Source organism: Cupriavidus basilensis (assembly GCF_000876015.1).
Taxonomy (GTDB): domain Bacteria; phylum Pseudomonadota; class Gammaproteobacteria; order Burkholderiales; family Burkholderiaceae; genus Cupriavidus; species Cupriavidus basilensis_B.
Window position 1 is genome coordinate 169224 of record NZ_BBQM01000007.1, and the last position, 44549, is coordinate 213772.

Annotated in this window: 34 protein-coding genes and 1 tRNA gene (1 of these 35 only partly in view); 13 read left to right on the top strand and 22 right to left on the bottom strand. The window is 69.3% G+C overall.

What is annotated here, in order from left to right; genetic code table 11:
* The 10 genes from KF708C_RS05045 to def form a co-directional block, all read right to left on the bottom strand.
* Nucleotides 1-383, bottom strand: partial view of a sensor domain-containing diguanylate cyclase gene (locus KF708C_RS05045; RefSeq protein ID WP_020200498.1) — the beginning only. 901 nt of this gene lie to the left of the window's left edge; 383 of the gene's 1284 nt are visible here — the first part of the coding sequence; it begins with the start codon at nucleotides 381-383; the stop codon falls past the left edge of the window.
* 346 nt (nucleotides 384-729) lie between these two features.
* On the bottom strand, nucleotides 730-1734 hold the full coding sequence (gene rhuM / locus KF708C_RS05050; RefSeq protein ID WP_231586387.1) for a virulence protein RhuM/Fic/DOC family protein: 1005 nt from the start codon (nucleotides 1732-1734) through the stop codon (nucleotides 730-732).
* 195 nt (nucleotides 1735-1929) lie between these two features.
* Nucleotides 1930-2005, bottom strand: a tRNA-Phe gene (locus KF708C_RS05055).
* Nucleotides 2006-2064: 59 nt separating this feature from the next.
* A complete protein-coding gene (locus tag KF708C_RS05060) occupies nucleotides 2065-2772 on the bottom strand; it encodes a response regulator (RefSeq protein ID WP_059410940.1) in 708 nt (235 codons plus the stop codon).
* Between the two features lie 55 nt (nucleotides 2773-2827).
* Nucleotides 2828-5317, bottom strand: coding sequence for a sensor histidine kinase (locus KF708C_RS05065; RefSeq protein WP_059410941.1), 2490 nt, complete (start codon nucleotides 5315-5317; stop codon nucleotides 2828-2830).
* Entirely contained in the window at nucleotides 5314-6063 is a 750-nt protein-coding gene (locus KF708C_RS05070) for a DUF4390 domain-containing protein (RefSeq protein WP_059410942.1), read from the bottom strand. The genes KF708C_RS05065 and KF708C_RS05070 overlap by 4 nt, the downstream gene beginning before the upstream one ends.
* A gap of 151 nt (nucleotides 6064-6214) precedes the next feature.
* A complete protein-coding gene (rsmB, locus tag KF708C_RS05075) occupies nucleotides 6215-7576 on the bottom strand; it encodes a 16S rRNA (cytosine(967)-C(5))-methyltransferase RsmB (RefSeq protein ID WP_059410943.1) in 1362 nt (453 codons plus the stop codon).
* Nucleotides 7577-7854: 278 nt separating this feature from the next.
* Complete coding sequence (htpX, locus tag KF708C_RS05080; protein WP_020206590.1) at nucleotides 7855-8715, bottom strand: zinc metalloprotease HtpX; 861 nt, start codon at nucleotides 8713-8715, stop codon at nucleotides 7855-7857.
* A 409-nt stretch (nucleotides 8716-9124) separates the two neighbouring features.
* Nucleotides 9125-10153, bottom strand: a complete 1029-nt coding sequence (gene fmt / locus KF708C_RS05085) for a methionyl-tRNA formyltransferase (protein ID WP_059410944.1) — start codon at nucleotides 10151-10153, stop codon at nucleotides 9125-9127.
* A 109-nt stretch (nucleotides 10154-10262) separates the two neighbouring features.
* Nucleotides 10263-10769, bottom strand: a complete 507-nt coding sequence (gene def, locus KF708C_RS05090; protein WP_029044370.1) for a peptide deformylase — start codon at nucleotides 10767-10769, stop codon at nucleotides 10263-10265.
* 160 nt (nucleotides 10770-10929) lie between these two features.
* Here def and KF708C_RS05095 point away from each other — a divergent pair, with 160 nt between their 5' ends.
* The 4 genes from KF708C_RS05095 (at nucleotide 10930) to KF708C_RS05110 (ending at nucleotide 16571) form a co-directional block, all read left to right on the top strand.
* Nucleotides 10930-12111: a LysM peptidoglycan-binding domain-containing protein gene (locus tag KF708C_RS05095; protein WP_029044369.1), complete on the top strand. Its 1182-nt coding sequence runs from the start codon at nucleotides 10930-10932 to the stop codon at nucleotides 12109-12111.
* Nucleotides 12108-13247, top strand: coding sequence for a DNA-processing protein DprA (gene dprA, locus KF708C_RS05100; RefSeq protein ID WP_059410945.1), 1140 nt, complete (start codon nucleotides 12108-12110; stop codon nucleotides 13245-13247). The genes KF708C_RS05095 and dprA overlap by 4 nt, the downstream gene beginning before the upstream one ends.
* 77 nt (nucleotides 13248-13324) lie before the next feature.
* Nucleotides 13325-13729 (top strand): thioredoxin family protein, encoded by a 405-nt coding sequence (locus tag KF708C_RS05105; RefSeq protein WP_020206584.1) that lies wholly within the window; start codon nucleotides 13325-13327, stop codon nucleotides 13727-13729.
* A gap of 154 nt (nucleotides 13730-13883) precedes the next feature.
* Nucleotides 13884-16571 (top strand): DNA topoisomerase III, encoded by a 2688-nt coding sequence (locus tag KF708C_RS05110; RefSeq protein WP_059410946.1) that lies wholly within the window; start codon nucleotides 13884-13886, stop codon nucleotides 16569-16571.
* A gap of 111 nt (nucleotides 16572-16682) precedes the next feature.
* Here the strand turns inward: KF708C_RS05110 and KF708C_RS05115 are convergent, their stop codons facing one another.
* Nucleotides 16683-17588, bottom strand: a complete 906-nt coding sequence (locus tag KF708C_RS05115; protein WP_020206582.1) for a LysR family transcriptional regulator — start codon at nucleotides 17586-17588, stop codon at nucleotides 16683-16685.
* Nucleotides 17589-17780: 192 nt separating this feature from the next.
* Between KF708C_RS05115 and KF708C_RS05120 the strand changes: the two genes are divergently transcribed.
* On the top strand, nucleotides 17781-18041 hold the full coding sequence (locus tag KF708C_RS05120; protein ID WP_020206581.1) for a hypothetical protein: 261 nt from the start codon (nucleotides 17781-17783) through the stop codon (nucleotides 18039-18041).
* Between the two features lie 334 nt (nucleotides 18042-18375).
* Here KF708C_RS05120 and KF708C_RS05125 read toward each other — a convergent pair whose 3' ends face one another.
* The 3 genes from KF708C_RS05125 to KF708C_RS05135 all read right to left on the bottom strand — a co-directional run bounded on the left by KF708C_RS05125 (nucleotide 18376) and on the right by KF708C_RS05135 (nucleotide 21328).
* Nucleotides 18376-18813 carry a hypothetical protein gene (locus KF708C_RS05125; RefSeq protein WP_059410947.1) on the bottom strand — a complete coding sequence of 146 codons (438 nt, stop codon included), beginning with the start codon at nucleotides 18811-18813 and terminating at the stop codon, nucleotides 18376-18378.
* Nucleotides 18814-19020: 207 nt separating this feature from the next.
* Nucleotides 19021-19215, bottom strand: a complete 195-nt coding sequence (locus tag KF708C_RS05130) for a YbdD/YjiX family protein (protein ID WP_020206270.1) — start codon at nucleotides 19213-19215, stop codon at nucleotides 19021-19023.
* 40 nt (nucleotides 19216-19255) lie between these two features.
* A complete protein-coding gene (locus KF708C_RS05135) occupies nucleotides 19256-21328 on the bottom strand; it encodes a carbon starvation CstA family protein (RefSeq protein ID WP_020206271.1) in 2073 nt (690 codons plus the stop codon).
* Between the two features lie 454 nt (nucleotides 21329-21782).
* On the opposite strand from KF708C_RS05135, the gene KF708C_RS05140 reads away from it, so the two are divergent.
* Together KF708C_RS05140 and KF708C_RS05145 are read left to right on the top strand one after the other, a co-directional pair.
* The gene (locus tag KF708C_RS05140; RefSeq protein ID WP_020206272.1) at nucleotides 21783-23183 is read left to right on the top strand and encodes a cache domain-containing protein; all 1401 of its coding nucleotides are present in this window, start codon (nucleotides 21783-21785) and stop codon (nucleotides 23181-23183) included.
* Entirely contained in the window at nucleotides 23180-23842 is a 663-nt protein-coding gene (locus KF708C_RS05145; RefSeq protein WP_020206273.1) for a response regulator, read from the top strand. Before KF708C_RS05140 ends, KF708C_RS05145 begins: the two co-directional genes overlap by 4 nt.
* Nucleotides 23843-23890: 48 nt before the next feature.
* On the opposite strand, the gene KF708C_RS05150 is transcribed toward KF708C_RS05145, so the two are convergent.
* Nucleotides 23891-25747 (bottom strand): phosphoenolpyruvate carboxykinase (GTP), encoded by a 1857-nt coding sequence (locus tag KF708C_RS05150; protein WP_059410948.1) that lies wholly within the window; start codon nucleotides 25745-25747, stop codon nucleotides 23891-23893.
* 648 nt (nucleotides 25748-26395) lie between these two features.
* Here KF708C_RS05150 and KF708C_RS05155 point away from each other — a divergent pair.
* Nucleotides 26396-27409 (top strand): D-2-hydroxyacid dehydrogenase family protein, encoded by a 1014-nt coding sequence (locus KF708C_RS05155; protein WP_020206275.1) that lies wholly within the window; start codon nucleotides 26396-26398, stop codon nucleotides 27407-27409.
* A 91-nt stretch (nucleotides 27410-27500) separates the two neighbouring features.
* On the opposite strand, the gene KF708C_RS05160 is transcribed toward KF708C_RS05155, so the two are convergent.
* Both KF708C_RS05160 and KF708C_RS05165 read right to left on the bottom strand, forming a co-directional pair.
* Nucleotides 27501-28733, bottom strand: coding sequence for a type II toxin-antitoxin system HipA family toxin (locus KF708C_RS05160; protein WP_059410949.1), 1233 nt, complete (start codon nucleotides 28731-28733; stop codon nucleotides 27501-27503).
* Between the two features lie 3 nt (nucleotides 28734-28736).
* The gene (locus KF708C_RS05165; RefSeq protein ID WP_020206277.1) at nucleotides 28737-29039 is read right to left on the bottom strand and encodes a helix-turn-helix domain-containing protein; all 303 of its coding nucleotides are present in this window, start codon (nucleotides 29037-29039) and stop codon (nucleotides 28737-28739) included.
* 296 nt (nucleotides 29040-29335) lie between these two features.
* Between KF708C_RS05165 and KF708C_RS05170 the strand changes: the two genes are divergently transcribed.
* The 4 genes from KF708C_RS05170 (at nucleotide 29336) to KF708C_RS05185 (ending at nucleotide 36401) form a co-directional block, all read left to right on the top strand.
* Nucleotides 29336-30499, top strand: a complete 1164-nt coding sequence (locus KF708C_RS05170; RefSeq protein WP_020206278.1) for an MFS transporter — start codon at nucleotides 29336-29338, stop codon at nucleotides 30497-30499.
* 344 nt (nucleotides 30500-30843) lie between these two features.
* Entirely contained in the window at nucleotides 30844-32076 is a 1233-nt protein-coding gene (locus tag KF708C_RS05175; protein ID WP_059410950.1) for an efflux RND transporter periplasmic adaptor subunit, read from the top strand.
* Nucleotides 32077-32095: 19 nt separating this feature from the next.
* On the top strand, nucleotides 32096-35305 hold the full coding sequence (locus KF708C_RS05180) for an efflux RND transporter permease subunit (RefSeq protein ID WP_029044295.1): 3210 nt from the start codon (nucleotides 32096-32098) through the stop codon (nucleotides 35303-35305).
* A gap of 184 nt (nucleotides 35306-35489) precedes the next feature.
* Nucleotides 35490-36401, top strand: coding sequence for a ChaN family lipoprotein (locus KF708C_RS05185; protein WP_082079437.1), 912 nt, complete (start codon nucleotides 35490-35492; stop codon nucleotides 36399-36401).
* Between the two features lie 22 nt (nucleotides 36402-36423).
* On the opposite strand, the gene KF708C_RS05190 is transcribed toward KF708C_RS05185, so the two are convergent.
* Together KF708C_RS05190 and KF708C_RS05195 are read right to left on the bottom strand one after the other, a co-directional pair.
* Entirely contained in the window at nucleotides 36424-37917 is a 1494-nt protein-coding gene (locus KF708C_RS05190) for a dihydrolipoyl dehydrogenase family protein (RefSeq protein WP_059410951.1), read from the bottom strand.
* An 83-nt stretch (nucleotides 37918-38000) separates the two neighbouring features.
* Nucleotides 38001-38936 carry a patatin-like phospholipase family protein gene (locus tag KF708C_RS05195; RefSeq protein WP_370552788.1) on the bottom strand — a complete coding sequence of 312 codons (936 nt, stop codon included), beginning with the start codon at nucleotides 38934-38936 and terminating at the stop codon, nucleotides 38001-38003.
* Between the two features lie 250 nt (nucleotides 38937-39186).
* Here KF708C_RS05195 and KF708C_RS35460 point away from each other — a divergent pair, with 250 nt between their 5' ends.
* Entirely contained in the window at nucleotides 39187-39417 is a 231-nt protein-coding gene (locus KF708C_RS35460) for a hypothetical protein (protein WP_156173734.1), read from the top strand.
* 769 nt (nucleotides 39418-40186) lie between these two features.
* On the opposite strand, the gene KF708C_RS05200 is transcribed toward KF708C_RS35460, so the two are convergent.
* From KF708C_RS05200 to KF708C_RS05210, 3 genes are all read right to left on the bottom strand, one after another.
* Nucleotides 40187-41704, bottom strand: a complete 1518-nt coding sequence (locus KF708C_RS05200) for a tripartite tricarboxylate transporter permease (protein ID WP_059410952.1) — start codon at nucleotides 41702-41704, stop codon at nucleotides 40187-40189.
* 13 nt (nucleotides 41705-41717) lie between these two features.
* Nucleotides 41718-42191, bottom strand: a complete 474-nt coding sequence (locus KF708C_RS05205) for a tripartite tricarboxylate transporter TctB family protein (protein ID WP_059410953.1) — start codon at nucleotides 42189-42191, stop codon at nucleotides 41718-41720.
* Between the two features lie 265 nt (nucleotides 42192-42456).
* Nucleotides 42457-43425, bottom strand: a complete 969-nt coding sequence (locus KF708C_RS05210; protein ID WP_020424049.1) for a Bug family tripartite tricarboxylate transporter substrate binding protein — start codon at nucleotides 43423-43425, stop codon at nucleotides 42457-42459.
* Between the last annotated feature and the right edge of the window lie 1124 nt (nucleotides 43426-44549).

Sequence of the window (44549 nt, forward strand, 5' to 3'; positions counted from 1 at the left end):
ATGCGCGAGGTGATGTCCAGCCCGGTGACGAGGATCTCCAGCACGGTGGCGCCGCCGTTGGCATGGCGGAACGGCTTGAGCGACAGCCGCCACCAGTGGGTTCCGTCGCGCAGGTCGTAGGCCTGCTCCAGCTCCTGCGCGATGCCCGAGGTGAAGCACTCCTGCAGCTTCTGGCGAAACTCGTGCCGGGCGTAGTTCGGGATCAGGGTATCGAACGGGACCGGGAACGCCCGCATGCCCACGCGCTTGCCGCCCGTCATCTGGATGAAGCCGTCGTTGCAGGCCGGCACCATCAGCCGCCCCGACTCGTCGTGGCCGATGACCGCCACGCTGGCGGCGATGCCGTCGACGAATTCCTGGATCGTGTTGCACGAGTCAGCCATCTTGTCCCCCGCTGGAAATGCCGCGCCGTTGTCACGTCCCTGACGCCCGCAACGCCCCGCAATGTGCCGGATTCCCCGGATGGTAGTGCAGTTAGCTGGCGATGGCGCGCGTCTGACGGAGAATGCCACGGCTACGGGATGCGTATGGCGGTATTTTGGAGGGGAGGGAAAGCGGTGGGCGGCGCGCCAGGGCGCTGGAAGATGGTGCCCCAAACGAGGCCCAAACGAAAAACGGAGACCGAAGTCTCCGTTTTCTTTCAAATCTGGTGGGGTGGCCGTGTCCTGATGTAGCTCCGCTGCGAGTTCGGCGCAGAAAGCCACGGCATGCCTACCGGTTGGTGGCGGGTCATTCCTTGAGCAGCACGAGATGCTCGATCAGCCGCACCATCAGATCCTTCTGCGCGGGCAGGCTTTCGGCCACCAGCAGCGCGAGGGCGACCAGCGTATTGTCGTTGATGAGCAGATCGACCGATCGCGCCAGCAAGTGCTGGTTCAGGCGTAAATACCACAGGAACAGGAAAGCGCCGGTGCGCTTGTTGCCATCAGCCAGAGGATGGTTCTTGATGACGAAATACAGCAGGTGGGCTGCCCGGCTGGCCACGTTGGGATAGAACAGTTCTTCGCCGAAGCCTTGTTCGATGGTGGCGATGCTCGATGCCAGGCCGCCGCCGCGCACCTGGCCGAATAGCTCGGTGGCCTCGCCTTTGGCGATCAGCTCGGCGCGCAACCGGGCGATGGCAGCCAGCACCTCATTCAGCGCCAGCGCCCGCATCCCGTCTTGCCGGCCGGTCAGTTCGCCCAGGCTTTGCTCGTCGTAGCCTTGCAGCAGGCTCCAACTGCGGGCGTATTCCTGGATGACGCCCAGTACGGCCTGGCCGTCTCCCGTAACCAATTGCTGGTTGGCCAGCGTTCGCGACAGCAGATCGACCGCCTGCCCGAATTCGATGCCGCGTTCCTGCAAGCGGCGCTGGTTCAGGGTGTAGCCATCGACCAAATGCTGCTTGAGGGTGCGCGTGGCCCACTGGCGGAACTGCGTCGCGCGCGCCGAACTGACCCGGTAGCCGACCGAGATAACGACATCCAGGTTGTAATGTTTCAGGTGGCGACGCACCCGCCGCGCGCCCTCCTCCTGAACTACCGAGAATTCCTCGGTAGTTGCCGATTCGGCCAATTCCGCCTCGGCATAGACGTTTTTCAGATGCAGGCTGACGTTGTCGGTCGAGGTGTCGAACAGCGCCGCCATCTGCCGTTGCGTCAGCCATACCGTGTCCTCGTCCAGCGACACGTTCAACTGGATCTGGCCATCGGCGGACTGGTAGAGGGCGACTTGGGATTGCGGCATGAGGGACATCTTACCGTCTCCCCCGCGCGCCCGAGCCAGGTGGTGCGGTTGCGCCATCGCGTGCCATCCTCAATATTCAGAATGGTTGGGGGCAAGGAAACGTGGGATGTAGCGGGACGAGCGGACCGTCATGCGTGCGGTTCTCGTTCAAGTCCCTGAGGCACAAATGAAAATGCCCAGCGCAAGGGCTGGGCATCGAATCTCTGGTGGCCTGGGACGGAATCGAACCGCCGACACAAGGATTTTCAATCCTCTGCTCTACCGACTGAGCTACCGGGCCAAAGAAGCGAAATAATAGCAGCGCTTTTTGACCCGGTCAAGCGCCGCCGGCAAAATTCCTCACTGCTCCGCGGGCTCGGGTTTGTTGCGGCCCAGCTCCACGCCGAGCTGCTTGAGCTTGCGGTAGAGGTGGGTACGCTCGAGGCCGGTTTTCTCGGCCACGCGCGTCATGCTGCCGTGTTCGCGCACCAGGTGGTATTCGAAGTAGGCGCGCTCGAACAGGTCGCGCGCCTCGCGCAGCGGCATGTCGAACGAGAAGTGCATCTCGGCTTCGGGCAGGCGCTGCGGGCTGCCGTTGGCGGTCTCGGCGGCGGCTTCGGCGGCGGCCGGCGCGGCGGCCTCGCCGTTGCCCGCGGCCGGCAGCGCGGCGCCGGTCGCGGCGGCGCCCGCGCGCGGGCGCTCGATGCCGCGCGCCAGGCCCTGCTCGACCGCTGACAGCAGTTTTTGCAGGGCGATCGGTTTCTCGAGGAAATTGAGCGCGCCGATCTTGGTCGCTTCCACCGCGGTATCGATGGTGGCGTGCCCCGACATCATGATGACGGGCATGCAGAGCAGACCTTGCGCCGACCATTCCTTGAGCAGCGTGACGCCGTCGGTATCGGGCATCCAGATGTCAAGCAGCACCAGGTCGGGCGTATTGCCGGCACGGTACTCGCGCGCCTTCTGCGCGTTTTCTGCCACTTCGACCACATGGCCTTCGTCGCTGAGGATTTCCGAGAGCAGCTCCCGGATACCCATTTCGTCGTCGACTACGAGGATGGTTGCCATACTTCCCCTCTTGACCCCACCGCGGCTCACCGGGTTCGGGGCCGCTACATTGTGACTATGCCAGTTTAACGAACAGGATGGAGATCTGCGCCCCGATGAGCTCGGTGCCCTCCATGCGATTGCGCAGTTCGATGCGGGCGCCGTGTTCGTCAATGATCTTCTTCACCATCGCGAGCCCCAGGCCGGTCCCCTTGGCCTTGGTGGTCACGTAGGGTTCGAACGCGCGGCTGAGGATGCGCGGGGCGAAACCGGGACCGTTATCCGCAATGGTGAGCTTGACGGCCTGCCGGTCTTCGCCGGCAGAATCTTTGTATTCTACAGTCTCGGTGTGCAGAGCGATACGGGGCGCCGGACGGGCCGCCGCGACGTTGTCCGCGACCGCATCCTGCGCATTCTGCAGCAGGTTGTGGATCACCTGGCGCAACTGCGTCGGGTCGCCCTTGATCTCGGGCAGGCCCGCCGCCAGCGACGGATGAATCACGGCATGCTCGTGCACGCCGGCGTCGTCGATGCCGTACAGATGCAGCACCTCGGCCACCAGCGCGTTGAGCTGCAGTGACTGCAACATCGCCGGCGGCGTGCGCGCGTAGTCGCGGAAGTCGTCGACCATGCGCTTCATCGCCGCTACCTGGTTAACGATCGTAGTGGCCCCGCGCTTTAGCACATCCGCGTCCGGACCCTCCAATTTAGGCGAGAGCTTCATCTGCAGGCGCTCGGCCGAGAGCTGGATCGGCGTGAGCGGGTTCTTGATCTCGTGCGCGAGGCGCCGCGCCACTTCGCCCCACGCCACCGAGCGTTGAGCCGAAATCACATCGGAGATGTCGTCGAACACCACCACGTAGCCGGGCTCGTCGCGCTCGCTGCGCTCGCCGCTGCCGCCGCCGGGCAGGCGCGCGCCGCGCACCAGCAGCGTGAGGGCCTGTTCCTCGTCGCTCTGCGGCAGCTCGATCTGCTTCTGCCAGTGCTGCGAGCCGCCCAGCATCTCGCTGGTGCTCTGCTCGGAAAAGGCCTGCCGCACGATGTCGCCGAAGGCGCCCAGCACCGGGATGGCCTCGATGGGCTGGCCCAGCGCGCCGCCGAACGGCTGGCGGAAGATGCGCTCGGCGCCGGGGTTGGCGGTGATGAGCACGAAGCGGCGGTCGAACACGAACACGCCGGCGGTGAGATTCTGCAGCACGCTTTCCAGGTAGGCGGTGGATTTCTCCAGCGCGCTGCGGTTCTGCTCCACCGCGATGCGCGCCTCGGACAGCTGGCGCGTCATCATGTTGAACTGCTGCGTGAGCATGCCGAGCTCGTCGCGGCTCTTGAGCTCGCGCTTGGGCGAGAGGTCGCCCTCGGCGACTTCCTTGGTTCCCTGCAGCAGCATCAGCAGCGGCCGCGCGAGCTGGCCGCCGAGCAGCAGCGCCAGCATCACGGCGATGAACACGGCGAGGAACAGCGTGAGCGTGAGCGTGCCGATGTACATCTTGCGCAGGCCGGTGCGGCCGAGCGCCTTTTCCTGGTACTCCTGGTACGCGCGCTGGACTTCGTCGGCATTGCGCGCGAGCGCCGCCGGCACCGGGTGCACGACCTGCAGGTAGCGCTCCTCGCGCACGCTTTCCCCGACCAGTCCGAAGCCGGACGAGGCGGCGTCCTCGGGGCGGCGCTCGATGGACAGGCCCGAGCCCGCCCAGCGGCTCACCGCGGCCGGCGGCGCCTTCGCCGCGGGCCGGCTGGCGGCGCCGGCGGCCTCGGCGCCGGGGGGATGCTGCGCGCTGTCCTGCGCGGCCGGCGCGGGGCCGAGCGGCACGATCACGCGCAGGCGGTACAGGTGGCTGACGTCGGTGCGCTCGGGCTGGCGGCCGTCGACGGCCGGGTCGGTGCCGCCTTCCACCGCCGCGTAGCCGCCCGCCAGCCGCGCCTGCTCGGCCAGCACGCCCGAGGGCAGGTCCGGCACCAGCGATGCGTAGTTGCTCGAGGCGGTGGCGATCACGCGCCCGCTGCCGGTGAAGATGGCGGCTTCCTGCACGCCGTACTGCTCGCGCAGGCGGTTGAGCTGCAGCGAGGTGGCCACGCTCGATGAACTGGTGAGCTGGTCGGCCATCAGGCGCGCCTTGCCCTGCAGGTCGGACAGCGCGCTGTCGATGGTGGAGCGGCCGAGGTTGAGGCCGGCTTCGAGCGCGGTCTCCACGCGCACGTCGAACCACGACTCGATGCTGCGCGAGACGAACTGCAGCGACACCAGGTAGATCAGCACGCCGGGCAGCACGCCGACCACGCCGAAGAACACGGCGAGCTTGGTCATCAGGCGCGTGCCGAACTTGCCGCGCCGGTAGCGCAGCCACAGGGTCAGCGCCAGCGCTCCGATGATCAGCACCAGCAGCACGCCGATCACCAGGTTGATCTTGAACAGCAGCGTGAAGTAGCGGTCGAAGAATTCCGTGTTGGCCGAGGCGCCGGCCAGCAGCGCCACCAGCACCAGCGCGAGGAACACGATGATGCCCGCCACCACGCGGTAGAGCACGCGCCGGAAGCGGCTGTCCCACAGGCTGGTGCTGGCGATCATGGCTGGCTCGCGGCCGGCTGCACCAGAGTGGTGGGCGAGAGCACGGTGGACACGGTCTGCGCGAACGGCACCGCGCGGGTCTCGCCGGCCACCGGCGCGGACGCGGCCGAGGCGGGCGCCGGCGCGGGCGGCGGCACCGGGACCGGCACCACCGGCACGACCGGTACCACCGGCGGCGCGGGTGGCGGCGATGGCGGGTACTCGGTCGGCACCGTGAAATTGAAGTGGCGCCACTCGGAGGCGAGGTTCCACTCGCGCGTGTTGACCGCGTTGATCTGGAACGGCTTGGGCAACTGCGTCAGGTCCAGGCGCATGCGCGCCTCGGCCTGGTAGGTCTCGCCGGCCTTGACCATGCCGCGGTCGAACACGCGCCAGCCGCGCACGCGCTGGATGAACTGCAGCGCGCCTTTCAGGCGCGTGAACGGCAGTTGCAGCCCGCCGGTGGATACGCGGTACTGGCGCGTGAGCGGATGGTAGGACAGCCGCACGCTGCGGCTGGCGTTGACGGGCTTTTCGTCGAACCAGTACCAGCGCGGGCGCGTGAGCTGGAAGTCGACCACGAAATAGAGCGAGATGCCTTTGTTGAGCGCATCCTCGAGCGGCGGCGGCAGGTCGAAGTCGAAGCTGGCCGCGAGGTCGAAGCCGCCGTCCTGGTACTCGATGCGGGCTTCCGTCACCTCGATGACGTCGGCGCGCGCGGTGCCCGGCAGCGCGGCCAGCGCCAGCAGCGCGGCCAGCGCGAACATGGCGGCGAGCCACCACGATGCGAGCCAGGCGCGCGCGCCGCGCGCACCATGCCGGGGACCGCCTGCCGCCAGGCATACGCACGCATTGTCGTCAGGGACGCGAAGGACGAACAAGCGAAGCGGATTCGGCATTGGCAGCGGTCGGGAGCGGTCAGGGTCGTTTCTGGAAGCGCGCGTAGAAGAAGCCATCGTGATCGGAGGGCAGATTGTCCCGGCTGGCACTCCCGCCGCCGGCCGCCTGCGCTCCATGCTCTCTACTGCCCGGCAGCATCTGGCCGGGCGCCTGCAATCGTATCGCATCTGGTAGCTGTGCACCAAACCAGCGCGCCTGCTCCTCGCCCTCCGTTGGGAAAATAGAACAGGTGACGTAGACCAGGATGCCGCCCGGCTTGAGCAGGTTCCAGAGCTGCGAAACGATGCGCCGCTGCTCCGTCACCAGGCGCGCGATGTCCACCTCGCGGCGCAGCCAGCGGATGTCCGGATGGCGGCGCACGATGCCCGAGGCCGAGCATGGCACGTCGGCCAGGATGCGGTCGAACGGCTGGCCGTCCCACCAGTCCTGCGGGCGGCTCGCGTCGCCCACCACCACCTTGGCCTGCTGGCCCAGGCGCGCGAGGTTCTCGTCGATGCGCGCGGCGCGCTGGGCATCGCTCTCGAGCGCGGTCACGTCGACGCGCGCCAGCTCCAGGATGTGGCCGGTCTTGCCGCCGGGCGCGGCGCACGCGTCGAGCACGCGCTGGCCGTCGGCCAGCTCCAGCAGCGGCGCGGCCAGCTGCGCGCCGGCGTCCTGCACCGAGACGTCGCCCTGGGCAAACCCGGGAATCTGCGACACCGGGAACGCGCGCACCAGCCGCACCGCCTGCGTGCCGATGGCCGTGCCCGCCATGCCGGCATTGGCCACGCGCGTGAGGTAGTCGGGCACCGGGACGCGCGCGGTGTTGACGCGCAGGGTCATCGGCGGGCGCACGTTGGCGCTTTCGGCCAGCGCGGCCCACTCGCCGGGATAGGCGTCGCGCAGCATCTTCAGCCACCACGCGGGCAGGTTCCAGCGCGCCTCGTCGTCGCGGCGCACGTCCTCGAGCAGCGCGCGGCGCTCGCGCAGGAAACGGCGCAGCACCGCATTGACCAGCCCGCGCGCGTGCGCGGTCTTCGGCTCGGACGCGGCGGCGCTGACGGCCTGGTCCACCACCGTGAACTCGGTATAGCCGCCCTCGCCCTGCTCGTCCTCGACCAGCAGCGCCAGCGCCACCGCCAGCAGCGAATCCACCTGCGCGCCGGGCGGGCGCGTCACCAGCTTCGTGACCAGCGCGCGCGCCGTGCCGAACTGGCGCATGGTGCGGTAGGCCAGGTCCTGCAGCGCGCCGCGCGTGGCGGCGTCGCGCACGCGGTCGAGGCGGAACTGCGCGGCGGCGTTATCGATGGCCAGCGGCAGCGCGCTGCCTTCGTTGACGCCGCGCACGGCAGTCGCGGCGGCGAGCATCTGGAAGGCGAGGGATTCGTGTGGCAGGCGCATGACAGTGGGCAGTGAAGCGGTAAGGCGATGGCGCGGTGACGCGGTGGCGCGAAAAAAAGCAGGCAGCCGCGCCGCGGGCGCTGGCGGCGGGGCCAGCCAGGCCGGGCGGGGCCGGAAACGAACTGCCCGCCGTTTCCAGGGGAAGCACGGCGGGCAGTTTACCTTGTATGGCCGCGGCCGGCTTTTTTGCCGGCTGCCGGGTCAGATCGCCATCGGACGGAGCGGATGGATCGGACGGCTCCGATGCATCGCGCCGCTTCAAGCCGAATCAGGCCGCTTCAAGTCGGATAGGTGCCGGTCTGCGCCATCTGCATCAGCCGCGCGATGCGCTCCTCGGTGGCCGGATGGGTCGAGAACAGGTTGGCGATGCCGCCGCCCGAGAGCGGGTTCATGATCATCATCTGCGCCGTGGCGGGATGTTCCTCCGCGGTCTGGAACGGGATGCCCTGCGCGTAGCGGTGGATCTTGTCGAGCGCCATCGCTAGCGCCTGCGGGTCGCCGCTGATGGTGGCGCCGCCGCGGTCGGCCTCGAATTCGCGCGCGCGCGAGATCGCCATCTGGATCAGCGAGGCCGCCAGCGGCGCCAGGATCGCCACGGCGATGCTGGCGATCGGGTTGGCGCGGTTGCCGTTCTGGTCGCGCCCGCCGAAGAACATGGCGAAGTTGGCCAGCGCGGCGATGGCGCCGGCCATCGTGGCGGCGATGGTCGAGATCAGGATGTCGCGGTGCTGCACGTGGGCCAGCTCGTGCGCCATCACGCCGCGCAGCTCGCGCTCGGACAGCACGCGCAGGATGCCGGTGGTGGCCGCCACCGCGGCATGTTCCGGATTGCGGCCGGTGGCGAACGCGTTGGGCGCGTCCTCGTTGATCAGGTACACGCGCGGCATCGGCAGCTGGGCGCGCTGCGCCAGCTCCTGCACCATGCGGTAGAACTGCGGCGCGGTGCTGGCGTCGACCTCCTGCGCGTTGTACATGCGCAGGACCATCTTGTCCGAGAACCAGTACGAGAAGAAATTCATGCCCAGCGCCATGACCAGCGCGAACATCATGCCGCTGCGGCCACCGATCATGCCGCCGATGACGATGAACAGCGCCGTGATGGCGGCCATCAGCATGAAGGTCTTGACCCAGTTGAACATTGCCTTGGCTCCGAAGAAGTCAGTTCCGCAAGCGGTTCCGCGGCACGGTGCGGAAGGCCGGGCCGGCCATGTCCGGCAAACCCGGCATGGTGATCTTTAGATAGTATCCCGCGGCCGGAATTCAACCGCCCGCTGCCTGTTTTTCAGGCAGCGGGGCCAGCGTAGCATCGGCGCCGGGCGCGCGCCCGGCCCGGTGAAGGCGACGCCGGCGAAGCGGTCCAGCCAGCACTTCAGGCGCGGCGCCGAGACCACGCCGGCCACTCTGCGCGGCGCCCGACGATGCAGGCGGTATCCGGGTCCGGCGTCACATCGGGCAGGAACACCGCGCCGACGCATCGTGGCCTCCTGGCGGGAACGGAAACGACGGCGCGCGCGAAACGACGGCGCGGCATGGACGGCATCGGCGGCATCATGCGCCGGCTTCGGGCAAGGCGCAGCGCGTGCCCGGCGGCAGCGGCATGCCCTGCAGGAACGCCTGGGCCGGCAGGCGGCGCCCGCCCGGCTTCTGCAGCTCGGTCACGCGCAGCGCGCCGTCGCCGCAGGCGATCACCACGCCGGCGGCATCGGCGGCCAGCACCGTGCCCGGCTCGTGGCCGGCATGATCGGTGGCGTGGCCCGGCAGCGCCTCGGCCTGCCAGCACTTGATGACGGTCGGGCCGACCTGCAGCGTGGCGCCCGGGAAGGGATTGAACGCGCGCACCTGCGCGGCCAGCGCGGTGGCCGCGCGGCGCAGGTCCAGCGGAGCTTCGTCCTTGCCGATCTTCTCGGCGTAGGTGACGCCCGCGGCCGGCTGCGGCGTGGCCGGCAGGCGCTCGCCCGCGGCCAGCCGGCGCAGCGCGTCCACCACCATGCGCCCGCCCAGCGCGGCCAGCATGTCGTGCAGCGTGGCGGTGGTGTCGCGCGGGCCGATGGGCACGGCTGCGCGGGTCAGCATGGCGCCGGTATCCAGGCCTTCGTCCATCTGCATCAGCGTGATGCCGGTCTCGGCGTCGCCGGCCTCGATGGCGCGGTGGATCGGCGCCGCGCCGCGCCAGCGCGGCAGCAGCGAGCCGTGGATGTTGAGGCAGCCCAGGCGCGGCAGCGCCAGCACCTCGGCCGGCAGGATCAGGCCGTAGGCGGCCACCACCATCACGTCCGGCGCGATCCGCGCGAGCGTGTCGACGGCGGCGCCGGCTTCTTCCGGGTACTTGCCGTGGCGGCGCAGGGAGCGCGGCTGCAGCACCGGCGCGAGACCCTGCTCCAGCGCGTACTGCTTGACCGGGCCGGCCTGCAGTTGCAGGCCGCGCCCGGCCGGGCGGTCCGGCTGGCTGAGCACGGCCACCACCGGGAAGCCGGCCTCGTGGATGGCGGCCAGCGCCACGCGGGCGAACTCGGGCGTGCCGGCGAAGGCGACGCGCAGCGCCGCGCACGGGCTGGCGGGTTGGGACACGTCTGTCATGGAGCGCTCCGGCGTAAAGCGGCGCCGGCCGCATCAGCGGCCGGCGGGGGAATCATGGGGAAGGCAATACGATAGCAGAGCGGCACGCGGTGCCGGCGCTGCATGCGAACTACATGCGCGCGCGCTCGCGCTTGTGCAGCTTGGACTTGATGCGCTGGATCTTGAGCGGCGACAGGTATTCCACGAATACCTTGCCCTTGAGGTGGTCCATCTCGTGCTGGATGCACACCGCCAGCAGCTCGTCCGCGTCCAGCTCGAAGGTCTCGCCCTTCTCGTTGAGCGCACGCACGCGCACGCGGTCCGGGCGCTCCACGCGGTCGTAGACCTCGGGCACCGACAGGCAGCCCTCTTCCCACACCTTGCGGTTGTCGCTGGCCCAGACGATTTCCGGGTTGATGAACACGCGCAGCTCGTCGCGGGTCTCGGAGATGTCGATCACCACCACCTGCTCGTGCACGTTGACCTGGGTCGCGGCCAGGCCGATGCCGGGCGCTTCGTACATGGTCTCGGCCATGTCCTGCACCAGCTGGCGGATGCGGTCGTCCACCGCGGCAACCGGTTTTGCCACGATATGCAGGCGGGGATCGGGGTAGGTCAGGATGTCGAGTTTGGCCATGATGCTGGGGCGCAACGCCCACTGCTCACACATGTGGCCCGCGTTGCGGCGACGGGTGTTTACATGCAGAATCGGGGCGCAAGTACAAAAATTCAAGGCGCGCCGCAGCAGGCACGCTCTCCAGGGTCAATCCGGCTGTTCTGCCAGCCGGTTCGAGAAAATGCGCGATCTTACCAAAGAACACCAGGCGGCGCCCCGCCGCAGGCAGTACGCGTTTGCCCGTTGGATGTTGTGTGCGGCTGGCATCACTGCCGCCGCGGGCGCGGCGGCGCAGGCCACCGGGCGCGCGATCACTCCGGTCACGCCGGCCCAGCAGGCGCAGGCCCAGGCCACCGCGCAGCAGGGCATCCCCGCCGCCGACCTGGCCGCGGACGCGCCTCCCCAGTACGTGGTGCGCGGCGGCGACACGCTGTGGGGCATCTCCGGGCGCTTCCTGCGCCAGCCGTGGCGGTGGCCCGAGCTGTGGGGCATGAACCGGCAGCAGATCCGCAACCCGCACCTGATCTACCCGGGCCAGGTGCTGTACCTGATTCAGCGCGACGGCCGCGCCTGGCTCTCCACCACGCCCGCCGACGGCGACACGGTCCGCCTCACGCCCGCGGTGCGCGGCGAGGGCGGGCCCGACGGCGCCATCGCCAGCATTCCCGCCAAGGACATCGAGCCCTTCCTGATCCGCCCGCAGGTGGTGGACGAAGGCACGCTGGCCACCTCCGCGCGCATCATTGCCCTGCCCGAGCCACGCGTCTACCTCGGCATGGGCGACACCGCCTACGTGCGCGGCATCTCCCCGCCCGAGGCCGTGGTCGGCAGCGACTGGCAGGCCTTCAAGCCGGTCAAGCCGATCCGCGACCCGGCCAGCGGCCGCGTGCTGGCGTTCGAGGCCGAATACCAGGGCAACGTGCGCGTGTCGCGCCCGCCCGAAGGCTTCGAGGCCGTCACCACGGTGCAAGTCACGCAGGCGCAGCAGGAAATGGGCACCGGCACGCTGCTGATGCCCCAGCCCGCGCGCGAGCCGGTGCGCTACATCCCGCACGCGCCCGACATGCTGGTCGACGGCCGCATCGCGGCGGTCTACGGCGGCGTGCAGTTCGGCGGCGCCAAGCAGGTGATCGTGCTCAACCTCGGCGGCGCCGCGGGCCTGGAGCCCGGCCACGTGGTGGCGCTGTCGCGCGCCGGGCAGGTGGTGCGCGACGCCACCGACGGCAACCGCAAGGTCCAGCTGCCCGACGAGCGCTACGGGCTGGCCTTCGTGTTCCGGGTGTTTCCGGGCGTGGCCTACGCCCTGGTCACCGATGCCTCGAACTCGATCGAGGTGGGCGACCGCATCACGTCCCCGCGTTGACGGCACGCACGGCAGCGGGCGCGGCCTCGACGGCGGCGGCCACCACGGCGGACGCCGCCGAGATCGCGGCCTGGCTGCGGCTCACGCGCGTCCCCGGCCTCGGCAAGGCCGCCGTGCGGCAGTTGCTGGCCGCGTTCGGGCTGCCGCAGCAGCTGTTCGCGCTCGATGCCGCCACCCTGTCGCGGGTCGTGCCCGCCCGCCATGTCCGCGCGCTGCTGGCGCCGCCGGACGCTGCCACGCTGGCGCTGGCCGGGCGCACCGCGGCATGGGCGGCCGAACCCGGCAACCACGTGCTCACGCTGGCCGACGCGGCCTACCCGCGCGCGCTGCTCGACCTGGCCGATCCGCCCCCGCTGCTGTACGTCAAGGGCCGGCTCGACCTGCTGGCCCGCGCCGCCGTGGCGATGGTGGGCGCGCGCAACGCCACCGTGCAGGGCGCGGAGGACGCGCGGCGCTTCGCCGGCGCGCTGTCGCGGGCCGGGCTGGCGGTGGTGTCGGGACTGGCGCTGGGCATCGACGGCGCCGCCCATGACGGCGCGCTGGCCGGCCCTGGCGGCACCGTGGCGGTGATCGGCACCGGCGTCGACGTGGTCTACCCCGCGCGCCACCGCGCGCTGGCGCACCGCATTGCCGGCGCCGGCGCCATCGTCAGCGAATTCCCGCTCGGCACCGCGCCGCGCAGCCAGCATTTCCCGCAGCGCAACCGCATCATCGCGGCGCTGGCGCGCGGCGTGCTGGTGGTGGAGGCGGCGGCGCGCTCGGGCTCGCTGATCACCGCGCGGCTGGCCGCCGAGCTCGGCCGCGAGGTCTACGCCATGCCCGGCTCGATCCACGCGCCGCTGTCCAAGGGCTGCCACCTGCTGATCCGGCAGGGCGCCAAGCTGGTGGAGACCGCGCAGGACGTGCTGGAGGAGCTCGGCATGGCCGCCCGCGGCGCGGCGCCGGCCGCTTCCACGCCGGCGCCGCGCCCCGCCGACCCGCTCGGCGCGGCGCTTACCCACGGCCCGGTCGCGTTCGACACCCTGTGCGCGCGCGCCGCGCTGCCGCCCGAGCAGGTGGCGGCCGCGCTGCTGGCGCTGGAGCTGGAGGGGGCGGCGGAGCGCCTGCCCGGCAATGTCTACCGGCGGCTGGGCTGAGCGTGGCGCACGCTTTTTCCGCCGACCGCTACAATCAAGCGATTCCCGTGCCTGAAAAGGCTCATGTTTAGGCTGCCATGACCGTTTACTTTCCGGAGCACAATGCGGGCGAGCTCGCCCAGGCGCTGGCAGCGCGTGCGCAGGGCCGCCTGGTGGCCTGCCTGTGCGCTGCCTGGTGCGGCACCTGCCGGGACTACCTGGAGGCGCTGCAGGCGCTGGCGGCGCGTTTCCCGGACGACTGCTTCGTCTGGATCGACATCGAGACCCATGCCGACCGGCTGGGCGACCTCGACATCGAGAATTTCCCGACCGTGCTGGTGCAGCCGGCGGCCGGCGGCGCGCCGCAGTTCTACGGCACGCTGCTGCCGCACATCGAGGTGCTCGAGCGTATGCTGGCGCGTGGCGCGGCCATGACGCTGCCGGCGGGCGCCGAAATCCCGGACGTGCTGGCATGGCTGCGGGGCGGGGGCGGCACCGTTTGAAGGCGCCGGCGGCGGTGGCCGGCTTGCACCGCCGTCGGAACCGCGCTTATTATTGGCGCCTCAAAGCCCCCGGCTCGCTGTTTACATATAGTGCAGAGCCTTCAGTGGCAACAATTCGCAGGCTCGCCGACGAGCGGCCAGCAAGGACCGATCCATGTCAAAAGCCCTCATCATCGCGGAAAAGCCATCGGTTGCGGCCGATATAGCCCGTGCCCTCGGGGGCTTTACCAAGCATGACGAATACTTCGAGAGTGACGATTACGTGCTTTCGTCGGCCGTCGGCCACCTAGTGGAAATCGCCGCCCCGGACGAATACGAGGTCAAGCGCGGCAAGTGGAGCTTCGCCAACCTGCCGGTGATCCCGCCGCACTTCGACCTGCGCCCGATCGCCAAGACCGAGTCCCGGCTCAAGGTGCTCAACCGCCTGATCAAGCGCAAGGACGTCACCGCGCTGGTCAACGCCTGCGACGCGGGGCGCGAGGGCGAGCTGATCTTCCGCCTGATCCAGCAGCAGGCCAAGGCCCGCCAGCCGGTGCAGCGCCTGTGGCTGCAGTCGATGACGCCGCAGGCCATCCGCGACGGCTTCGCCCGCCTGCGCGACGACGCCGACATGCTGCCGCTGGCCGACGCCGCGCGCTGCCGTTCGGAGGCCGACTGGCTGGTCGGCATCAACGGCACGCGCGCCATGACCGCGTTCAACAGCAAGGGCGGCGGCTTCTTCCTGACCACCGTGGGCCGCGTGCAGACGCCGACGCTGTCGATCGTGGTGGAGCGCGAGGAGAAGATCAAGAAGTTCGTGCCGCGCGACTACTGGGAAGTGCGCGCCGAGTTCATCGCCGCCGCGGGCCTGTACGAAGGCCGCTGGTTCGATCCCAAGTTCAAGAAGAACGAGTTCGATCCCGAGGCGCGCGACTCGCGCCTGTGGAGCGAGGCCGAGGCCAAGAGCATCGTCGCGGCCTGCCGCGACAAGACCGGCACCGTCACCGAGGAATCCAAGCCCTCCACGCAGCAGTCGCCGGCGCTGTTCGACCTGACCACGCTGCAGCGCGAGGCCAACTCGCGCTTCGGCTTCTCGGCCAAGAACACGCTCGGCCTGGCGCAGGCGCTGTACGAGAAGCACAAGGTGCTGACCTATCCGCGTACCGACGCGCGCGCGCTGCCCGAGGACTACATGGACACGGTCAAGCAGACCATGGACATGCTCGCCGAGAGCTCGCCGAACTACCTGCCGCACGCCAAGAAGGTGCTGGCCAGCGGCTGGATCAAGCCCAACAAGAAGATCTTCGACAACAGCAAGATCAGCGACCACTTCGCCATCATCCCCACGCTGCAGGCGCCGAAGAACCTGTCGGAGCCCGAGCAGAAGCTGTACGACCTGGTGGTGCGCCGCTTCCTGGCGGTGTTCTTCCCGGCGGCCGAGTTCCTGGTCACGACGCGCGTGACCGAGGTCGCCGGCCATCACTTCAAGACCGAAGGCAAGGTGCTGGTCAACCCGGGCTGGCTGGTGGTCTACGGGCGCGAAGCCCAGGGCGCCGAGGCCAACCTGGTGGCGGTGGCCAAGGACGAGCGCGTCAAGGTCGACAAGGTCGACAGCGTCGGCCTGACCACCAAGCCGCCCGCGCGCTACAACGAAGCCACGCTGCTGTCCGCGATGGAAGGCGCCGGCAAGCTGGTGGACGACGACGCGCTGCGCGAGGCGATGGCCGGCAAGGGCCTGGGCACGCCGGCCACGCGCGCGGCCATCATCGAAGGCCTGCTGGCCGAAAAATACCTGGTGCGCGAAGGCCGCGAGCTGATCCCGACCGCCAAGGCCTTCCAGCTCATGACGCTGCTGCGCGGCCTGGGCGTGCAGGAGCTCACGCAGGCCGAGCTGACCGGCGAGTGGGAGCACAAGCTGTCGCAGATCGAGCGCGGCGGCCTCAAGCGCGACGAGTTCATGCGCGAGATCGCGCAGATGACCCAGCAGATCGTCAAGCGCGCCAAGGAATACGACAGCGACACCATCCCGGGCGACTACGCCACGCTGCACACGCCGTGCCCGCAGTGCGGCAGCAAGGTCAAGGAGAACTACCGCCGCTTTGCCTGCACCGCGTGCGACTTCTCGATCAGCAAGATCCCGGGCGGGCGCCAGTTCGAGATCGACGAGGTGGAAGAGCTGCTGCTCAAGAAGGAGATCGGTCCGCTGCAGGGTTTCCGCAGCAAGATGGGCCGCCCGTTCGCCGCCATCCTCAAGCTGTCCAAGGACGACGAAGGCCACTACAAGATGGAGTTCGACTTCGGCCAGAACGACGACGACAACGACGGCGAGCCGATCGACTTCAGCGGCCAGGAATCGGTCGGCGCCTGTCCCAAGTGCGCCGGCGCGGTGTACGAGCACGGCATGAAGTACGTGTGCGAGAACGCCGTGGCCAGCCCGAAGACCTGCGACTTCACCACCGGCAAGATCATCCTGCAGCAGGAGATCTCGCGCGAGCAGATCGGCAAGCTGCTCGGCGCCGGCCGCACCGACCTGCTGACCGGCTTCAAGTCCTCGCGCACCGGGCGCAACTTCAAGGCCTTCCTGGTCAAGCAGCCGGACGGCAAGATCGGCTTCGAGTTCGAGGCGCGCGAGCCCAAGGCCGGGGCCAAGCCGGCCGCCAAGGGCGCCGCCGCGAAGAGCGCGGCCGCGCGCGCCGGCGACGACGAGGCGCAGGCCGCGGAGAAGACCGCCAAGCCGGCCGCCAAGGTGCCGGCCAAGAAGGCGCCCGCCGCCAAGAAGGCCGCCGCCAAGGCGCCGGCGGCCAAGCGCGCCACCGGCAAGTCGCGCGCCGGCGACGAGGCTACGGCCGACGCCGAGGAGTAAGCGCGCCGTCGGCAGGCTGACCGGCGACAGGCGGACCAGGCGGCGCGGCGGCGCGCCGCCCGCCCGGGTCCGCCTTCACGCCGGCGCCAGCCCTGCTGTCGGTCCTTGTCGTCAGCCCTGTTCCTTGCTGCGCTCGACGCCCTCCTCGAGCAGGAAATCGATGAACGCGCGCACCTTGGTCGGCAGGAACTTGCGGCTCGGGTAGACCACGCTGATGTCGCGCCGCGGCAACTGGTACTGCGGCAGGATGTGGGTCAGCCGCCCCGATTCGATATTGGGCCGCGCCAGGTACGACGACAGCATCGCCACGCCCATGTCGGCCAGCGCCGCCTGGTGCGCCAGCTCGGCGTTGCTGCACAGCAGGCCGGGCCGGATCGGCACCGTCACCTCGCCCTCCGGGCCCGACAGCGTCCACTCGTGCTCCACCGTGGGAATCCGCATCGCGATGCAGCGGTGGTTGGTCAGCTCGTGCGCGTGGCGCAGCGGCGGGTGCTGGCGCAGGTAGGCCGGCGACGCGCACAGGATGATCTCCGCCGACAGCATCGGCCGCGCCACCAGGTGCGAGCCCAGTCCCAGGTCCGACAGCACCACGCCCACGTCGCGGCCCTCTTCCACGATGTCGACGATGCGGTCCGAGAGCTGCACGTCGAACACCACCTCCGGGTACATGGTCTGGAAACGCATCATCGCCGCGGGCAGCAGGTGCAGGCCGAACATCACCGGCGTCACCAGCCGCAGCGTGCCGGACAGCGACTGGCTGCGCGCCGTCACCACCGACTCGGCTTCTTCCACGTCCTCGAGGATCTGCTGGCAGCGCTGGAGATAGGTCTCGCCGGCATCGGTCAGCGACAGGCTGCGCGTGGTGCGGTTGAGCAGCCGCGTGCCCAGGTGGCTTTCCAGGTCGGCCACGTAGCGCGTCACCACCGCATTGGACATTTCCAGTTGCTGCGCTGCACGAGCAAAACTGCCCAGCTCGACCACTTTGGAAAAGACGCGCATCGATTGCAGCCGGTCCATGAGATAGTCTCCAGTCTTGCCCGCGAACTCTTACGGATAGTGGGATATTTATTGTGAAAACTAGAACTAATCATTGCCCGCAACGATATTTATTCATATGAGGGAAATGCCTAATATCGAGTCATTGGATGCCGCATTGCAGCGAAGCTGCTGAAAGAGGCTTTGGCGTCCTGCCTGTGGAAAGGAATCGTCATGAAAACCCAACGCTACGCCCTGCTTGCTGCCGCCGCCGCGCTTGCCGCCGCTCTCTCGGCCGCCCCCGCCTTTGCCAAGAGCGGCAAGTTCGATACGTTCACCGACGGCGCCAAGGCCGGCAAGTTCGACAGCTTCACCGACGGCGCCCGCGTCGGCAAGGTCGATCCGTTCACCGATGGCGCCAAGCTCGGCAAGTTCGACCCGTTCACCGACGGTGCCAAGGCCGGCAAGTTCGACAGCTTCACCGACGGCATCTGAGGCTGGTTGCCCGCCGGCGGTGCCGCGTCTGGCGGCATCCGCGGCGGTTGTCGTTCCCGGCTGGTCTCCACAGGCCGGCGGGGTTGGCGCGCAGCAGCGCGCCGGCCCCGCCTCTCTCGCCTCTCCCGCAAACATGCCCGTACCGCGCCGGTACGGGCATGTTTGCTTTCGGGCTCCGCACTGGCCGCCGCGCCGCCTCCAAGTGATGAATGATAGCCTTCGCGCGGCCGCCTGCCGGCGGTTTTTTCCGCGCCCGGCATCGGACGCTTCCGCACCATGAAAAAACGGGCCCCGATGGGGCCCGTTTTTCGTCCTGTCGCCGCCGCGCCGCCGCTCAGTCGTGGTGATGGCGCTTGTTGTGCTTGCGCTTGTAGCCGCCGCGGCCGCGCTCGTCGTCGTAGGAGTTGCTGCGCGACACGTTGCCGCCCAGCGCCGCGCCGGCGCCGCCGCCCACGGCCGCGCCCAGCAGGCCGCCGGTGCGCCCGCCCATCGCGTTGCCGGCCGCGGTGCCGGCGCCGCCGCCCAGCGCGCCGCCGATGATGGCGCCGGTGCGCTCGCGGCGGTTGGAGGTGACCGCGCCGCCGGCGCCGCCGCCGACCGCGCCGCCGATCACCGCGCCGGTCGAGCCGCCGACCGCGCCGCCCACGGCCGCGCCGGCCACGCCGCCGAGCGCGCCGCCGAGGGCATTGTTCATATCGCCCGCGAATACCGGCAGCGCGGATGCCGCCAGGGCGATGGCCAGGGTGAAATGACGAACGGTGTGCCGAGACATGTTCTTCTTCCTTGAGTTGATCGTTTTCTTGACCGGTTCCGGTCTGCTTTGCCGCAAGTGTAGAGAGGTCGCCCCGCGCTTGCTGTAACCACGTGTAAGGCCCTGTAACCGCTGCAGAAAGGCAGAAGGGCCGCCTCGCGGCGGCCCTCCTCAGGCATCACTTCGGCCGGCCCGCCCCGCCCGCCCCGGCGGGCACGATGCGGCGCTTCAGCAGCACTTGCCCTGCCCCCCGCCGTAGCGCGCTTCCTGGCGCTCGCGGAAGAATTCCTCGTAGCTCATGGGCGCGCGGTCCGGGTGGATGCTTTCCATGTGCGCCACATAGGTCTGGTAGTCCGGCAGCCCCACCATCAGGCGCAGCGACTGGCCCAGGTAGCGGCCCACGGTGCCGAGTTGTTCGAGCATGGCGATTCTCCTTTGCGGTGCGCGGGCGGTGCCGGCGTACTCAGTGCTGCGCCGAGGCGGAAGCCGGCAGCGGCTCGAACGGCGTCTCGCGGTCGGTCGGGCGGCTCGCGGCGCGCGCGGCCAGCGCGGTCTTGAAGCCGTAGAACACGATCGACAGCACCACGAACATGAACAGCGCGCACAGCCCGGCGTCGAGGTAGTCGTTGAACACGATGCGGTGCATCTGCTCCATCGACTTGGCCGGCGCCAGCACCTTGCCCGCGGCGATGGCGTCGCTGAACTTGCCGGCGTGGGTCAGGAAGCTGACCTTGGGATCGGCGTCGAACAGCTTCTGCCAGCCGGCGGTCAGCGTGCAGATCAGCAGCCACACGGTCGGCACCAGCGTGACCCAGGCGTACTGGCCGCGCTTCATCTTGACCAGCACGCAGGTGCCCAGCACCAGCGCCACCGCGGCCAGCATCTGGTTGGAGATGCCGAACAGCGGCCACAGCGTGTTGATGCCGCCGAGCGGATCGACCACGCCCTGGTACAGGAAGTAGCCCCACGCCGCCACGCACAGCGCGGTGGCGATCAGGTTGGCCGGCAGCGAGTCGGTGCGGCGGAAGGCCGGCACGAAGCTGCCCAGCAGGTCCTGCAGCATGAAGCGCCCGGCGCGCGTGCCGGCGTCGACCGCGGTCAGGATGAACAGCGCCTCGAACAGGATGGCGAAGTGATACCAGAAGGCCATCATGGCCTGGCCGCCCACCACCTGGTGCAGGATGTGGGCGATGCCCACGGCCAGCGTGGGCGCGCCGCCGGCGCGCGAGATGATGGAGTTCTCGCCGACGTCCTTGGCGGTCTGGATCAGCACGTCCGGCGTGATGACGAAGCCCCAGCTCGACACCACCGACGCCACCGCTTCCGGCGAGGTGCCGATCACGGCCGCCGGGCTGTTCATGGCGAAGTACACGCCCGGCTCGATCACCGAGGCGGCCACCAGCGCCATGATGGCGACGAAGGACTCGGCCAGCATCGCGCCGTAGCCGATGAAGCGCATGTGCGACTCGTTCTCCAGCAGCTTGGGCGTGGTGCCCGAGGAGATCAGCGCGTGGAAGCCCGACACCGAGCCGCAGGCGATGGTGATGAACAGGAACGGGAACAGGTTGCCCGACCACACCGGCCCGCCGCCCTGCGCGAACTGCGTGAATGCCGGCATCTTCAGCTCCGGCGCCACGATCAGGATGCCGATGGCCAGCGCGATGATGGTGCCGATCTTGAGGAAGGTCGAGAGGTAGTCGCGCGGCGCCAGCAGCAGCCACACCGGCAGCACCGCGGCGATGAAGCCGTAGACGATCAGCATCCACGTCAGCGCCTTGCCGTCGTAGGTGAACAGCGGCGCGAGCACGGCGCTTTCATGCACGTACTGGCCGCCGATGATGGCCAGCATCAGCAGCACGAAGCCGATCACCGACACCTCGCCGATGCGGCCCGGGCGGATGTAGCGCGTGTACAGGCCCATGAAGACGGCGATGGGAATCGTCACGCCCACGGTGAAGGTGCCCCACGGCGAGCCCGCCAGCGCCTTCACCACGATCAGCGCCAGCACCGCCAGGATGATGATCATGATCATGAAGCAGCCGAACAGCGCGATCATGCCGGGCACCGTGCCCATCTCGGACTTGATCAGGTCGCCCAGCGAGCGGCCGTCGCGGCGCGTGGAGATGAACAGCACCATGAAGTCCTGCACCGCGCCGGCGAACACCACGCCGGCCAGGATCCACAGCATGCCGGGCATGTAGCCCATCTGCGCGGCCAGCACCGGGCCGACCAGCGGGCCGGCGCCGGCGATGGCGGCGAAATGGTGGCCGAACAGCACCGCCTTGTTGGTCGGCACGTAGTCCAGGCCGTCGTTGTGGCGCCAGGCCGGCGTCATGCGCCGCGGGTCGAGCTGCATGACCTTGTCGGCGATGAACTTGCTGTAGTAGCGGTAGGCGATCAGGTAGATGCAGATCGCGGCGACCACGATCCACAGGGCACTGACGGCTTCGCCGCGAGACAGTGCAACGGTGGCGAAGGCGAAGGCGCCGAGCACGGCGACGGCCAGCCACACCAGGTGTTGCCCGATGCGATTCATGATGAGGGTCTCCTCAGACCATTTGTAGGAATGCCGGCGGCGGCAGGCCCGGCATGCATGGCGCGGCTGAGGCGTCCGGGTGGACGGCACGCCGGGGACGGCGGGCTGACGATGGATGGCGCGGTTGTCTCCTGCCAGGTTTTTCGTCGGCGCCCGGCAAGTCTCGCAAGCTCCGGATCTGGTCGTCGCAGGCGGGCGATGCCGCCGGCAGATCCTCCGATCGCCCGCCGCACCCGCTGCGCAGGACGCATGCGTGGGGGCTGGGGGCAGCCGTCGCGCGTCCGGCGTGTAGTATTGACACCCGTTACTGGCGGCACAAGCGCGGAACTACGCAGCGGGGCTGCGTGGTACTACGCAGATCCACGGCCGGATGCCGCTTGCGCGGCATCCGTGTTTACCCCGGTACATGGCCGCGAGGCCGTCCAGGCACCTCCCAAGCATTGCCCCGGCACCGATGAAACTCCGTCAGAAGATCCTCCTGCTGGCCGTCGCGCCGCTGGCCGTCGCCATGTTCGGCATCGCGCTGGCGGTGCGCTACCAGGCCACCGAGCTGGCCCGCCACGAGCGCGCGCTGGTCGAGGCCGCCTACCTGCAGAGCAAGGAAACCGAGCTGCGCCACTACGTCGAGCTGGCGCAGAGCGCGATCGCGCCGATGGTGCGCTCGGGCCGCAACGACGCCGCCACGCGCGACGCCGCCATGCAGGCGCTGGCGCGCCTGGACTACGGCCCCGACGGCTATTTCTTCCTCTACGACATGCAGGGCCGCAACCTGATGCACCCGCGCCAGCCCGAGCTGGTCGGGCAGGACCTGTGGAGCCTGCGCGACCCCAAGGGCGAGCCCACCATCCAGCAACTGATCGCCGCCGCGCGCGCCGGCGGCGGCTCGGTGCGCTACATGTGGAAGAAGCCGTCCTCGCAGCAGATGGCGCCCAAGCTCGGCTACGTGGTCGGGGTGCCACAGTGGAACTGGATGCTCGGCACCGGCATCTACCTGGATGACGTCGAGCGCACGCTGCGCCAGCTCGACGCGCGCGCCGAGACCGACATCCGCGAGACGATGGCGTGGATCGGCGTGATCGCCGGCATCAGCATCCTGCTGGTGGCCGCCAGCGGGCTGGCCCTCAACGTGAGCGAGCACCGCGAGGCCGACGCCAAGCTGCGCCAGCTCGCGCAGCGCGTGGTGCAGTCGCAGGAAGACGAGCGCGCGCGGCTGTCGCGCGAGCTGCACGACGGCATCAGCCAGCTGCTGGTGTCGGTCAAGCTGTTGCTGGAGACCGCCGCCAACCGCCTGCGCCTGGCGCCCGGCGACGGCGCCACCGTGGCGCCCGTGCTCGGCACGGCGCTCGGGCGCCTGGACACCGTGTTCAACGAAGTGCGACGCGTGGCGCGCAACCTGCGCCCGGCCCTGCTCGACGACCTCGGCCTCTATGCCGCGCTGGAGCACCTCGCGCGCGAGATGCAGGACGGCAGCGGCCTGCGCATTGCCGTCACGCGCACCGGCAAGCCGCGCGAGCTGCCCGACGAGCAGGCCACCGCGCTGTTCCGCATCGCCCAGGAAGCGCTGACCAATGTGGAGCGCCATGCGCACGCGCGCCACGTGGCGCTGGCGCTGGACTTCGACGCCGACGCCACCCGCCTCACGGTGCAGGACGACGGCGCCGGCTTCGACGTGGCGCGCATGCAGCACGACCCCAAGCGCGGCATCGGCCTGCGCAACCTCGGCGAGCGCGTGGCCGCGCTGGGCGGGGAGTTCGAGATCGAGTCCCGCGCGGGCGCCACCCGTTTGCGCGCCGCCGTGCCGGTGGTACGCTCGGCCCCGCCACCCCGGGACGTACCAGGAAAGACCGCATCATGAGCCAAGCCCCCGCCCGCATCCTGCTGATCGACGATCACGCGCTGGTGCGCGACGGCATGCGCATGCGGCTCGGCCTGCAGCCCGAGCTGACCGTGGTCGGCGAGGCCGACGACGGCGAGGCCGCGCTGGCCTGGCTGGCGCAGGCCGGACCCGAGCAGATGCCCGAGCTGGTCATCACCGACATCGGCATGCGCGGCATGGGCGGCATCGCGCTGGCCGCCGCGCTGCACGACGACTACCCGGAAATCGCCGTGCTGATGGTGTCGATGCACGACAACCTCGAATACGTGCGCCAGGCCATCCGCGCCGGCGCGCGCGGCTACGTGCTCAAGGACGCGCCGGCCGACGAGCTGATGGCGGCCATCGGCGCGGTGCTGGCCGGGCGCGTCTTCTACAGCGCCCGCATCGCCCGCCGCATGGCCGAGGAGTCGCCGTCCGCCGGGCCGCTCGACGCGCTCACGCCGCGCGAGCGCGACATCCTCAACTGCATCGGCCGCGGGCAGGCCAACAAGGACATCGCCGCCGCGCTCGGCGTGTCGGTGCGCACCATCGAGACGCACCGCCTGAACCTGCGCCGCAAGCTCGGCATCGAAGGCCGCGCCGAGCTGGTCAAGTACGCGGTGGAGCAGCTCGACGCCGGCGGCGGCAACCCGGCGTAGACGACCGGCGCGGTGCCGGCCGCCGGCTCATGTTGCCGTTTGCGTCGCTCAGGCCGCGAGGCGCCTGGCCAGCGCCTCCTTGGCCTCGATCAGCGCCTGCGGCAGGTGGTGCCGTAGTTGCGTGAACAGCGCGTCGTGCAGCGCCAGCTCCTGCTGCCACGCGGCATGGTCGATCGACGTGACCTGCTCGAACTGCGCCTCGCTGAAGGCGAGGCCGTTCCAGTTCAGGTCGCCGTAGCGCGGCGAGGTGCCGAACAGGTGCTCGGCGCCCTGGCCGCGCCCTTCCACGCGGTCGATCATCCACGACAGCACGCGCATGTTCTCGCCGAAGCCCGGCCACACGAAGTTGCCGTCGGCGTCCTTGCGGAACCAGTTCACGCAGTAGATCTTCGGCAGGCGGGCACCGGCGGCCTCGAGCTTCTTGCCCAGCGCCAGCCAGTGGCCGAAGTAGTCGCTCATGTTGTAGCCGCAGAACGGCAGCATGGCGAACGGGTCGCGGCGCACCACGCCCTGCTGGCCGGCGGCCGCGGCGGTGGTTTCCGAGCCCATCGTGGCGGCCATGTAGACGCCCTCGGTCCAGTTGCGCGCCTCGGTCACGAGCGGCACCGTGGTCGAGCGGCGGCCGCCGAAGATGAAGGCGTCGATGGCCACGCCGGCGGGGTTGTCCCAGTTCTCGTCGATCGACGGGCACTGCACGGCCGGCGCGGTGAAGCGCGCGTTCGGGTGCGCCGCCTTGGCGCCGGTGGCCCTGGCGATCTCCGGGGTCCAGTCCTTGCCCTGCCAGTCGATCAGATGGGCCGGCGCTTCCTTGCTCATGCCTTCCCACCACACGTCGCCGTCGTCGGTCAGCGCCACGTTGGTGAAGATGACGTTTTCCTTGAGCGTCGCCATCGCGTTGTAGTTGGTCTTCTCGCTGGTGCCCGGGGCCACGCCGAAGTAGCCGGCTTCCGGGTTGATGGCGTACAGGCGGCCGTCCTGGCCCGGCTTGATCCAGGCGATGTCGTCGCCGATGGTGGTGACCTTCCAGCCCTCGAAGCCCTTGGGCGGGATCAGCATGGCGAAGTTGGTCTTGCCGCAGGCCGACGGGAACGCCGCCGCGACGTGGTACTTCTTGCCCTCGGGCGAGGTCACGCCGAGGATCAGCATGTGCTCGGCCAGCCAGCCTTCGTCGCGGCCCATCGTCGAGGCGATCCGCAGCGCGAAGCACTTCTTGCCCAGCAGCGCGTTGCCGCCGTAGCCCGAGCCATAGGACCAGATCTCGCGCGTTTCCGGGAAATGGACGATGTACTTGGTGGCGTTGCAGGGCCACGGCACGTCCTTCTCGCCGGCGGCCAGCGGCTTGCCCACGCTGTGCACGCACGGCACGAACGCGCCGTCGGTGCCGAGCACGTCGTACACCGCGCGGCCCATGCGGGTCATGATGCGCATGTTGGCGACCACGTAGGGCGAATCGGACAGCTCCACGCCGATGTGGGCGATCGGCGAGCCCAGCGGGCCCATCGAGAACGGCACCACGTACAGCGTGCGCCCGCGCATGCAGCCGTCGAACAGGCCGCCCAGCGTCTGGCGCATCTCGGCCGGGGCGGTCCAGTTGTTGGTGGCGCCGGCGTCTTCCTGCTTCTGCGAGCAGATGAAGGTGCGGTCCTCCACGCGCGCCACGTCCGACGGGTCGGACAGCGCCAGGAAGGAATTCTTGCGCCTGGCCGGGTTCAGGCGCTTCATGGTGCCGGCGGCGACCATCTGCTCGCACAGGCGGTCGTATTCCTCCTGCGAGCCGTCGCACCAGTGGATGTGGTCGGGTTTGGTCAGCGCGGCGATCTCGGCGACCCAGGCGATCAGCTTCTGGTGCCGGATCCAGGCCGGGACGTTGAGTGCGGGCGTGCCCTGCATGGTGGGGTGGTTCATACAGCTTGCTCCAAGGCAAAAAAGAATTCTTTGCAAAGCCCGGGCCCCGCCTGCGCGCCTTCCGCGTCTCTCGCGCCTTCCGCGCTCCTCGCGCTCTTTGCGGCGCCCTTTGTGTCTTCCGCGTTCCTCGCGCCTTCCATGCCACATGGCCGGCGGCAGCCTATGCAGGGCAGACCGCCGCGTCCGGGCGCGGGTTCCGCGCCGCGGCGGCATTGCCGGCATCGGCGGCGCGCCGGCACCCGTCACATCCCGTTACAACTCCACGGCCGTCCGGGCCGCGGAAAAGGCCGCGAAAGGTCGCGGCAGGCCCCGCGGCTGCGCTACAGTTGCGCTTTGCCCGCGGCAGGCTTTGTCCGGCGCGGTCCGGAAGGCGGGAGCAGGGCTCGACCGGCAATCCGCACGCTGCATCGGAGCCGGCAAGGATACCATTGCACCGCGCTGCTGTTTTTTGCTCCGCAGCAATGCCGGCGCCTTGCCGCGGCGCGCCGCCGGACTGTCCGGCAGCGCACATTTGCCGCTCGCCAAAGTGGCTGCGCCGCACGCCGGAGCGGCTGCGGCGGCGCGCCGCAGGTGCTAAAACCATACCGTGGATGCGCGCGCCGGTCTGTGGGCGCGCGCACCTTAGCCATTGCCAAAATAGAGTTGCCGATGAAGATTGCCGTACTCGACGATTACCAGGATGCGGTTCGCAAGCTGTCCTGCTTCAGCCTGCTCGACGGGCATGACGTCAAGGTGTTCAACAACACCGTCAAGGGCGTGGGCCAGCTCGCGGCGCGGCTGTCGGACGTGGAGGCCGTGGTGCTGATCCGCGAGCGCTCGCGCATCACCCGCCAGCTGCTGGAGAAGCTGCCCAAGCTCAAGATCATCAGCCAGACCGGGCGCGCCGGCGGGCACATCGACATCGAGGCGTGCACCGAGCGTGGCGTGGCGGTGCTCGAAGGCGCCGGCTCGCCGGTGGCGCCGGCCGAGCTCACCTGGGCGCTGATCATGGCGGCCCAGCGCCGCATTCCCCAGTACGTGGCCAGCCTCAAGCACGGCGCCTGGCAGCAGTCCGGGCTCAAGTCCACCACCATGCCGCCCAACTTCGGCCTGGGCCAGGTGCTGCGCGGGCAGACCCTGGGCATCTGGGGCTACGGCAAGATCGGCAAGCTGCTGGCCGGCTACGGCCGCGCGTTCGGCATGAACGTGCTGGTGTGGGGCCGCGAGAACTCGCAGAAAAGCGCGCGCGAGGATGGCCTGGCCGTCGCCGGGTCGCAGGAGCAACTGTTCGCCGACAGCGACGTGCTGTCGCTGCACCTGCGCCTGAACGACGAGACCCGCGGGCTGGTCAAGCTGGCCGACCTGACCCGCATGAAGCCGACCGCGCTGTTCGTCAACACCAGCCGCGCCGAGCTGGTCGAGGAAAACGCCCTGCTGACCGCGCTCAACCGCGGCCGCCCCGGCATGGCGGCGGTCGACGTGTTCGAGTCCGAGCCGATCCTGCAGGGCCACGCGCTGCTGCGCATGGAAAACTGCATCTGCACGCCGCATCTGGGCTACGTGGAGCGCGAGAGCTACGAGCTGTATTTCCGCATCGCCTTCCAGAACATCCTCGACGTGCTGGCCGGCCAGCACGACAGCATCGCCAATCCCAAGGCGCTCACGCCCGCGCTGTCGCGCTGAGGCGTGCCGCGGGGCGGCGCGGCCGCCCCGTTTTTCTTCCCGGCTTCATTCGCGTTGCGTACCGGCAAGCTCTCGGCCGAGGCTTGCGGGCTCATGCCTGCGTGCCAACCAGCTTGCGTGAGTGCGCGACCTTCGCGCCGATGTGGTTCCAGGTCGAGGACCTGATCGGCATGTCCCGCGCGGCGTGCGGGAAGTGTTCCGCGGCCTCGCACACCTGGTCGAGGACGGCCACGGCTTCGTTCTTCCTGAGACCGGCCTTCGACGCCAGGTCGGTCAGGTGCGATCGCCCGATGCGCAGTGCTTCGCCGCAGACATCCATCTGGTGGTAGCCGCCCGGCCCCTCGTTGAACGTGAGGTCGTATCCCGGCGCGACACGCCACCTGCCATCGCGGCGCATCAGGAATGACAGGTTTTTCGCGTGGTCGTCCCGGTTGTGAAAGACCACGTTGAACACGCAGCGCCGGTACATGCCGAGGACTTCGCGCTCGTCGGCCGTCAGCAGGCGCGTGAGCCTGAGCACGGACAGGTAGTCGAGCGCCGGGTGCCGGCAGTCGGCATGTGCCAGACCGGAAACCGTATGCACCGGGACGCGCATTCCATCTTCGCGGTCGAAGCGTTCGATGCCGAACGCGGTCAGGTCTCTGGCAAGGGCGAAGAAGCGCGTCGCCGGCATCGGGATGCCGGCCCGCCGCGCCATGTCTGCATAGACGTGTTCGATCGCGCAGACCTCCGGGTCCTCGTTCTGCCCGGGGAACTTGACGAGCCACGGCGTGCCGGGCCCGTCCTCCGATCGCGAGGCGACGCCGCTGGTCCAGTCGAGGTTCACGCGGACCTTCGGGCGGGCGCCCTGCGGCGAGCCGCCCATCAGCGCGAGATCGCGCAGCATGCCCTCGCTGTCGCCGGACAGGACGCCGCGCACGCTGTTGGCGACCTCGAGCAGATCGACGTCGCGTTTTTCAAGCTCGCGCGGCGACGGCGGCTCGAATGCCAGCGCGCCCATCGCATCCTCTCCGATGAAGGCGAGCCGGTCGAGCGGCGAGACCGTGGCAATATCGATGCCGTTCCTGCGGAAGAGCCGGTCCATCACCAGCAGGCCCCAGCCGTCCGGCAGCGCGTCGCTCACGAGACCCGGCAGGCGTTGCTGGTGCTGCGGAAAATCGCGATACGCGTCGCGGGAGAGCGGCAGGTTGTAGGGCGACAGTTCGAGCCCGCGAGCCAGTGCCTCCGGGGTGTACTGAAACAGCAGATCGCGTCCGTCGTCGGCCAGTCGCGCCAGCGGGAAGCGTTCGCCCCAGCCGGCATACATCACGGTCAGCTTCCTCATGCCTCATCCTTTCTTGCGGCCGGCGCGGCGGCGCGAGTGGCTGGCGGCTTCCATCTGCTCGATGCTTGCCGGGCGCGTGACGAACACCGGCTCGAGCTGCTGGACCACTCCCAGCGTGGTGGCCACGCGCAGCAGAACCTCGACGGTGACGAGCCCGGTGCGCTCGAGATTGCGCAGAGCGCCAAGCGAGACACCGGCCCGCGCGGCCGTCTCCGCCTGCGACTGATTCAGGGACAGGCGGCGTGCCCGCAGGCGCTGCCCGAGTTCGCCCGCGACCTCCTGGGGTGTGGCCAGCTTAAAGAGCATTAATATGGCGGTTATACGAGAAAATATTTGATAACTGTCATTGTAATGGCTGATATATGAAAATCAACCGGCACCCGGCAAGACGCCGCATCGGTACGTAACGCGAATAGCGCTTTTTCTCTCTCCCCCTTCCTCCCTCCTTTTATTCTCCCGGCTTGTGCCCCGGCCGCCACGCCGAAACGCGAACCGGGCAAACCCGCTACACTCGCCGCACCGCGCGGCCCGGGTGACGCGCGGGCCGCGTTTCCGTCCGCCCTTCCCCTGTCCCCTCGTGGCGCCTCGCGGCGCCGGCCGCAATGGATCCCAGGCTCCTGACGCTGTGCTTCGGCAATTTCGTCATCGGCACCGGCGCGATGATCGTCACCGGCATGCTCAACCACATCGCCGGCGACTTCGGCCTGGGCGCGGCCACGGCCGGGCAACTGATCTCGGTGTTCGCGCTGGCCACCTGCGTGGGCGCGCCGCTGTTCGCCACGCTCGGCTCGCGCATCGACCGCCGCGTGCTGCTGGCCGGCGCGCTGCTGGTGTACGCCGCCATGCACCTGGCCGCGGCGCTGGCGCCGGGCTTCGCCAGCCTGATGGCGATCCGCTTCGCCACCGCCGTGGGCGCGGCCATCTACACCCCGCAGGCGGCGGCCACGCTGCCGCTGCTGGTCAACGCGCACACGCGCGGGCGCGCCATCAGCTTCGTGTTCCTGGGCTGGAGCGTGGCCAGCGTGGTCGGTGTGCCGCTGGGCACGTGGATCGCCAGCACGGCGGGCTGGCGCTTCAGCATGGCGCTGGTGGGCGTGATGGCGCTGGCCGCGGCGCTGGCGGTGTGGCGCGTGCTGCCACCGCGGCTGTACGTGGCGCCGGTCGGCCGCGCCGCGTGGGGCGCGGTGCTGCGGCACACGCCGATGGTGCTGGTGGTGGCCACCACCATGATCCAGTCGGCCGGCATGTTCACGCTGTTTACGTATATCGCGCCGCTGCTGCGCGACGTGCACGGCATCAGCGGCGCCGCGCTGAGCCTGATGTTCCTCGCCTACGGCGCCTGCGGCGTGGCCGGCAACGTGCTGGCCGCCGCGCGCATGGACCGCGCCACGCCCGCGCGCATCGTCCAGCTGGCCATGCTGACCTCGCTGGCGGCCATGCTGTTGTGGCCGCTGGCCGCGATCGGGCCGGTGGCGCTGGTGCTGATCTTCATGCTGTGGGGCGTGGGCGGCTTCGCCACCAACAGCGCGCAGCAGGCGCGGCTGGTGGCGCTGGCGCCGGAACGGGCCTCGGCCTCGATCTCGCTCAATTCTTCCTCGATCTACCTCGGCCAGGCGCTCGGCGCCATGGGCGGCGCGGCGATCTACGCCACCGCCGGCGCCGACGCCCTGCACTGGGGCGCCGCCGCGCTGATGCTGCTGGCGCTGGCCGTGTCGCAGCGCGCGCGGGCGCTGGGCTGCCGCTGGGGCGCCGCGCGGCAGGCCTGAGCCGGGCCTGAGCCGGACATACCCCGTGGTATCCCCCGGATTGCCGTCCCGCCCGCTTTTCCGCCTGCGCATGGGCCGGCATCGACAACATGCCGCCGGAATGTGTCGCCATGTCATGCTTTTCTGCTAATGTTTGGCTTTCGATACAAGTACGGATAAGCTGGAGCGAACAGGTCTCGGCGGTGCGCTGTAATACGTTGTAATGATCCGGCATGCCAAGTCGCTAGCCGCCGACGGTCCCGATCCTGTACTAGTAGCGGTTTTGTCGCGAGGCGGCATCGGTTCCAAGAAGCCGGGTCGTCGGGGAGCGGCGCGTGACGCGCGCACTGTAAGAGAGACCTCACATGAAAACGAATGGCATCGACCAGGCCAAGGGCTTTGTCGACGGTAAGTGGAGCCCGGCCACGGGCACCGGCAAGGGCCGGGTCTCCCCGTGGCTGCTGCTCGCGGTCCTGGCCGTGCTGGTGGCCGGCGGCTGGTATGGCTGGCGCACCTGGATGGCGCCGAAACCCGCCGCCAAGGCGCCGGCCGCGGTGGTGGTCAGCACGGCCGTGGTCCAGCAGGGCGACGTGCCGCTGCAGGTGAGCGCCAACGGAACGGTCAGCGCGCTGTCCACCGTGGAGGTGCGCCCGCAGGTCTCGAGCACGGTGCGCGCCGTGCACATCAAGGAAGGCCAGTCGGTCAAGCCGGGCGATCTGCTGTTCACGCTGGACACGCGCATGGACGAGGCCAACCTCGCCAAGTCGCAGGCCCAGCTGCTGCGCGACCAGGCCGACCTCGCCGACGCGCGCCGCACGCTGGCGCGCAGCCAGGAGTTGCTCGAGCGCAACTTCATCTCCAAGAGCGCGGTGGACACGGCGCAGGCCAAGGTCGACGGCTTCGAGGCCACCATCCGCGCCGACCAGGCCGCCATCGAGGCCAGCCGCGTGGCGGTCAGCTACGGCGCCATCCGCGCCACCATCGCCGGGCGCACCGGCGTGATCAACATGTTCCCCGGCTCGCTGGTGACGCCCACCAGCGCGCTGCCGCTGGTCACGATCGCGCAGATCCAGCCCATCGCCGTCACCTTCACGCTGCCCGAGCGCCAGCTCGCGGCGCTGCGCGAGGCGCTGCACGCCGGCCCGGTCGCCGTCACCGCCATGCCCAACGACGGCAGCAAGACCCCGGTGACGGGCAAGATCAGCTTCGTGGACAACTCGGTCGACCCGCAGTACGGCAGCATCCGCATCAAGGCGCAGTTCGAAAACGAGGAGCAGCGCCTGTGGCCGGGCACCTACGCCAACGTGGACGCCGTGGTGCAGACCCTCAAGGGCGCGCTGTCGGTGCCGCCGCAGGCGGTCGTGACCGGCCCGGAAGGCCGCTTCGTCTACGTCGTGCAGGCCGACAACCGCGTCAGGCCGGTGCCGGTCAAGGTGCAGATCTCGACCGCCAGCGCCGCCGTCATCGACGGCGTGCAGCCGGGCGCGCGCGTGGTGGTGGAAGGCGCGCAGAACCTGCGCGCGGGCAGCCTGGTGCGCGAAGCCCCGCCGGCCGCCCGGGGCGCCGCCAGCGCCCCGGCCGCCGGCGCCAAGCCTTGAAGTCCAGAGCCCCCAAGCCATGAACCTGTCCGAGCTCTGTATCCGCCGTCCGGTGATGACGGTGCTGCTGTGCCTTGCGGTGATCGTCACCGGCATCGCGCTCTACCCCACCATCCCGATCGCCGCGCTGCCGTCGTTCAACTCGCCGGTGATCCAGGTCACCGCCACGCTGCCCGGGGCCAGTCCCGAGACCATGGCGGCCTCGGTGGCGATCCAGCTGGAAAAGCAGTTCGCCACCATTCCCGGCGTGTCGGTGATCAGCTCGTCGAACACGCTCGGCAACTCCAGCATCACCATCGAGTTCAACAACGACCGCGACATCGACGCCGCCGCCGTGGACGTGCAGGCCGCGCTGTTCCGCGCGCAGCGCTCGCTGCCGATCGAGATGACGGTGCCGCCGTCGTACCGCAAGGTCAACCCGGCCGACGCGCCGGTGCTGCTGCTGGCGATCAACTCGCCGGCGCTGAGCCTGGCCGAGCTCAATGCGTTCGGCGACAACCTGATCTCGCCCACGCTGGCCACGCTGCCCGGCGTGGCGCAGGTGCAGGTCAACGGCCAGAAGCGCTTCGCGGTGCGCGTGCGCGCCCACCCGGACGCGCTCTCCGCGCGCGGCCTCACGCTCGACGAACTGGCCACCGCGCTGAACCGCGCCAACGCCAACACCCCGGTCGGCACGCTCGACGGCGCGCGCCAGACGCTCACCATCCAGGCCAACCGCCAGCTCGCCAGCGCCGACGCCTTCCGCAACATCATCGTGGCCAGCCAGCCCAGCGGCGCGCTGGTGCGGCTGTCCGACGTGGCCGAGGTCGAGGACAGCGTCGAGACCATCAAGACCGGCAGCTGGCTCAACAACGAGCGCTCCATCGTGCTGGCCGTGCTGCGCCAGCCGGACGCCAACACGGTGGCCGTGGTGGACGCCATCAAGGCCACGCTGCCGCGCCTGATCCAGCAGATGCCGGCCTCGGTCAGCGTCAGCGTGGTCAACGACCGCTCGGTGTCGGTCCGCGAGTCGATCCACGACGTGCAGTTCACGCTGGCGCTGACCGTGGCGCTGGTGGTGATGGTGATCTTCCTGTTCCTGCGCCGCGCCGCCGCCACGCTGATCCCCACCGTGTCGCTGCCGATCTCGCTGATCGGCACGGTGGCGCTGATGAAGGTGTTCGGCTACAGCCTGGACAACGTCTCGCTGCTGGCCATCACGCTCGCCGTGGGCCTGGTGGTGGACGACGCCATCGTGATGCTGGAAAACATCGTGCGCCACATCGAGGAAGGCGTGCCGCCGCTGCGCGCCGCGCTGATCGGCTCGCGCGAGATGGGCTTCACCATCCTGTCGATCTCGATCTCGCTGATCGCGGTGTTCATCCCGATCTTCTTCATGCCGGGCGTGATCGGCCTGCTGTTCCACGAGTTCGCCGCGGTGGTGTCGCTGTCGATCCTGGTCTCGGCGCTGGTGTCGCTCACGCTGATCCCGATGCTGTGCGCGCGCTTCCTCTCGGCCGAGAACGTGCCCATCGACGAGTCGCAGCACACCTACGGCGACCACGCCGGGCAGGCGGCGCACGCGCCCGCCGCGGCGCAGAAGCAGACCATCGGCCTGCGCTCCACGCAGTGGTTCGAGGACCTGTTCGAGTTCACGCTGCACCGCTACGCGCGCGGGCTGGACTGGTGCCTGGCGCACCGCAAGTCGGTGCTGGCGGTGGCCGGCCTGACCTTCGTGCTGACCGCGGTGCTGTTCGCCACCATTCCCAAGGGCTTCTTCCCCGAGGAAGACATCGGCCAGATCCAGGTCAACGCCGAAGGCCCGCAGGACATCTCGTTCGACGCGATGGCCGAGCGCCTGCGCGACGCCGCCGAGCGCATGCGCAAGAACCCCGCGGTGCGCAGCGTGGTGGTGACGATCGGCGGCGGCAACTCGCCGGCCATCAACACCGGCCGCATGTTCGTCGAGCTCCAGCCGCACGGCCAGCGCCCGCGCATGTCCAAAGTGGTCGAGTCGCTGCGCCACGACGTGTCCGGCATTCCCGGGCTGGCGGTCTATTTCTCGCCGGTGCAGAACCTGCGCCTGGGCGGGCGCCAGAGCAAGAGCCGCTACCAGTACACGCTGCAGAGCGTGAAGGCCGGCCAGTTGCAGGAATACTCGGACAAGCTGATGGCCAGGATGCGCGCCGACCCCGTGTTCCGCGACGTCACCAGCGACTCGCAGCAATCCGGCCTGGAAGCGCAGCTCTCCATCGACCGCGACAAGGCCAACGCGCTCGGCGTGCAGATCCAGGACGTGCGCCAGGCGCTGTACTCCGCGTTCGGCGAGCGCCAGGTCTCGACCATCTATACGCCGATCGACAACTACTACGTGATCCTCACCGCGGCCGACATCGACCGCGCCGACGAGACCGCGTTCTCCAAGCTCTACGTGCGCAGCAAGACCGGGCAGATGGTGCCGGTCTCGGCCTTCTCCACCACCGAGCGCCGGGTCGGCCCGATCGCCGTGAACCACCAGGGCCAGCTGCCCTCGGTGACGGTGTCGTTCAACCTCGCGCCGGGCGCGGCGCTGGGCGCGGCCTCGTCCAAGATCGACACCTACCGGCAGGAGATCGACATGCCGACCTCGATCTTCACGAGCTGGGGCGGCGACGCCGCGGTGTTCCAGTCCTCGCAGGCCACCCAGGTGCTGCTGCTGGTGGCCGCCATCGCGGTGATCTACACGCTGCTGGGCGTGCTGTACGAAAGCTACATCCACCCGCTCACCATCCTGGCCGGCCTGCCGTCGGCGGCGGTGGGCGCGCTGCTCACGCTGTTCATCTTCAACGTGGAGCTGTCGCTGATCGCCACCATCGGCGTGCTGATGCTGATCGGCATCGTCAAGAAGAACGCCATCATGATGATCGACTTCGCGCTGGCGGCGCAGCGCGAGCAGGGCATGGCGCCCGCGCGCGCGATCCGGCAGGCCTGCCTGTTGCGCTTCCGCCCGATCATGATGACCACCTTCGCCGCCGTGGCCGGCGCGCTGCCGCTGGCGCTGGGCCTGGGCGCCGGCGCCGAGCTGCGCCAGCCGCTGGGCCTGGCGGTGGTGGGCGGCCTGCTGTTCTCGCAGGTCATCACGCTGTTCATCACGCCGGTGATCTACCTCGCGCTGGACCGCTTCTCGGGCACCGGGCCGCTGCAGATCGACTCGGAAGGCAACCGCCTGCCGGAACTGGTCGGCGGGGAGGCGGCCGGCGCCAGCCACTGAGCGGGCCGACGCCACGGCGCGAGCCGGGAGAAGACAGGGGCGGTGCCGGGTCAGCCGGCGCCGCCCTTTTCGTTTGCGCCGGCCGGCGCGCGCGGGGCGAGGTGCGCAGCGCGCCGCCCGCAACTGGGCAATAATGGTCGCCATGCGCGCCAGCCACCACATGAAAAATCCGGACTTCCCCGCCATGCAGACACGTCATCGCCTTGCTTGCCGGCCTGCCGGCCGCCGCGCCGGACTGGCGCTCGCCGCCGCCCTCCTCGCTGCCTTCCTCGCCGCGCTGGCGGGCTGCGCGGGCACGCCGCCGGCCACCGTGGCGGGCGACGTCGCGCACCAGTTCACCGGCAAGACCTACGTGCTGCTCGGTGAAGTGCACGACAACGCCGACGGCCAGAAGCGCCGCCTGCTGGCGCTGTCGAGCGCGCTCGCCGCCGGCTGGCGGCCCGCCATCGCGATGGAGCAGTTCGACCGCGAGCGCCAGCCCGACATCGACCGCGCCCGCCGCGAGCGCCCCGGCGACGCCGCCTACGTGGTCGCGCAGGCCGGCGGCAAGGGCTGGCAATGGGAGCTGTACACGCCGGTGGTGGCGCTCGCGCTGCAATACGACCTGCCGCTGGTGGCGGCCAACCTGTCGCGCGCCGATGCCGGCAGGATCGTGCGCGGCGGGCTTGACGGCGTGTTCGAGCCGGCCGAGCGCCAGCGCCTGGGCCTGGCCGCGCCGCTGCCCGCCGACGTGGTCAGCGAGCAGACCGCCGTGCTCGACCGCGGCCACTGCGGCAATTTCCCCAAGGCCATGCTGCCCGGCATGCTCGACGCGCAGGCCGCGCGCGACGCCGTGATGGCCGCCGCCATGCGCGCCTACGCCGACCGCGGCGCCGTGCTGATCGCCGGCAACGGCCACGTGCGCCGCGACGTGGGCGCGCCGCGCTGGCTCGCGGCCGAGCCGGGCAAGATCTACAGCGTGGGCTACCTGGAGCAGGCCGGCGCCGGTGAGGTGGGCGAGTACGACCGCGTGGTGCTGGTGCCGGCGCGCAAGCGGCCGGACCCGTGCCAGGACGCCCGGCCCGGCGCGGGCACCGCGCCGGCCGGCATGGGCTGAGGCGCGCGCGGCGCGGGCCCGCCTAAGCGAACAACTCTTCCGCCACGGTCGGGTGCAGTTGCACCGTGGTGCGCAGGTGCGACAGCTTCACGCCGAGGCGCAGCGCCACCGCCAGCGTCTGGATGATCTCCGGCGCGGCGTTGTCCATCATGTGCGCGCCCAGCACGCGGCCGCTGCGCGCGTTGACCACCAGCTTCACCATCGACGCCTGCCCGCTGCCGGCGAAGCGGTTCTCCAGCGAGACGAAGCGGCGCACCACGCTCTCCACGCGCTCGGCCTTGCCGGCGGCCGCGATGGCCTCGTGCTCGGTCAGGCCGACGCTGCCGATGGCGGGCTCGCAGAAGACCGCGGTCGGCACCACGTCGAAGTCGGCGCGCTCGCCGCGCCGGCCGAACAGGCGGTCGGCCAGCCAGCGGCCCTGGGCGCTGGCCACCGGCGTGAGGTGCAGGCCGTCGATGGCGTCGCCGACGGCGTGGATGGAGCGCACCCGGCTGCGGAACGAGCGGTCCACGCGGATGCCGCCCTGCGCGGACTTCTCCACGCCGAGCGCCGCCAGGCCCAGGTTTTCCCACTGCGGCTCGCGCCCGATGGCGGCCAGCGCGGCCTGCGCGCGCACGGTGTGGACGCGGTCGCCGCCGCCGCCGCCATTGCCGCCATCGTTGCCATCGCCATCGGGCGCGCCCTGCCGGTAGCACACGTCGATGGCGCCGTTGGCCTGGTTGAGCAGCGTGACCTCGGCATTGAAATGCAGGCGCACGCCCCTGGCGGCGAGCGCCTCGGCCAGCGCCGCGGCGATCTCGTGGTCGAAGCGCTCTAGCAGGCGGCTCTCGCGCACCAGCATCTCGACCTTGACGCCGTAGCGCGAGAGGATCGAGGCCTGCTCCACCGCGATGTAGCCGCCGCCGATCACCACGATCGAGGCCGGCAGGCTCTGCCAGGTGAAGACGTCGTCGGAGGTGCCGGCCAGCTCGCCGCCGGGCACCGGCAGCGTCTGCGGGCGCGCGCCGGTGGCGATCAGGATGCGGCGCGCGTGGATGGTCTCGGCGCCGACCTGCACCAGGTCGGGCGCGGTGACGGTGGCCTCGCCGTGCAGCAGCGTCACGCCGGCTTCCTGCAGGCGGTGGGTGTAGGCCACGTGCAGGCGCGCCATCTCGGCGTTGACGCGCACGATGGCGTCGCCCCAGTCCTCGCGCCCGCCGGTGTGCGACAGGCAGCCCGAGAGAATGGCGGCGAGGGTGCCGCCGTAGGACAGCATCTTCTTGGGCACGCAGCCGCGGTTGACGCAGGTGCCGCCGATCGCGTCGCGCTCGATCAGCACCACGCGCGCGCCGTGTGCGGCCGCGCGGCGCGCCGCGGCCACGCCGCCGGAGCCCGCGCCGATCACCACGAAATCCGCCTCGCGCTGCGCGCCGCCGCGGCGCCTGCCGCGGCGCGGCACGCGCTCGACGGGCTGCTCGGATGTCGCCCTGCGCGCGCTCTGGCGCTCGCTTGCCGGTCTTGCCTGGCGTTTCGTCATCAATGCCTCCTGTGGCGGCGCGAAGGCCGCGTTGCACATCGAGATGACAGAGCCGCAAGGCCGGCCGGCGCGTCCGAAGAACGCTATGCGGTGGTGCCGAGCTCCGTCTTCATGACAGACGGCCATTCGCGCAGAAAGGTTTCCCCGTCGCGCTGGCCGAGTTCGTAGGCAGCGATCATCGCACCGGGCCGGGTGTAGTCCCAGCTCGAGATCGGTACCCGCTGCGAAGGTTGCAGATAAAGCCGCCGCTGCCCGCCGTGCCGCAGCACGAAGCGCCGCGGGCGCGGATAGAGCCGCGTCACCAGCACCAGCACGTTGCCCGGCGTGGGGTCGAGCGCGTCGACCGGCACATTGTCGACCATGCCGCCGTCCAGCACCGGCCGGCCGTCGCGGCGCAGCACCGGCGTGAACGGCGGCGTGGAGGCCGACTGCAGCAGCAGGTCCGCCAGCTGCTCGGGCGAGCCGCAGTCCTGCGCGCGCACGAACTCCGGACGGAAGCCGAGCCTGCGGCCCAGCCGCGGGTGCAGCGTCCTGAGCCAGTGCTTCTCGATGTTGTAGGCCACCAGGCCCGCCAGCACCGCCATGCGCGGCCCGCTCCAGCGCGGAATGTGCGCCACGCCGACGCGGATCTCGGGCGCGGCCTGCAACTGCGCCAGGCGGCCATCGGCGAAGATGCTCAGCAGCGCGCCGCGGTAGATGCCGTAGTGCGGGAACACGCGCTGCCGCGTCAGCAGGTTGCTCCAGTAGACGTTGCGCCGATTGTCTGCCAGCACCTCCTGGTAGTACGCCATGACCTGGCGCGCGTCGTGCGTGTAGATCATGCACGCGGTGGCGGCGCCGGCCGAGATGCCGGCGATCACGCGCGGACGCAGGCCCAGCTCGGGCGCCACCCTGTCCCACCAGCCGGCCTGCCACCAGCAGCGGTTGCCGCCGCCGGCGAACACCACCTGGTCGAACGGCGACGCGGCGCGCATGCGGTCCGGCTCGCGCGGCGGGGCATGGTCGGCACCGACGGGCATGAGGGCGGATTCCGGCTTCGGCTCTGGCATGGCGGTTCAGGTCGTTCCTGGTCCTGGATTGTGGCCGGGTGGCCGGGCTGCTATTGGGGGGCCGGTGCGGCGCGGGTTGGGGGAATGATACAGGGGGTGGGGGGAGGGGGCCCTGTTGGGGGGCTGGTGGCTCGTTCTGGGGGGAAAGGGGCACTTTTTTCTTTCTGGGTCTTGACGTTCAAAGGCTACTTCAAAGTCAGCGGCTGAACGTCGAAGTTAAGTGCTGAACGTCAAGGTCAAAGTCAACATCAAAGTCAAAGTCAAAGTCAAAGTCAAAGTCAAAGTCAAAATCAACTTCAAAGTCAAAGGCTTTCGCTCCCCCGGAGCGACCTACTTTCTTTTCCCCGAAAAGAAAGTAGGCAAAGAAAGCGGGCTGCCTGGCCGGCAGGGGCAGAGCCGAACAGGGATACGAGGGTTATTGGTTTCGTGGTGGGGCCTGCGGTTCTGCTGACCTGCTGCCGGTACCGGTTTTGGCGGCCACTATCTCTCGGATGGTGTTGGATTCGTGGTGGCGCTGCATGATGGCGGAGGCCCAGGCCCTCCGGGCTGCTGCCGCGTCCGGGGCGGATGGGTGCGTCATAGGGGCGGTACTGGTTTCGTGGTGGGCGCGGTGGCCCCTGTTCGAGCGCGGTGCCGAACGGTTTTGACTTGAGAGGTCGTCGGGTTCAAAGCAACCCAACACACCTGCGCTGGATCCACCACGCCCACCACGAAACCATGCGGGTGCTACGCCGTGGCCGCCCAAACCGGTAACGGCAGATGCTCGAACCAGCAGTGCGCTCGCCATCATAGGTCTGACCACGAAACCACTACAGCCAGCAGTGTCGTGGCCGCTCGCACCGGTACCGGCAGAATCCCAGCAGAACCACCACCCCCACCACGAAACCACCAACCCAAGAAACCCTGTTCGGCTCTGCCTCTGCCGGCCAGGCAGCCCGCTTTCTTTGCCTACTTTCTTTTCGGGGAAAAGAAAGTAGGTCGCTCCGGGGGAGCGAAAGCCTTTGACTTTGATGTTGACTTTGACTTTAACTTTAACGTTAAGAAGTTGACTTTGACCTTCAGCCGCTGAAGTTAAGAATTTGACTTTGAAGCCGCGTCTCAAGCCGAACCCAACCTTTAAAGAACCCTCCCCCAATAAACCAATAAAAAAAAAGCCCAACACCACAAAAGTGTCAGGCTTCGCCAACAATAATCATCCCGCCGCCACGCGGCAAGCCAACTCAACCCGCCGCATCCACCACCCCCCCACGCCGCGCGGCGCGCCGCGCCAGCCACCCCAGCACCCTCGGAATCACCACCACCGCCACGGTCATCGCCAGGATGGTCGCCGAGATCGGCTGGGTCACGAAGATCGACCAGTCGCCCTGGCTGATCGACAGCGCGTTGCGCAATTGCTTCTCGGCGATGGGCCCCAGGATCATGCCGACGATCACCGGCGCGGTGGGGAAGTCGAAGCGCCGCATGGCCATGCCCAGCACGCCGATCACGAACAGCAGCAGCAGGTCGAACCACGACTGGCGGATGCCGTACGCGCCCAGCCCCGCGAAGATCAGGATGCCGCCGTACAGCAGCGGCGTGGGAATGCGCAGCATGCGCACCCACAGGCCGATGGCCGGCAGGTTCAGCACCAGCAGCATCACGTTGCCGATGTAGAGCGAGGCCAGCAGGCCCCACACCAGGTCGCCCGAGGTCTGGAACAGCATCGGGCCGGGCTGCAGGTTGTAGTTCTGGAACGCCGCCAGCAGGATCGCGGTGGTGTTCGAGGTGGGGATGCCCAGCGTCAGCAGCGGCGCCAGCGTGGCGGTGACGGCGGCGTTGTTGGCGGCCTCGGGGCCGGCCACGCCTTCGATCGCGCCGACCGTGCCGAACTCGTCCTTGTGCCTGGACAGCTTCTTCTCGGTGGCGTACGACAGGAAGGTCGGGATCTCCGCGCCGCCGGCCGGGATCAGGCCGAACGGGAAGCCGATGAGGGTGCCGCGGATCCACGCCGGCACCGAGCGCTTCCAGTCCGACCTGGTCATCATGACGCTGCTGAGCTTGTTGAAGCTGCCGTCGGGCTGCGGGAAGAAGGCGTTGAACAGCGCCTCGCCGACCGCGAACAGGCCGACCGCCACCACCACGATGTCGATGCCATCGTAGAGCTCCTGCACGTCCATCGAGTAGCGCGTCTGGCCCGACAGCGAGTCCATGCCGATCAGGCCGATGCCCAGGCCCAGGAACAGGCTGGTCATGCCGCGCAGCAGCGACGAGCCCAGCACCGCGGACACCGTGGTGAAGGCCAGCAGCATGATCATGAAGTACTCGCCGGGGCCGAACTGCAGCGCCACGTCGGCCGCCACCGGCGCGAACATCGACAGCAGCACGGTGGCGATGGTGCCCGCCGCGAACGAGCCGATCGCCGCGGTGGCAAGCGCCGGGCCGGCGCGGCCGCTCTTGGCCATCAGGTTGCCTTCCATCGCCGTGACCATCGTCGACGATTCGCCCGGCGTGTTCATCAGGATGGAGGTGGTCGAGCCGCCATACATGGCGCCGTAGTAGATGCCGGCGAACATGATCAGCGCGGCGGTCGGCTCCACCTTGGTGGTCAGCGGCAGCAGCATCGCCACCGTCAGCGCCGGGCCGATGCCGGGCAGCACGCCGATGGCGGTGCCGAGGAAGCAGCCCACCAGGGCCCACATCAGGTTGATCGGGGTGATGGCCACGGCGAAGCCGTGCATCAGCAGGTTGAGAGTGTCCATGAGTCAGCTCCGGTCAGAACCCGGCGACGGGCAGCAGCGGCAGGTTGATGCCGAGCAGGAATTCGAACAGCGCCCACATCGGCAGCGTGATGCACAGGCCGATGAAGCCGTCGCGCACAAAGCGCTTGCTGCCGTAGCCGCGCGCCACGCAGACCATCAGCAGCGTCGAGGCCAGCACGAAGCCGAGCGTGCCGATCAGCGCCATGTTGGCCACCAGCCCGGCGGCGACCCACAGGAAGCCGCGGAAGTTGTGCGGTGCCGAGGGCAGCTCGGCGTCTTCCTCGGGCATGTTGCGAAAGCCCCCGCGGATGCCCTGCCAGGTCAGCGCCGCGCCGCACACGGCCAGGCCGATGGCGACCAGCGTGGGCATGAAGCGCGGCGACAGCCCGGCATAACCTTCGTCGCCGGAGATGCCCGGCAGGCCGACGAAGAAGAACAGCGAGAGCAGCAATACGGCAATGCCGATCGCCAGGTGCGAGGGTTTCATCAAGGGCTCCTTCAGGCGGCGGCGCGCTGGCCGGCCGCGGTTTGTCGTCCCCGCGCGGCGGGGGCCCGGCGACTGATGGTCTGGTCCTGGGTATCGCAGGTGGTGGACACCGGGCCCCCGCCTGCCGCATGCGCACTAGGCGTCACGGTGCGCCGCAGGCGGGGCCGACAGGTGAAACGGCAAAACGGTGAAACGATGAAGCGGTGAAACGACAAAGCGACACCGCGGCGGCGCCGTCATGCCGGCGCGCGCGCCGGCACGGAACTTACTTCGCCACGCCCAGCTCGCGCAGCGTGGTGCCCAGGCGCGCCGACTCGCCGTCCACGAACTTGCCGAACTCGTCGCCGGTCAGCAGGAACGGGGTCCAGTCGTTGCGGGTCAGCGCCTCTTTCCAGGTCGGCGTCTCGGTGGCCTTGACCACCGCGTCCACCAGCGCCTTGCGCTGCTCGGCGGTAATGCCGGGCGCGCCATACACGCCGCGCCAGTTGTAGATCTCCACGTTCACGCCCTGCTCCTTGAGCGTGGGGATGTCGGCGGTGCGTTCCTTCGACGTCACCGCCAGCGCGCGCATCTTGCCGCTCTTGATGAAGGGCAGGAACTCGGACACGCCGGCGATGCCCACGGTCACGTGGCCGCCGAGGATCGAGGCCGACGCTTCGCCGCCGCCCTGGAACGGCACGTAGTTGACCTTCTTCGGATCCACGCCGATGTCCTTGGCGATCAGGCCGGCCAGGATGTGGTCGATCGAACCCTTGGAGCCGCCGCCCCAGCTCACGCTGCCCGGGTTGGCCTTGAGCTGCGTGGTCAGGTCCTTGACCGACTTCAGCGGCGAGTTGGCCGGCACCGTGATGACCATCGTGTCCGCGTACAGGCGCGCCACCGGCGTGGCGTTCTTGAGCGTGACCGGCGGCTTGTTGGTCTCGATCGCGCCCACCATCACCGCGCCGGTGACGATCAGCGCGTTGGGGTTGCCCTTGTCGGTGTTGACGAACTGCGTCAGGCCGATGACGCCGCCCGCGCCGCCCTTGTTGTCGTACGCGGCGGTCTTGGCCACGCCGGCGGCCACCAGCGCGGCGCCCAGCGAGCGGCCGGTCTGGTCGTAGCCGCCGCCCGGGTTGGCGCCGATCATGAACTTGACGTTGTCGAGCGCGAACGCGGGCGCGGCGGCCACGGTGGCGGCCAGCGCGGCCGAAGCCATGACGGCGTGGGCGAAGCGGTGAATCGAGCGGCGCATATCGGTCTCCTGCTTGTCTTGAAGGTTGCCGGCGGCCGGGCATGGCATGCGGTGCCTGGCGCGGTCCGGACCGGGGTGCCCGGCTGGTGTGGCGCTGGCGCGGGGCAGGAAGACACCCCCGGCACGCCGGGGGGCGAAGGGCTCGTCTCCTGTCCGCCGCTGCGCGTGCATGGCCGGACTTGTTCTTTGAGTTCTTTCCGTGCGGTGGATTGCGCGGATCTGGCCCTTATGAGCCATGGGGTGGATTCTAGGTGGGGGAAACTGTCAAAAGGCTGTCAATTTGACAGGGAGAGGGGTGGGGTTTACGTGGGGGTGAATGTGTGGACATTTGGGGGCTGGGGGGGTGTTTTCTGGGTTTTTTTAATGGTGGGGCGTGGCTTTGGAGGGTTAAATTTAGAGTCTTTAAGAGTCTAAAGTTGACTTCAAGGTCAAAGGCTTAAATTCAAGAATTTAAAGTCAACTGCTTAACGTCAAAGTCAACATCAAAGTCAAAGGCTTTCGCGCCCCCGGCGCGACTTACTTTCTTTTATCCGAAAAGAAAGTAAGCCAAGAAAGCGGACTGCCTGGCCGGCAGGGGCAGAGCCGAACAGTGTTGCTGGTTGTTGGTGGTTTCGTGGTGGGGGTGGTGGTTCTGCAGGGAATCTGCCGGTACCGGTTTTGGCGGCCACGTTCTCTCGGGTGGTGTTCGATTCGTGGTGGCGCTGCATGATGGCGGTGGTCCGGGTGGTTCAAGCTGCTGCCGCGACCGGGGTGGATGGGTGCGGCATAGGGACGGTGCTGGATTCGTGGTGGGCGCGGTGGCCCCGGTTTGAACCCGGTGTGGGATCTTGAGATGTGCCAGAGGGGAGCGCGCAGCATTCATCGAAACCCAACACACCCGCGCTGGGTCCACCACGCCCACCACGAAACCATGTGGGCGCTATATCGTGGTGGCTAAAACCGGTAACGGCAGATGTCCGAACAGGCAGTGCGCTCGCCATCATAGGTCTGACCACGAAACCAATACCGCTAGCAAAGTCGTGGTGGTCCGCACCGGTAACGGCAGGATACAAACAGAACCACCGTCCCCACGACGAAACCAGCAAGACCAGTAATCCCAATGTTTCTGCCCCTGCCGGCCAGGC

Excerpts from the sequence above, each read along its gene's own strand:
- rhuM (WP_231586387.1), bottom strand. The coding sequence starts at position 1,734 with ATGTCCCTCATGCCGCAATCCCAAGTCGCCCTCTACCAGTCCGCCGAT.
- KF708C_RS05060 (WP_059410940.1), bottom strand. The coding sequence starts at position 2,772 with ATGGCAACCATCCTCGTAGTCGACGACGAAATGGGTATCCGGGAGCTG.
- KF708C_RS05065 (WP_059410941.1), bottom strand. The coding sequence starts at position 5,317 with ATGATCGCCAGCACCAGCCTGTGGGACAGCCGCTTCCGGCGCGTGCTC.
- KF708C_RS05070 (WP_059410942.1), bottom strand. The coding sequence starts at position 6,063 with ATGTTCGCGCTGGCCGCGCTGCTGGCGCTGGCCGCGCTGCCGGGCACC.
- rsmB (WP_059410943.1), bottom strand. The coding sequence starts at position 7,576 with ATGCGCCTGCCACACGAATCCCTCGCCTTCCAGATGCTCGCCGCCGCG.
- htpX (WP_020206590.1), bottom strand. The coding sequence starts at position 8,715 with ATGTTCAACTGGGTCAAGACCTTCATGCTGATGGCCGCCATCACGGCG.
- fmt (WP_059410944.1), bottom strand. The coding sequence starts at position 10,153 with ATGACAGACGTGTCCCAACCCGCCAGCCCGTGCGCGGCGCTGCGCGTC.
- def (WP_029044370.1), bottom strand. The coding sequence starts at position 10,769 with ATGGCCAAACTCGACATCCTGACCTACCCCGATCCCCGCCTGCATATC.
- KF708C_RS05095 (WP_029044369.1), top strand. The coding sequence starts at position 10,930 with ATGCGCGATCTTACCAAAGAACACCAGGCGGCGCCCCGCCGCAGGCAG.
- KF708C_RS05105 (WP_020206584.1), top strand. The coding sequence starts at position 13,325 with ATGACCGTTTACTTTCCGGAGCACAATGCGGGCGAGCTCGCCCAGGCG.
- KF708C_RS05110 (WP_059410946.1), top strand. The coding sequence starts at position 13,884 with ATGTCAAAAGCCCTCATCATCGCGGAAAAGCCATCGGTTGCGGCCGAT.
- KF708C_RS05115 (WP_020206582.1), bottom strand. The coding sequence starts at position 17,588 with ATGGACCGGCTGCAATCGATGCGCGTCTTTTCCAAAGTGGTCGAGCTG.
- KF708C_RS05120 (WP_020206581.1), top strand. The coding sequence starts at position 17,781 with ATGAAAACCCAACGCTACGCCCTGCTTGCTGCCGCCGCCGCGCTTGCC.
- KF708C_RS05125 (WP_059410947.1), bottom strand. The coding sequence starts at position 18,813 with ATGTCTCGGCACACCGTTCGTCATTTCACCCTGGCCATCGCCCTGGCG.
- KF708C_RS05130 (WP_020206270.1), bottom strand. The coding sequence starts at position 19,215 with ATGCTCGAACAACTCGGCACCGTGGGCCGCTACCTGGGCCAGTCGCTG.
- KF708C_RS05135 (WP_020206271.1), bottom strand. The coding sequence starts at position 21,328 with ATGAATCGCATCGGGCAACACCTGGTGTGGCTGGCCGTCGCCGTGCTC.
- KF708C_RS05140 (WP_020206272.1), top strand. The coding sequence starts at position 21,783 with ATGAAACTCCGTCAGAAGATCCTCCTGCTGGCCGTCGCGCCGCTGGCC.
- KF708C_RS05145 (WP_020206273.1), top strand. The coding sequence starts at position 23,180 with ATGAGCCAAGCCCCCGCCCGCATCCTGCTGATCGACGATCACGCGCTG.
- KF708C_RS05150 (WP_059410948.1), bottom strand. The coding sequence starts at position 25,747 with ATGAACCACCCCACCATGCAGGGCACGCCCGCACTCAACGTCCCGGCC.
- KF708C_RS05155 (WP_020206275.1), top strand. The coding sequence starts at position 26,396 with ATGAAGATTGCCGTACTCGACGATTACCAGGATGCGGTTCGCAAGCTG.
- KF708C_RS05160 (WP_059410949.1), bottom strand. The coding sequence starts at position 28,733 with ATGAGGAAGCTGACCGTGATGTATGCCGGCTGGGGCGAACGCTTCCCG.
- KF708C_RS05165 (WP_020206277.1), bottom strand. The coding sequence starts at position 29,039 with ATGCTCTTTAAGCTGGCCACACCCCAGGAGGTCGCGGGCGAACTCGGG.
- KF708C_RS05170 (WP_020206278.1), top strand. The coding sequence starts at position 29,336 with ATGGATCCCAGGCTCCTGACGCTGTGCTTCGGCAATTTCGTCATCGGC.
- KF708C_RS05175 (WP_059410950.1), top strand. The coding sequence starts at position 30,844 with ATGAAAACGAATGGCATCGACCAGGCCAAGGGCTTTGTCGACGGTAAG.
- KF708C_RS05180 (WP_029044295.1), top strand. The coding sequence starts at position 32,096 with ATGAACCTGTCCGAGCTCTGTATCCGCCGTCCGGTGATGACGGTGCTG.
- KF708C_RS05185 (WP_082079437.1), top strand. The coding sequence starts at position 35,490 with ATGCAGACACGTCATCGCCTTGCTTGCCGGCCTGCCGGCCGCCGCGCC.
- KF708C_RS05190 (WP_059410951.1), bottom strand. The coding sequence starts at position 37,917 with ATGACGAAACGCCAGGCAAGACCGGCAAGCGAGCGCCAGAGCGCGCGC.
- KF708C_RS05195 (WP_370552788.1), bottom strand. The coding sequence starts at position 38,936 with ATGCCCGTCGGTGCCGACCATGCCCCGCCGCGCGAGCCGGACCGCATG.
- KF708C_RS05200 (WP_059410952.1), bottom strand. The coding sequence starts at position 41,704 with ATGGACACTCTCAACCTGCTGATGCACGGCTTCGCCGTGGCCATCACC.
- KF708C_RS05205 (WP_059410953.1), bottom strand. The coding sequence starts at position 42,191 with ATGAAACCCTCGCACCTGGCGATCGGCATTGCCGTATTGCTGCTCTCG.
- KF708C_RS05210 (WP_020424049.1), bottom strand. The coding sequence starts at position 43,425 with ATGCGCCGCTCGATTCACCGCTTCGCCCACGCCGTCATGGCTTCGGCC.